The sequence below is a fragment of the Frigoribacterium sp. VKM Ac-2836 genome (assembly GCF_013248995.1).
Lineage (GTDB): Bacteria > Actinomycetota > Actinomycetes > Actinomycetales > Microbacteriaceae > Frigoribacterium.
The window spans coordinates 57,202-114,872 of the sequence record NZ_JABRPK010000005.1 but is presented as its reverse complement, the minus strand read 5'-3'; the positions used below and the strand labels follow the sequence as shown (position 1 = coordinate 114,872).

The window sequence follows — 57,671 nt, the reverse complement described above, 5'->3', positions numbered from 1 at the left end:
AGTCGCCGACCGCGGCGCAGGCCCGAGCCGCCGCACCGTCCTCGCCGGTGCCGCCGGCCTCGCCGGCCTGGGCCTGCTCACGCTTGCCGGCTGCACGCCCGCGCGCAGCACCCCGACCATCCCCGAGGCCGCCGCCACCGGCACCCCCGCCCGCGGCGGACGCCTGCGCATCGCGCGCCCGGCCGCCTCCGCCGCCGAGACCCTCGACTCGGCCAGCTCGCTCTCGGCCTACGAGTACCTCGGCGCCCTCTACAACCGGCTCGTCAAGCTCGACGACGCCGGCGTCACCGTGCCCGACCTCGCCGACGACTGGACCGCGAACGCCGACGGCACGAGCTGGACCTTCCGCCTGCGCGAGGGCGTGCGCTTCCACGACGGCCGCCGCTTCACCGCCGCCGACGCCATCTACTCGATCGAGCACATCCTCGACCCCGACACCGCCTCACCCCAGGGCGAAGTGCTCGCCGCGATGATCGGCCCCGGCGGCATGACCGCCGTCGACCCGCTCACCCTGCGCTTCGACCTGCTGACGCCGAACGCCGAATTCCCCTCGCTGCTCACCGCGTACCAGTGCTACATCGTCCCCGAGGGCAGCGCCGACCCCAGCCAGGGTGGCGGCATCGGTCGCACGGGCATCGGCACCGGGCCGTTCCGCCTGTCGAGCTTCGAGCCCGCGGGCACCGGCAGCGTCGAGGCGTTCGAGGACCACTTCGCCGGCCGCCCGGTGCTCGACGGCATCGACTTCTACTCGATCCAGGACACCACCGCCCGCGTCAACGCCCTGCTCGCCGGCCAGATCGACCTGATCAGCCAGACCAACCTCGACTTCGCCACCGCCCAGGTCGTCAGCGCCTCGGCCGGCGCCACCGTCGCCCGCGCGCCCGACGCCCAGTGGTACACGATCCCGATGCTCGCCACGAGTGCCGAGTTCAGCGACCCCCTCGTGCGTCAGGCGATGAAGCTCGCCTACGACCCGCAGGCGATCGTCGCCACCGCGCTCCAAGGCACCGGCTCGCCCGGCTGGGACAACCCCGTTCCCCCCTCGCAGGCCGTGTGGCTCGACGACCAGCGCGCCTACGACCCCGACCAGGCCCGCACGCTGCTCAAACAGGCCGGCCGTGAAGGGCTGAAGACCGAGATCTACACGTCGAGCTACGAGTCGGTGTTCACCCCGATGGCGGTCGCCTACCGCGACGCCGTCCGCGACGCGGGCATCGACCTGACCGTCCGCAACGCCTCGTCCGACTCGTACTACACGCAGATCTGGATGCAGAAGCCGCTGATGGTCAGCTACTGGTTCACCGGTCGCCCGATCGACCAGCTGCTCAACCAGATCTTCCGCACCGGCTCGTCGTACAACGAGAGCGCCTGGTCGAACCCGACCTTCGACGGGCTGCTCGACGACGCCCGCGCCGAGATGGACGACACCCGCCGCATGACGCTCTACCAGGACGCCCAGCGCATCGTCGTCGAGGACTCCGCCGACATGACCCCCATGTTCGGCGACCGCCTCGTCGGCCTGTCACGCGACGTCCTCAACTACCGCGAGTTCGGCTTCGAGTTCGACTACCTGCAGATCGGACTCCGCGCATGAGCCCCGAACACGACCCCGCCGTCACCCGGCCCACGCCGCCGAACCCCGCCACCGCCCAAGCACGCGGACGGGCGGCGACGCGCGCCCTCGAGAAGGAACTCGCCACCGACGACACCACCCGCGCCTCCTCGGCCGGTGGCCGGGGACCCGCGGACCGGGGCGGCACCGGCCCGGTCGCCGCGACCCTGGTCGTCGTCGCCCGGCGCGTCGCCACCGCCCTGCTGACGGTGCTGCTGGCCTCGTTCTTCGTTTTCTTCGCCGTGCAGGCGCTGCCCGGCGACGTCGCGCAGCAGCTGCTCGGCCAGGACGCCACACCCGACGCCGTCGCCGCCCTGCGAGAGACGCTCGGCCTCGACCAGAACGTCTGGGTGCGCTACGGCCAGTGGCTGCTCGGCGCGGCGCACGGCGACTTCGGCGTCTCACTCGTCAGCGGCCTGCCCGTGGGCCCCGACCTGCTGATCGCCTTCCGCAACAGCATGCTGATCGCGTTGCCCGCCATGATCGTCGGCGTCACCCTGTCGCTGACCCTGGGCGTCATCGCCGGCGTCCGCCGCGGACGTCCGAGTGACCACGCGATCTCGTTGATCAGCCTGGTCGTCATGAGCGTGCCCGAGTTCATGGTCGCCACCGTGCTCGTGCTGCTCTTCGCCATCGCCCTGCCGATCTTCCCGGCAGTGGTGCTGCGCGGCCAGGACGCCACGATCGCCGAACTGCTGCCGAGCGTCTGGTTGCCCGTCATCGTGCTGACCCTCGCCATGGCCGCGTACATCGTGCGGACGGCGCGGTCGTCGACGATCGACGTCATGGCGAGCGAGTTCGTCACGACGGCAGAGCTCAAGGGCCTGTCGACCCGCCAGGTCGTCTGGCGCCACGCCGTGCCGAGCGCCCTGCTGCCGACGCTCAACGTCGTGGCGCTGAACGTCGCGTGGCTGCTCGGCGGCGTCGTGGTCGTCGAGAACGTCTTCAACTACCCGGGCATGGGCAAGCTCATGCTCGAGTCGGTCTTCACGCGCGACCTGCCGACGATCCAGGCGATCGCGGTGGTCAGCGCCCTCGTCTACGTGGTGTGCAACCTCGCCGCCGACCTCATCGCGCTCGCCCTCGACCCGAGGCTGCGCACCCGACGGAAGGCCCGCTCATGAGCGCGATCACGCCTCCTCCCGCTCCCGCCTCTGGTCCTGGCGTTGATCCGTCACGTGACGGATCAACCCGTCTGGCGACACGGCTGCGATCGGTCGGGGCCGGTCTCGGCAGCAGCCTCAGCGCCTCCTCGGCCCTCAGCATCGGGCTCGCCCTGATCGCGCTGCACGTCCTGCTGGCGCTGCTCGCACCGGTGCTCACCGGTCACGACCCGGTCGCCACCGACTCGGGCGCCGCCCTGACCGGCACGAGCTGGGCTCACTGGCTCGGCACCGACCAGTACGGCCGCGACATCCTCTCGCGCACCCTCAACGGTGGGCGCTACGCCCTCGTCGTCACGTTCCTCGCGACGACGATCGCGGTCGGGATCGGCACCGTGCTCGGTTGCGTCACCGCCTACGCCGACAACTGGTTCGACGAGGTCGTCATGCGCGTCGTCGACGCCCTGCTGAGCGTGCCGTCGATCCTCGCGCTGCTCGTCGTCGTGACCGTGTTCGACTCGGGCCTCTGGGTGATCGTGCTCGCCGTCACCGTGATCTACGCGCCCGCCGTGACCCGCGTGGTCCGCGGCGCCGCCCGTACCGTCATCACGCAGGACTACGTGACCGCCGCCCGCGCCCGTGGCGAGAAGCCGCTGAGCATCGTGTTCCGCGAGATCGTGCCCAACGTCACCGACGTCGTGCTCGTCGAGTACGCGATGCGCGCCTCCTGGATCGTGCTGCTCATCTCGACCCTGTCGTTCCTCGGGTTCGGAGCCAACCCGCCGACGCCCGACTGGGGGCTCATGGTGCAGGAGAACCGCACCGCCCTGACCGTCGTCCCGTGGGGCACCCTCGCCCCCGTCGTCGCTCTCGCCACGCTCGTCATCGGGCTCAACCTCAGCGCGGACGGGCTCAGCAAATCGCTGGGCGTGGACCGCGCGCAGAAGGGGGCGGTCTCGTGAACGAGCCCACCACCACCGCAGGAGGCGCGGGTCGCCTCGTCGACGTCGCCCCCGACCCCGTCGTCCGCGTCGACGACCTGTCCATCTCGTACGCGGCCGGCCGCCGCGAGGTACCGGTCGTCCGGGGTGTCAGCTTCGAGGTCGGCGCCGGCCGCGCGCTCGGCCTCGTCGGTGAGAGCGGCAGCGGCAAGTCGACCGTCGCCAGGACCCTGCTCGCCCACCTGCGGCGGGGGTCGCGGGTGGTGTCGGGCAGCGTCCGTGTCGCCGGGGACGACGTGTTCGCCCTCGACGAGCCCGCACGCCGGGCCCTGCGCGGTGGCACGGCCGCCCTCGTCGCCCAGAACGCCGGCCAGGCGCTCACCCCGTCGATGCGCGTCGGACGCCAGCTGCGCGAGGCGCTCGAGAGCCACGGCCTGCCCGGTGGCGACGACCGCGTGCTCGAACTCGTCCGGCACGTGCGCCTACCCGACCCCGAGACGATCGTGCGGCGCTACCCGCACCAGCTCTCGGGTGGGCAGCAGCAGCGTGTCGCGATCGCCATGGCCATCGCGGCCCGGCCGAAGCTGCTCGTTCTCGACGAACCCACGACCGCCCTCGACGTCGTGACGCAGTCGGCCGTGCTCGAGCTGATCCGCGACCTCGCGGTCGAACTCGGCATGGCCATCGTGCTGGTCAGCCACGACCTCGGCGTCGTGTCGACCATGGCCGACGAGATCGCCGTCATGCACGAGGGCCGGATCGTCGAGCACGCGCCGACCGCAGAGCTGTTCACGTCGCCGCAGCACGAGTACACGCGCGAGCTGCTCGCGAGCATCCCGCGTGTGCACGCCGCCGCCGCCGCGAGCGATGCGGCCAGCGTCGCACCACGCTCTGAGCATGACACCGCCGACATGGGTGGTGCGACGTCCAGCTCGTGGCGCGACACCGGTGCCGCCCACACGGGCGCCGCCCACACGGGCACGTCCGGCAGCGTCACGGGCCCGGTCGTCACGGCGAGCGACCTCGTCGTCCGGTACGGGCGCGGCCTGCCCGCCGCGGTCGACGGTGTCTCGTTCACCATCGGCCGCCAGGAGACCCTTGCCGTCGTGGGGGAGTCCGGCAGCGGCAAGTCGACCCTCGCCACGGCCCTCGCGGGGCTGATCCCCGCCGAGTCGGGCCGGTTCGCCTTCCACGGTGCGGACGGAGTCGAGAGCGACCTCACCCGCCCGGTCGCCGGTCGCACGGCGACACTGCGCCGGTCGATCCAGCTGGTCTTCCAGAACGCCGACACCTCGCTCAACCCCCGGCGCACCGTGGGCGCGGCGATCGCCCGACCGCTGAAGCTCTTCACGGGCGAGTCGAGCGCCGAGCGTGTCGCCGAGCTGCTCGTCGAGGTCGGCCTGCCGCCCGAGTTCGCCTCGCGCCTGCCCGCCCAGCTCTCGGGCGGCCAACGTCAGCGCGTGGGCATCGCCCGGGCGCTCGCCGCCGGCCCCGAGCTGATCATCGCCGACGAGATCACGACGGCACTCGACGTCCGCGTGCAGGCCGGAGTCCTCGACCTGCTCGCCGGGCTCCGCGACGAGAAGGGCCTCAGCTGCCTCTTCATCAGCCACGACCTCGCCGTCGTCCGCGGCGTGGCGGACCGGGTCGCCGTCATGACCGGCGGCCGGATCGTCGAGGTCGGCCCGACCGAGAGCGTCTTCCGGGGGCCGAACCACCCGTACACGCGCACCCTGCTCGACGCCACGCTCGACCCGGGCACGACCGAGCTGCCCGAGGTCGGGGACGCACGACCGCGCTGGCGGGACGCCGGCGGCTGGGACGACCACGGTGACGGACACCACGTGGCGCGCTGGGAGGCGAGATGAGCACGACGAGCCGACCCGACCCGGGCCCCCGAGGCGACGAGCGAGGGGACGGCGCACGCGACCCGCGCCTCCTCGGTGACCCGCGCCTCCTGCAGGACCCCGCGTGGGCCGGGGGAGGCCGCACCCTGGGCGCCCCGCGGCCCGACCTCGCGGACGGCCTCCGGCCGGTGTCCGACCGACCGCGTGGCAGCGGGCCGTTCGAGGTCCGGGTGCGCGACGAGTGGGTGCCGCTGCCCGACGGCACGCGGCTGCACGCCCGCGTCTGGGCGCCCGTCGTCGACGAACCGGTCCCGGTGCTGCTCGAGTACCTGCCCTACCGGCTCGACGACTGGACGGCACCGCGCGACAGCGAGCGGCACCCCTGGTACGCCGCGCACGGGTACGCGTCGGTCCGGGTCGACATCCGCGGCACCGGGTCGAGCGACGGCCTGTTCGACGACGAATACTCGGTCCAGGAGCTCGACGACGGCATCGCCCTGATCGAGTGGCTCGCGGAGCAGCCCTGGTCGACCGGCGCCGTCGGGGCGTTCGGCATCTCGTGGGGAGGGTTCAACGCCCTGCAGCTGGCCGGGCGCGCCCCGGCAGCGCTCAAGGCCATCGTCACCGTCTGCTCGACCGACGATCGCTACGACAACGACGTCCACTACATGGGCGGCGCCGTGCTCGGCATCGACATGGCGTCGTGGGGCGGCACGATGTTCGCCTTCAACTCGCGGCCGCCACGACCCGAGGTGGTCGGCGCCGACTGGGTGGCCCGCTGGCGCGAGCGCCTCGAGCACAACCGCCCCATGACCACGACCTGGCTCTCGCACCAGGAACGCGACGACTACTGGCGGCACGGCAGCGTCTGCGAGGACTACTCGTCGATCACGGCCGCCGTGCTCGCCGTGGGCGGCTGGGCCGACCCGTACCGCGACGCCGTGCTGCGGTTGGTCGAGAACGTCGACGCACCGGTCAAGGGCATCGTCGGGCCGTGGTCGCACCAGTACCCCGACCGCGGACTCGCCCCCGGTCCGTGCATCGGCTTCTTGCAGGAGACCCTGCGCTGGTGGGACCGCTGGCTGCTCGACTGCCCGAACGGCGCCGACGCCGAGCCGGCGCTGCGCGCCTGGATCAACGACTCCGAGCCCCCGGCGACGTACTACGCCGAGCGGACCGGGCGCTGGGTGGCGGCAGAGAGCTGGCCGGCCCGCGAGACCGAGTCGCGCGTCGTGCCCCTGGACTCGCTGCGCGGCGGGGCGGACGGCCCCGTCGTCGTGCGCTCGCCGCAGAGCACCGGGCTCGACGCCGGGCGGTTCTTCCCCTTCGGCAACGCCACCGACCTGCCGCCCGACCAGCGCGCCGAGGACGGCCGTTCGGTCTGCTTCGACCTGCCGGTCGACTCCACGCTCGACCTTCTGGGCAGCGTCGTGGCCGACCTCGCCGTGACGAGCGACCTGCCCGACGGCACCGTGATCGTGCGGCTCTGCGACGTGGCCCCCGACGGTTCGTCGACGCTCGTCACCCGTGGAGTGCTCAACCTCAACAAGCGGAACGGGCGCGACCGCGCCGACGACCCGATGGAGGCGCGGGTCGAGCAGGTCGTGCGCGTCGCCCTGGTCTCGACCGGGCACTCGTTCCCGGCCGGCCACCGCCTCCGGATCGCTCTGTCGAGCGCCTACTGGCCGTGGGTCTGGCCGCACCCGGTCGAGGCGAGCCTCGCGGTCGATCCGGCGCGCAGCAGCGTGACGCTGCCGGTGTGGACCCGCGGGCCCGGCGACGGGTCGGCAGAGCACCCGGTCGACGACGGCGTCGTGTTCGAGGCGCCCGAGCGGGCCGAGCCCCTGGCGATCAGGTCGCTGCCGTCGACGTCGGACCTGCCCCAGCGCAGCGTGTCACACGACGTGGGCACCGGCGAGTGGGTGCTCGACGTCGATCCCGGCTACGGCGGTGGACGCGAGTACCCCGACGGGCTGGTCTTCACCGAGGACAGCCGGGAGACCTACCGCATCGTCGACGGCGACCCGCTGTCGGCCGCCGCCGAGTCGCGCTGGGCGATCGGACTCGAGAAACCCACCTGGAAGGCCTGGCTCGAGACCACGTCGCGCGTGACCGCGTCGGCCGAGGCGTTCCGGGTCGAGAACACCGTGCGCGCCTGGGCTCGCGACGGCGGGCCCGAGGCCGAGACGGTGCTCGTCGCCGACCGGACCTTCGACGAGCTCGTGCCCCGGACATCGGCATGAGTGGCGCGGGCGGTCCGAGCGCGCGGCAGAAGCCGGTCGTCCGGCGCGCGTCGATCGTCGAGGCGGCCCGCGAGGTGATCGTCCGTGAGGGCATGGGAGCGACCCGGCTGCGCGACATCGCCGCCGCGGCGGGCGTCTCGGTCGGCACCGTGACGTACCACTTCGACGGCGTCGCCGAGATCCTCAACGAGGTCGTCGTGCTCGAGACCGCTCGGTTCTACTCGTCGATCATCGAGGCGGTCGACGTCGAACCCGACCCGGTCGTCGGCGTGCGGATGCTCGTCGAGCCCCTCTTCGCCGACACCGACGCGACCGACGAGCACTGGCGGCTCTGGTCGGACTACTGGACGGCCGTCGCGCGCAAGCCCGCCGTGGCCGCCGAATACGTCGAACGCATCCGCGTGTGGGAGGCCTGCCTGACCCGCACGCTGCGCCGCGGGGTCGAGCAGGGACGCCTCACCACGGAGGACCCGTCGGCCCTGGCCCTCAAGCTCGCGGCCTACAGCGACGGCCTCGCGACCCAGCTGGCCCAGAAGGCCCCCGGGCTGACGCCCGCCCTCGCGCTCGAGTGGATGTGGACGCTGCTCGAGCACGAGACCGGGGCGTCCTTCCGGGGCCGACCCGCGCCTCCTCGGCCTCACTCGTAGCGGAGCGACTCCACCGGGTCGGCCTTGGCGGCGCGTGCCGCGGGCAGCGTGCCGGCCAGGAACGCGATCACCATCACCACGACGACGATCAGCACGATCGACACGGGGTCGAACGCGATCAACGTCAGCCCGGGCAGGTTCGACAGCAACGATCCGGCCAGGGCCGCGCTGGCGATGCTGCCCGCGATCATCGCGACACCCACGCCGATCGCGCTGCCGAGGAACCCGATGAACGCCGCCTCGAGGCTGAAGAGCCCGAACACCTTGCCGCTGCCCATGCCCATCGCCTTCATCAGGCCGATCTCGCGGGTGCGCTCCTGCACGCTCATCAGCAGCGTGTTGACGATGCCGAAGCTCGCCGCCAGCAGGGCGATGATCGCGAACGCGTTGAGCACCAGCACGATGCCGTCGATCACCGTGGTGAACGTGCCCAGTTGGTCGGCGACGGTGGTGCCGGTGTAGCCGGCGGCCGTCAGACGCCCTTGGAGATCGGTGACCTGCTCGTCGGACGCGTCGGACGCGAACCGCACCGTGGCCTGGGCGTAGCGGTCGACCTGGTCGGCGGGCACCCCGACGTTCTGTGCGTCGAACAGGGCCGTGCCGAGTGCGGCGTTGGGGGTGACCGCCGCCCCGGCCGGGGACGCGATGCTCTCTTCGGCGACGCCGACGACGGTCGCGACGACCGTGTGCTGTGTGCGGGTGGCGTCGGTCACGGCGAGGGTGACGGGCTGCCCGATGATCGACGCGTCGTCGGGGAAACCGAGGGGGTCGACGTACGACGTGGGGACGACCACCTGCAGCTCGGTGCCGTCGTCGTCCGGCTGCGCGCCGGCGGTCAGCGTGAGCTGCTGCCCCGGCACGAGCTCGCTCGCCGACACGACGTAGCGCGTGCCGCTCTCGCCCTCGACGTAGTCGGTCGAGATCGACCGGGTCGGCTGCACCGCGAGCACGCCGTCCACGCCCTCGAGGGTCGTGACGTCGTCCGGGGTCAGTGCGACGACGGTCGACCCGGGCGCGCCGAACCCGCCGGCGGCGACGGTGTCGGGGTCGTACTCGGTCGGGCCCGAGTCGGCCGGACCGAGACCCTGCGCGTCGTCGGAGGCCTTCGTGACCGTCATCGTGTCGGACGAACCGACGGCCGAGACCGTGTCGTCGATGTAGGCGTTGATGCCCGTGCCCAACCCGCTCGTCAGCGTGAGCGTGAAGGCGCCGACGAAGATGGCCAGGATGGTCAGGATCGTGCGGGTCTTCGATCGGAACGTGTTCGAGACGGCGGTCAGCAGCAGGTCCGTGGTCTTCATGCGGCCACCTCGGCCTCGTCGTCGACGATCAGGCCGTCGCGGATCACGATGCGCCGGTCGCAGCGCGCCGCGAGCTCGTCGTCGTGGGTCACCACGATCAGCGTGATGCCGTTCTCGCGGTTCAACGAGAACAGGATGTCCTCGACCACGGCCCCGGTCGCCGTGTCGAGGTTGCCGGTGGGCTCGTCGGCGAAGATGATGCGCGGGTCGTTGACCAACGCCCGTGCGATCACCGTGCGCTGCTTCTGACCACCCGACAGGTTCAGGGCCTTGTTCTTCGCCTTGTCGGCGAGCTCGAGCTGCTCGAGGGCCGCGAGGCCGCGTCGACGGCGCTCGCCGCGGGGCACGCCCGCGATCTTCATCGGCAGAACCACGTTCTCGAGCACCGACGAGCTCGACGTGAGGAAGAACTGCTGGAACACGAAGCCGAAGGTCTTGTTGCGCGTGCGGTTGAGGCGGCCGCCCTTGAGCGTGCTGGTGTCGACGCCCTCGAGCTCGACGGTGCCGGTCGTGGGGGCGTCGAGCAGGGCGAGTACGTGCATCAGGGTCGACTTGCCCGAGCCGCTCTTCCCGACGATGGCCACGCTCTCGCCCTCGGCGATGTCGAAGCTCACCCCCTTGAGGGCCTCGAACCGGTTCGGGCCGCGCCCGTACGAACGGCGGACGTCTCGGACCGAGATGATGGGCGCCATGGTGCTCCTGTCACTGATGGCCCCGGTCCGTCCGGGGCCGAGACCAACCCTCGCGGTCCGTTCGCCGCAGGGCGTCCCCCCGCCGCGGACACCTGCCCGACCGCCCGTACCGCGGCTGCGGTACGCGAGGTCGGGCGAGAGGGGGACTCGGCCGTCGGCGTTCCAGGGCACGATGGGGTCATGACGACGACGGACGGCAGGAGGCGCGATCCGGCCTACCCGCGACCTCGCGTCCCCTGGTGGCTGGGCGACACGCTCGCCGCGGTGCTCGTCGTCGGTGCGGCCTTCGCCCCCTTCCCCGTGGCGGAGTTCCGGCCGTCGAGCGGGCTGGTGCTCGCGGTCGTCATCGCTCCCGCCGCCCTGCTGCCGTTGCGGCGACGCCGACCGACGGCGGTCCTCGCCGGGATCGTCGGTCTCCACGGCATCGCCGCCCTGCTCGGTACGATCTCGCCCGGCGTCGTCGTCGCCGCCGGTATCGCGACGTTCGCCGTCGCGGCCCGCACCCCGCGTCGCCGCACCGTCGTCGTCACGGGCGCGGCCGCCCTCGCCGTCGTGCTGCTCAGCCTGTTGGCGGTGTTCGGCGGGATCACCGACCCGCGCATCGTCCAGTTCGCCCTGTTCATCGCCCTGGCGGCTGCCGCTGGGGACGCCAGCCGGTCGCGGCGCGAGTACATCGAAGCCGTCACCGAGCGTGCCGAACGGGCCGAGCGCACCCACGAGGCCGAGGCCTCGCGCCGGGTCGCCGAGGAGAGACTGCGCATCGCCCGCGACCTGCACGACGCCGTCGCCCACCAGATCTCGGTGATCAGCCTCAACGCGGGCGTCGCGTCCTCGGCCATCGAGACGCGACCCGAGAAGGCGGTGACGGCCCTCGCGACCATCCGCCGCGCCTCCCGGACGGTCCTCGGCGAGATCGGCGACCTGCTCGAGGTGTTGCGGGCCGGGGACTCCGACCGCACCCCGTCGCCGCAGCCGGGCCTCGCGCGACTCGACGAGCTGGTGGCCGGGTTCGCCGACACGGGTCTCGTGGTCGGCACGCGGGTGGAAGGACCGCTCGCCGCGGTCACGGGCGCGGTCGACCTGGTCGCGTACCGGGTCGTGCAAGAAGGGCTGACGAACGCCGGCAAGCACGGCGCCGAGCACCGCGCGCACGTGCTGATCTCGGTCGACGAGCACGAGGTCTCCGTGGTCGTGACGAACCCCGTGCCGGCGTTGCGCGCCGATCCCGACCCGGACGACGTCCGTGGCGGACACGGGCTGCTGGGGCTTCGCGAACGCGTCGCCTCGGTGCGGGGCGTGGTCGAGACCGGCGCGACGCCGGGTGGCTTCCGACTGGCGGCGGTGCTGCCGGTGACCCGTCGCTCCGACCGGGACGGGGAGGTCTCGTGACCACCGTGCTCGTCGTCGACGACCAGCCCCTCATCCGTCAGGCCGTGACCGACATCCTCGACGGCGAGGACGGCATCGCGGTGGTAGGCGAGGCCGTGAACGGTCGCGAGGCCGTGACACGGGCCTCGGCGTTGCTGCCGGACGTCGTCGTGATGGACATCCGGATGCCCGGGCTCGACGGCATCGGTGCGACGGCCGAGATCTGCGCCGACCCGCTGCTCGCCGGGACGAAGGTGTTGATCCTCACGACGTTCGAGGAGGACGAGTACCTCGTCGCGGCCCTGCGCGCGGGAGCGAGCGGGTTCATCGGCAAGGGCGCGGAGCCCGGCGAGATCGTCCGGGCGGTCCGGGCCGTCCACGCGGGGGAGTCGCTGCTGTCACCCGTCGCCACGCGCAGCCTGATCGAGAAGTACGTGCTGCCGGACGGCGCCCGGGCCGGCGGGGTGGGGCTCGCCCCGGGGGAGGCCGGGTCGTCGGGATCGGCGTCGGGGTCGTCGCGGCCCGTGCCACCCGAGCTGGCGCACCTCACCGACCGTGAGCGCGAGGTGCTGCTGCTCGTCGCCCGGGGCCGGGCGAACGCCGAGATCGCCGCGGACCTGGTGATCTCGCCGCACACCGCGAAGACGCACGTCAATCGCATCATGGCCAAGCTCGACGCCCACGACCGGGCACAGCTGGTGATCCTGGCCTACGAGACGGGCTTCCTCGCACCGAAGTCGTGAGCACGGGTCGCGCCGGGACCGTCCGGGCCTCGGCGGGAGGTGGTCACCCGGGCAACGCCCCGGCGACGACGTGCCCCCGGGCCACGACGGCCACGATGTTCGTCGTGTCGAGTACCCCGAGGTCGAGCCAGGGGCGGCCGCGCATCACGACGAAGTCCGCTGCCGTGCCCACCGCGACCCGCCCGAGCGTCGTGCCCCCCGAGTCGGCGTCGCCCTGCCCGATCGCCGACGCCGCTCGTGACGTCCCCGACTCGAGCACGCGCTCCGGCGACCAGCCGAACACCTCGCCCATCCGCCGCAGCTCGTCCATCTGCTCGCCGAAGCGCACGTGGAACCCGTTGGCGTCGGTGCCGAGCACGAAGTCCACCCCGGCCGCCGCCGCCGCGGCGAAGCCCGCGTCGCGCGTCGCCACCAGTTCGCGTGCCGAGGACTGCTGATCGGGTGTGACCGCCACGCTCGCGTTCGCGATCGCGTCGTTGATCAGCAGGGTCGGTGCCACCGGCACGCCGGCCGCCACGACCTCGCCCGCCAGGACGCCATCGAGTTGCGTCCCGTGTTCGAGCGAGTCGACACCGGCCCGCAGCGCGATGCGGATGCCTTCGGCCGTGTGAGCGTGCGCGGCCACGAGCAGGCCCAGGGCGTGCGCCTCGTCGACGATCGCCTCGATCTCGGCGACCGTGTGGTTGCGCCAGGACGGTTTGTCGCCGTCCGAGAGCAATCCGCCGCTCGTGGCGATCTTGATGCCCGTCGCACCCGCGCGGGCATGGCTGCGCACCAGGGCCCGACAAGCGTCCACCCCGTCGGCCGTGGGCTTCCGCAACCGCGGATCGACTCCGGGTGGCACGAACATGTCTCCGTGCCCGCCCGTCATGCTGACCATGCCGTGCGCGAAGAGCCGCGGTGCCTCGACCAGTCCGGCGTCGACCGCCCGCGCGAGCGAGAACTGCACCTCGTCCGCCGACAGGTCGCGCAGGGTGGTCACCCCGCCCGCGAGGGCCCGACGCGCGTGCGCGAGGCCGTGCAGCACCTGTTCCGTCGGCGGGGTGACCAACGGCCAGGTCAGGAACCCCGACGCCGCGCCTCCTGCGTTGCCGATCAGGTGCACGTGGGTGTCGATCAGCCCAGGGATCACCGACATCCCGTCGAAACGGGGCGAGGCGGAGGCCGGCCGCAGCTCGGTCACGAGGGCGTCGGGGGCCGCCTCCGTGCCCGATCGGGCCCATCCGAGTCGCCGGGGGCCGACGAACTCGTGGCCGTCCCAGACGTCGATTCCGTCGAGGGGCGGGGGCGTGGTGTGGTGGTGCACGGTGGGTCCTTGCGGGTAGGGAACGGGAACGAGGAGGCGCGGCGACGGTCAGCTGCGTCGCGTGCGTCGAGGCACGAGTCGGCCGAGTGCGGCCGGCGGTCTCATCCGGGTGCCGGCCACGACGAGCACCGCCAACGTGACGACGTACGGCGTCGCACTCGACACCGCGGCCGGAAGAGGGACGAAGGCGAAGATCGCGAGCAGTGCGACGCCGAGCACGAGCGAGGGCAGGCCGTCGCGCAGGCGTCGCCCCGGTGCGCCGCGCATCAGCCGACGGACACCCAGCGCCGCGAAGACGACCGCGAGCACGAACACCAGGGCGCGCAGCGTCTCGGGGCGACCGATGCCCACCGCGTCGCTGATGCCGAACAGCGAGGCGCCGAAGAAGACACCGGAGGGAGTCCAGTTGCCGAAGATCAGGGTCGCCAGGCCGATGAAGCCGCGACCGGCCGTCTGGTTCTCGATGTAGCCCTGCGAGATCAGCGTCAGATAGCCGCCAGCGAACCCCGCGAGGCCGGACCCGACGAGTACCGCGATCCAGCGAGTGCGGTGGACGCTGCCACCCAGCGCCTGCAAGGCGGCGGGCTCTTCTCCGGCTGCCCGCCAGCGCAGGCCGAACGGCGTCTTCCACAGCACCCACGCCACCAGCGGGATGATCAGCAGGCCGAGGACGGCGGCGAGCGAGACGTCGCGGGTGAGCCCGCCGAGCACTCCACCGAGCTGTGCGACGACGGGCAGCTCGGAGGCCTCCATCGTGCGGCTGAGATCGGGGGTGCCGAGTCCACCACTGAGCACCGGAAGCGACAGGTGCGGCACGTCACCGCCGATGCGGGGGGAGCGGGCGATGGTGCCGCCGTCCATCGTGCTGAACACGATGTCCGACATGAACCGGGCGACCGCGGCCGCGATCACGTTGATCGACACTCCGACGATCAACTGGTTGATGCCCATCTCGATGCAGAGCACCGCCATCAGCACCCCGAAGACGAGGCCGCCGACGACACCGCCGAGGAGGGCGGCCCAGGGCCCGCCGAGCGTGCCGAACAAGCCCGCCATCCACGTGCCACCGATCATCATGCCCTCGAGGCCGACGTTGATCACCCCCGCCCGTTCGGAGAAGAGGCCGCCCATGGCGACGAGGGCGATCGGCACGGTGAGCCGCAGGGCCGAGCCCCACGTCGACGACGCGGTGATGCCCGGGGCGTCGGCGAGGTAGCGGGCGAGGATCAGCAACCCGAGACCGATCAGGGTCCAGCGCAGGGCCGCCCGCACTCGTCGCGACGAGGGCCGGAGGCGCGCGACGGATGCGCGAGACGGCGCACCGTTCGACGGTGCCACCGTGTCCAGGGGATTCGGGCCGATGGTCATCGTGCGGCTCCTTCGGTCGGGGTGGACGACGGCGGAGTCGGTGTGACGGAGTCGCGGGCGGCGCGCACGCGCCGACGGAGGGCGAGCGTCAGGGCCAGTCTCGCGTCGGCCCGTTCGGTCAGCCAGTAGCCCACGGCCGACGACAGCAGCACGACGGCGAGGAACACCTGACCCACCTCGGTCGGCAGCTGGACGAGGCCGAGCACCTGGGCGCTGCGCTCGACGAAGGCGAGCACGAAGGCGCCGAGAGCCATGCCGATCGGATGCTGGCGGCCGAGCAGGGTCGCGGCGAGCCCGGTGAACATCAGGTCGGTCGGCAGGGTGCCGTCGAATCGGCCCGACACCGAGAGGATGTGCGGCAGCCCGACGAGCCCGGCGATCGCGCCGCTGATCAGCATGGCCTGGACGATCTTGCGATCGACACGGATGCCGGCGGACTCGGCGGCCTCGGGCGAGCGGGCAGCGACGCGCAACGAGTAACCGAACACGCTGCGCTCGATCACCAGGTAGTAGACGATGCCGGCCACCAGGGCCACGACGACAAAGCTCGAGACGGCCCCCTGACCGGTGCCGATGCCCGGCAGCGCGGGCATCAGGCCGGCGTCGTCGATCATCGCGGTACCGGTGTTCTGCCCGCCGCCCGACCGGAACACACCGCTCAGCAGCACCGCAACGATGGTCGTCGCGATGGCGTTCAGCAGGATCGAGGTGATGACCTCGTTCACGCCGCGGTGGATCTTGAGCAGAGCGGGGATCAGGGCCCAGCCGGCCCCGACGGCACAAGAGATCAGCAGGGTCAGAGGCAGACGGATCGCCAACGGGAAGGGCAGCGACGCCGCGGCGACGGCACCGGCGAGGGCCGCCATGCGGTACTGCCCGTCGACGCCGATGTTGAACAGCCCCATGCGTACCGCGAAGGCCCCGGCGACGGCCGCGAGGTAGAGGGGGACGGCGTTGTTCAGGCTCGACACGAGCGAGTTCGTCTGGATGCCGTAGGACCACATGACCGAGAACGCGCTCGAGGCGCTGTACCCGCCCGCGGTCAGGAAGAGTGCGGTCACGCCGAGGGCGAGCAGCACCGAGACGATCGGGCCCGCGGCCGTCACGCCGACACGTCGAGGCAGACCCGTGGGAATGCCGCGACGCCGGATCACGACCGGCCTCCGGCCGCGGGGAGGTGGGCGCCGGTCATGTGTTCTCCGAGATCGATCGCGCTGACGGTACGGGGGTCGAGCTCGGCGACGACGCGACCGCCGTACATGACGAGCAGGCGATCGCTGAGCGCCAGGAGCTCGTCGAGGTCGGCCGAGACGAGCAGCGTCCCGAGCCCTGCGTCGCGCGCCGTCACCAATTCGCGCCAGACCGCGCTCTGGGCGCCGACGTCGACACCACGCGTCGGATGCGCGGCGACGAGCACGGTGGGTTCGGCGCCGAGTTCGCGGCCGATGATGAACTTCTGCTGATTGCCGCCCGACAGCGAACCGGCCGCCGTGGTCGGCGACCCTCCGCGGACGTCGAAGCGGCTGATGATGTCGGCGGCCGTCGAGGCCGCCGCGGACCGGCTGAACCACCAGCCGCGTTTGATCGGTGCCCGCTGCTGGTAGCCCAGCGCGGCGTTCTCGCTCAGACTGAAGCCCAGCACCACCCCGTCACGGTGACGGTCCTCGGGGATGTAGCCGAGACCGAGGGCTCGACGCTCGCGTGTCGAGAGGGCGTCGATTACGCGACCTCCGAGAGCGATGGCCCCGTCGTAGTCGACGCGTCCGAGCAGGGCCGCGAGCAGCTCGGACTGGCCGTTGCCCTCCACGCCCGCGATCCCGACGATCTCGCCCGACCGCACGCTCAACGACACCTCGTCGAGCACGGGGCGCTCGCCGGGTACACCGACGGTGACGGCCTCGACCGACAGCACGAGGGAGTCGCCGGGTGGGGTCGTGCGGGGCTCGACCGTGGGCATCGCGACCTCGACCATCAGACCGGCGAGTTCTCGCGGGGTGGTCTCGGCGGGCGTCGTGCGGCCGACGACCCGGCCGGCGCGGATCACCGTGATCTCGTCGGCGAAGGCGAGCACTTCGTCGAGCTTGTGCGAGATGAAGACCACGGATGCGCCTCGCTCGGTGAGAGCGCGGATCGAGCGGAACAGCGCGGTCGCCTCGGACGGCACCAGCACCGCGGTCGGCTCGTCGAGAATGATCACCCGCGCCTCGCGGTAGAGCACCTTGAGGATCTCGACGCGCTGTCGGTCGCCGACGCCCAGGTCGGCGACGAAGGCGTCGACGTCGATGTCGAAGCCGTTGGCATCGGCGAGCTCGGTGACACGAGCGCGGGCGGCGGCCGCGTCGAGCCGCCACGGGCTTCCGGGCTCGTCGGCCAGGACGACGTTCTCCCAGACGCGAAGCGCCCCGGCCAGGAGGAAGTGCTGGTGCACGATCCCGACACCGGCTTGCTGTGCCTGGCGCGGTGATCGGAAGTCGTGCACCACGCCCTCGACCTCGATGGTGCCTTCGTCAGGTCGTTCCTCGCCGGCGAGGACCTTCATCAGGGTCGACTTGCCGGCACCGTTCTCGCCGACGATCGCGTGGACCGTGCCGGGGTGCACGAGGACGTCGATCCGGTCGTTGGCCGTGAACGTGCCGAACCGTTTGACGATTCCGGTCAACCGGACCGACGCCTCGTGCATCGTCATCGGATCAGAGCGCCGTCGGGACGGTGACGTCACCGTCGACGATCGATGTCTCGGCCTGGTCGAGCTGGTCGGCGATGCCGTCCACGAAGCCGCCGCTGGTCGAGTAGCCGACCCCGCCGGTCTCGAGGTCGAAGACCTGTTCGCCGGTCTCGAGGGTGCCGGCGTCGAACGAGGTCATGACGTCCTCGACCGCGACGTCGACGTTCTTCAGCGCCGACGTGAGGATGTAGGGCTTGATGTCGTCGTCGACCTGTTCGTAGGCGTCACCGTCCACGCCGATCGCCCAGACCTTCGCGTCGGCCGTGCTCGTCTCGGCAGCCTGCTCGTAGACGCCCTGGCCAGACCCTCCGGCGGCGGCGTAGACCACGTCCGCCCCGCCGGCGTACATCGAGGCCGCAGCCTCTTTGCCCTTGGTCGGGTCGGAGAAACCGGTGAAGTCGCCGAGGGGTGAGAGGTAGGTCGAGTCGATCGTGATCGCCGGGTCGACCGACTTGGCGCCCGCCTCGTAGCCGACGAAGAAGTTCTGGATCGAGGGCTGATCGACCCCGCCGACGAAGCCGATGTGACCCGTGGTAGAGGTGAGGGCCGCGGCGACGCCGACCAGGTACGAGGACTCGTTGGCGGCGAACGAGATCGTCGTCACTCCGTCGATCTCGGTCCCGATGTCGGTGTCGACGTCCACGAACGCCGTGTCGGGGTGCTCGGTGGTCTCCATCGGCTGGGCGAACTGGAAACCGATGCCGACGGCGAGGTCAGCTTCTTGCGACACCGCCAGATCGAGCCGGTCCTGGTAGTCGTCCGTGTTCGGGCTCGACAGCTCGATGGGGTTGAAACCGAGCTTCTCCTGCGCGGCGGTGAAGCCGGCGTAGCCGCCGTCCATGATCGAGTAGTCACCGGTGGTGCCGTAGAGCAGGGCGACGGTCGCGGCGTCGGGATCGGCGGACGGGGTGGTCGCGGCGGTCTGCCCCGAGCACGCCGCGAGCAGCAGGGTGGCGGTGAGCGCGGCACCGGACGTGACCAGGAGGCGACGCGAGCGCTCGAAGCGCGGGGCAGGGCGGAACGGCAGTGTGGGCACAAGGACTCCAAAGCTGTAAACGATTTCTTGGCAAGAGGCGTGCGGGTGACTCTTGAGAGCTCGTCGCGGGTGAGGGGGTACTCCAACGCTAAGGCCCACGCTGTTACAAGCGTGTTTCGGGCGCGTAAGCAACAAGGTAAACGTTCTCAGATAATCGACGTCGTGTGGCACTGTGAAGTCATGACGACCGAACAGCGACCCCCCTCCGTCGACCTGGTCATCCGCCGGGTGACCGTCCTCGCCGGTACACGACGGCCCGTCGCGGCGTATCCCGATCTACCCGTCGACGACCCCGGGCGTCCCGAACCGGTCGACTTCTTGCACGACCATGCCATCGGGGTGGTGGGCGCCGACATCGCCTGGATCAAGCCCGACGGCGAGGTCTCGACGGCGGATCTCGAGACGGCCCGCGTGATCGACGCCCCGGGACGGATCGCGATGCCCGGAATGATCAACACCCACAGCCATTCGTCGATGACCTACTTCCGGGGCTCCGCCGAGGACGTGCCCACCGCCTCCTGGTTCAACGACCACATCTGGCCGATGGAGGTCAACCTCACCGAGCGGGACGTGTCGTTGGGGGCCCGGCTCGCCGTGGCCGAGATGCTGCTGGCCGGTGTGACCACCGTCGCCGATCACTACTTCTCGATGGAGCAGATCGCGGCGGCGATCGACGAGGGCGGCATGCGGGCCGTGCTCGCCGAGACCTTCTTCTCGTCGCAGGGTGCCGCCGGTCTCGACCGCAGCGCCGCGTTCGCCGCCGAGTGGAACGGCCGCGCCGACGGCCGCATCACGACCATGCTCGGTCCCCACGCCGTCTACACGGTCGACGACGCCGATCTCGTCCGTACTGCCGACACGGCCCGTTCGATCGGCGTCCGGAGCCACGTGCACGCCTCCGAGACCATGCACCAGACCGAGTCCTCGTTGGCGCGGCGAGGGGTGACGCCCATCCAGGTGCTCCACGACACCGGCATGCTCGACGCGGGGGCCCTGATCGCCCACGGCACCGGGATCGTCGAGAGCGACCTCGCCTGGTTGACGCCCTACTCGGACCGCGTCGGCGTCGCCTGCTGCGCCAAGGTCTATCAGAAACACACCCATACGACGACCCCGATCCGTCTGCTGCACGACGCCGGCATCACCGTCGGCATCGGGACCGACGGGTGCGCGTCCCACAACACGCTCGACATGTTCGAGAGCGTTCGCACCATGGCGCTCGTGCAGAAATCCGACGCGCGCGATGCGACCTGGATGCCCAGCTCGCATTCGCTCGACCTCCTCACCCGTCAGAGCGCCGCCGCGATCGGTCGGGAGCACGACCTCGGGGCCCTCCGACCAGGGTTCAAGGCGGACATCGTGCTGATCGACCCTCGCAAACCGCACCTGCAGCCGATGAACGACCTCGCCGCCGCGCTCGTGTTGAGCGTGCGGTCGAGCGACGTCGAGACGGTGATCGTGGACGGCCGTGTCGTCGTCGACGGCGGTCGTCTGGTCGGCGTCGACCTCGACCCGCTGATGGTCGAGATGAACGAGAGGCTGCCCGGGCTGACGGACCGGTCGCACGGCACCACTATCCAGACGTACGCTCCTTGACGATGATCGACGCAGACCGCACGCCCTGGCCCGACGTGGCCGCAGCCTTCGATCGCGGCGCGGGGATCGCCGTCTTGCCGTTCGGCGCCTTCGAGCAGCACGGACCGCACCTGCCACTCGGCACCGACACCGCGACGGCCCTCGAAGTCGCGCGTCGCCTGGCCGACCGTCTGGACGCCGTGCTGTTGCCGCCGGTGCATTACGGGGACACCTGGAACACCGCGGGCTACCGAGGGACGCTCTCGTTGTCATCCGCGACGGTCACCGCCATCGTCGTCGACCTCGGGCGTGCGCTGGCCGCGTCCGGTGCCGGCGGTCTCGTCGTCGTGAACGGGGACTGGGGCAACCGGGCCCCGCTGTACGCGGCCACGCGCCAGCTGATCGACCACGGAGTCCTCCGCACGGTGACGCTCGACCACCCGGGCATGGCCGAGGCGATCGAGCAGGTGCGCGAGAGCGCTCCCGCGGCACCCGGCCTCGCCCACGCCGAAGAGATCGAGACCTCGATCATGCTGCGCATCTCTCCCGAGGACGTGCGACGCGACCGTTACGAGGCGAGCTATCCCGTCTTCCCGTCCGACTTCGGCACCACCCCGATGCAGTTGCACCCGTTCTCGCCGAGTGGCGTCTTCGGTGACCCCTCGACGGCCACGGCCGACAAAGGTGAGCGGTTGCTCGACGCGACCGTCGAAGGGGCCATGGCCGTGCTCGGGGACTTCGTGACGGCGATCGAGGACGATCGAGCGGCGTCGGCCGGCCGACGCCACGACGGGGTGGGCCGATGACGCGGACCACCGTGCCCACGCTCGTCGACGTCGCGCGTGAGGCCGGCGTGTCGATCGCCACCGCGTCGCGCGTGCTGTCGGGGGCGCAGCACGTGTCGGAGTCTCGGTCGCGAGCCGTGCGCAAGGCCATCGCCGATCTCGGGTATCGGCACAACGCCGTCGCGAGCGCCCTCCGCAGCCAGCGCACCGAGACGGTCGGCCTGATCCTGCCGCGCTACACCACCGGTTTCCTGTCGGCGTTGATCGAGTCGGTCAGCGCGGCACTCGACGACGAGGGCATGTCCCTCGTGCTGCGTTACTCCGCCGACGGCGAGGATCACGACGTCGCCACGGTGGAGTCGATGTTGAGTCGACGGGTCGACGGACTCATCATCTGCCCGCCGAGCGAAGACGTCAGTCGAGACGCGATCGCCGCCGCCGACCGGGTGCCCGTCGTCCAGGTCGGGCGCCACATCTTCGGTGACGGCACCGACTCCGTGGGACTGGACGACCATCGGGCCACCGATCTGCTGGTCGGCTCGCTCGCAGACGGCGGGGCTCGCTCGCTCGTCACCGTGGGGTTGTCACCGGCCGACCCTGCCGATGCCCGTCGCATCGCTGCCGTGCGGGCGTCGTGCGAGCTGTCCGGCGTCGCGTTCGTCGAGGCCGTGGCGGCCGACGCCGTGCTGGCCGGGGGAGTCGCGGCCGCCAACGCGTTGCTCGCGAGGTCGGCGGCGAGCGGCACCGACGAGGGCGTCGCGCGGGGGATCGACCTCGAGGGGCGCTCGGTCGATGCCGTCGTCTGCGCGAACGACGACGTCGCGCACGGCGTCGTCACGGTTCTCCGCGTGAACGGCGTGGCCGTGCCGGAGGTCGTCCAGGTGGCCAGCCTGCTCGACGTGTCGTTCGGTGAGGGCGACGACCGCGAGATCACGACCCTGCGTCACCCCTGGCCGGCGATGGGCCGCGAGGCGGTCCGTCTGCTGATCGACGCCCTCGGGTCGGCGGCGCACGCCGATTCAGGAGGCGCGCGCCGAGTCACCCTCGCACCGCGCCTCCTCAGAGGGCGCTCGTCCCGCTGATCCGGAGATGCGCGGCCGTCGAGCCCGCACCGGTCGAGCTCTCACCGGTCGGGGCCGCGCGGCTCGACCTGCCGGCCTCCTGAGCCGGGCCCGGGGTCAGGGGCGCAGCACGCGGCGGAGGTGCCCGGCGGCCTCGTGCCCGACCCGGGCCATGGCCTCGCGGGTCTGGCCCCCGACGTGCGGAGTCAGAACGACGTCGGATCGACCGCGAAGGGGGTGCTCGACGGGCAACGGTTCGACCGTGGTGACGTCGAGACCGGCCCCCGCGAGGTGACCGGCGTCGAGTGACGCGACCAGCGCCTCCTCGTCCACGACGCCGCCACGCGAGGTGTTGACGACCACCGCGCCGGGATGCAGCAGGGCGAGCTCGCGCGCGCCGATCAGGCCGACGGTGGCGGGGGTCAGCGGCACGTGGACGCTCAGGGCGTCCGATGCCCGGAGCAGGGCCTCGAGGTCGGCGGGCTCGGCTCCGGCCGCTCGGACCGCATCGTCCGAGAGGTGCGGATCGTGGGCGACGACGCGCATGCCGAGGCCGTCACGGGCCGTGGCGGCCACGAGCCGAGCGATCCGCCCGAAGCCGAGCAGCCCCAGCGTCGCACCGTGCAGTTCGCGGCCCACGAAGGAGGCGCGGCTCGGTTCGGCCCCGGAACCCTCGGCACCCGGGCCGCCGGCCTCCGAAACCATGGCCGGCGAACCGCCGGCCCTCGCGCCTCCACCGCTCGACCACGCGGCCCCGAGCCCGCGTCGGGTCACCATCAGCAGCGTCACCGCGAGCTCTGCCACCGACCGGCTGTTCGCGGCCGGAGTCGTGGTCACGGTGATGCCGAGCTCGGCCGCGGTGTCGACGTCGACCGTGTCGAGGCCGACGCCGTGCCGCGAGACGATGCGCAGTCGCGGTGCCTCGCGCATCATCGCGCCGTCGACCCGGGCCGTTCGCAGCAGCACGCCGTCCACCTCGGACGCGACGTCGGACCAACCCGCGGCGCCGTCTCCCCAGCCGAGTCGGACGTCGGCCCAGCCGCGCAGGGACGCGACCACGTCGTCGTCGATCGGCCGTGGAACCCAGACGACGGGGGCGCGGCCCGCCGGGTTCGTCGGGCTCGTCCGGCCCGGGTCAGTCACGCGGCACCAACTGCCGGTTCGCTGCGCGGCGGTCGCCCTCTCCGCGCAGCAGCTCGTGGGTCGCGGCAACCACCTCGGCGACGCGGGCGGCCGGCACGATCGCCACGCCGTCGTCGTCGCCGAGCACCCAGTCGCCGGGCGACACCGCGACGCCACCGACCGCGATCGTCTCGCCCGTGCGGAACGGCCCGGTCTTCCACGGGCCGGCCGGTGTCACGGACCGCGCGAACACGGGCACGCCCACCCGTTCGAGCTCGACCACGTCGCGCGCGGCGGCGTCGAGCACGATGCCGCCCACGCCGAGCGCCTTGGCCTTCTCGGCCACGAGCTCGCCGATCAACGCGCGGGTCTCGTCGGCGCCACCGTTGACGACGAGGATCTCGCCCCGCCGGATGCGTTCGAACGCGGCGTGCAGGCCGGCGTTGTCGCCCGGGCGGGTCCACACGGTGAACGCCGGGCCCGACAGGGTGGCGCCGCGCCAGAGCGGACGGATGCCGTCCGCGACACCGAAGCGCTCCATGGCGTCCGAGACGGTGGCGGCGGGCAGCTCGCCGGGGGCGGGGAAGGACGGCGAGGCGGGCGAGGCGGAGGCGGTGCTCATGGTGCTCCTGTCGGTCGGGGGTGCGGGGTCTCTCGGTCGGTGGTGCGTGTGCGGTGGGTCAGTCGAGCGCGGGTGGCAACCCGGTGCGGGCGAGGTCCGAGGAGGCGCGGCGCAACTCGTCCGCGAAGCGCAGGACCGCGTCGTCGGTGAAACGACTCGTCGGCCCGCCCAGGGCGAGGGCGACGGGTCGGCCCGGCGGGCGTCCCGGGACGAGGACGGCGATGCCCGAGTTGCCCGGCTCACGCGTGCCGTGCGACACCGACCAACCCTCGCCGCGGGCCCGGTCGACCCGGGCCCGGACGGCGTCGCGGTCGACGGGCAGCGCCGGCACCGGCGAGAACGGGGTGGTCGGGCTCGAGGCGGTCGCGCCCGGGTGCGCCGTGGCGTCGACGTCGTCGAGGGTCGCGTCGAGCACGTCGGCGGGCTCGCCGCTCAGCAGCACGGCACCCGCGGCGCCGATCCACAACGGCAGCTCGTCGCCCACCTGGACCACGTGACGCAGGCTGTGCGGACTGGGCGACTGCGCGACGACGACGCGGGCCACGCCACGGCGCACGTAGAGGCTGACGGTCTCTCCCGTCGCCTCGGCGAGCGCGGCCATGCGGTCGGCGGTGGCGGCGGGCACCGCCCAGGCCCGGGCGGCGAAGGCGCCCCAGTGGATCATCCGCGTGCCGACACCGACCCGACCGTCGGGCCCGTGCTGCAGCATGCCCTCGGCGACGAGCGTGTCGACCAGACGCAGGACGGTCGTGCGCGGAAGGCCCGAGGCGCGCACGAGTTCGGAGAGGGTCTGCGTGCTGCGCTCCGGCGTGAAGGCCTGCAGCACGGCGAGGGCCCGGCTGACGGCGCGGACGCCGCTCGAGTCGCCGCGAACCGAGGCGGCGGCCACGGCGGACGGTGCCGCGGCGGACGGTGTCGTGTCAGCTGATGTCATCGTGTCGACCTCTCGCCGGGGAAGCGGGCCCCGGGTGGGACCGCCCTTGCGGGGACTTCCAGCGCGAAGCTACCATCAGGCGGACACAGACATCCACCAGGCGGACACCTTTCGGGGTGACACTCGCCGGTGCGAGCCGCTGCAACCATCACAAGGGAGTGATCGTGTGGGCAATCCGATCGACAGGAACAGACGCAAGGTCGTCACGGGGGCCGTCGGCATCGTCGCGACGGCGGTGCTCGTCGGCTTCGCGGCCGTCGACGCCGGCGACGGCACGGCGGGCGCCGACCCCCGGGCCAAGCTGACGGTGATGGCGCCCGCCGCGCCCGGCGGCGGGTGGGACCTCGCGGCCCGTGAGTCGCAGCAGGCCCTTCGTGCGGCGTCGATCGTCAACAACGTGCAGGTGGTGAACGTGCCGGGTGCCGGCGGCACCATCGGCCTCAGCCAATTCGTCGGCCTCGGTGCCGATCCCACCAATCTCATGATGACCGGCACGGTCATGGAGGGGGCGATCACGGTCAACGGGTCGGACGTCGGCCTCTCGGACACCACGCCCATCGCCAAACTGGCCGAGGACTACGAGGTCTTCATCGTCCCTGCGGACTCGCCCTACGAGACGATCGACGACTTCGTCGCCGCCTGGAGCGAGGCGCCGCAGAGCCACCCGATCGGCGGCGGCGGGCTCGGCGGCACGGATCACCTGCTCGCCGGCCTGTTCGCCCGTGAGGTCGGCGTCGACCCGGGCGACATCAACTACGTCTCGTACGCGGGCGGCGGTGAGGTGCTGACCGCTCTGCTCTCGGGCACGGTCGAGATCGGCGTCAGCGGGTACAACGAGTTCAGCGACCAGATCGAGGCCGGCAACCTGCGGGCACTCGCGCTCTCGGCCGAAGAGCCCGTCGACGGCATCGACGCCCCGACGTTCATCGAGCAGGGCATCGACGTGCACCTGCCGAACTGGCGCGGTCTCGTGGCCCCGAAGGGCATCACCGACGCCGAGCGCGACGAACTGGTCGCCATCATCGACGAGATGGTCGCCTCCGACGAGTGGCAGGACACCCTGAGGCGTAACTCCTGGGCACCGGCGGTGGTCACGGGCGAGGAGTTCGCCGACTTCATCGCCCAGGACCAGGACCGGGTCGACACGATCATCGAGGAGCTGGGCCTGTGAGCGGCGTCATCCGGACCGTCTCGGTCACCCGACGGGCCGTCGTCGTCGCGGACGGCTTCTGGCGCCGACGCACCGCCCTGATCGTGCCGGGGCTCATGCTCGTCATCGGTCTGGCCCTCGTCGTCGGCACGGTGACGATGCGCGTGCCCGACACCGCCACCTCGCCCGGGCCCCAGGTCTTCCCGGCCATCGTGGCCGCCCTGGTGCTGATCGTGGCCGTGCTGCTCGCGGTCGACGTGGTGCGCAAGCCCGAGGCGGCCACGGTCGAGATCGCCCAGCCCGCCGCCCCCGGCGACGTCGACGACCTCGACCTGGACGGCGAGCCCGTCGAGCGCCGCCCCACGAGCAACCGCCGGGCCCTGCTCGGCGCCCTCGGCACGGTGGTCGTGTTCATCGCCGCCCTCACGCCGCTCGGCTGGCTGCTGGCCGGCGCCGTCCTCTTCTGGGGCATCGCGCGGTCGCTCGGCAGTCAGCGTCCGGTCTTCGACGTCTTCTTGGCGCTGGCGATCTCGTCGATCGTGCAGCTCGCCTTCTCGGCCGGACTCGGCCTCAACCTGCCTCCCGGCATCTTCGAGGGGATCTTCTGATGGAATCGCTCGCCAACCTCGGGGACGGGTTCCTCACCGTCCTGACCCCGATCAACATGCTCTGGGTACTGATCGGCGCCGTGCTCGGTACGGCCGTCGGCGTCCTGCCCGGCCTGGGTTCGGCCATGGCCGTCGCCCTGCTGCTGCCCGTCACGTTCTCGCTCGACCCGATCGGAGCATTCATCATGTTCGCCGGGGTGCTCTTCGGCGGCCTGTTCGGGGACTCGATCTCGGGCATCCTCATGAACACACCGGGTAACAGCACGGCCATCGCCGGCACCATCGAGGGCCACAAGATGGCCACGAGCGGACGGGCCGCCCAGGCCCTGGCCACCTCGGCCATCGGTGCCTTCATCGGCGGCATCATCGCCTCGATCCTCGTGGTGTTCTTCGCGCCGCGGCTCGCCGAACTCGCCACCCTCTTCGGGCCCGCCGAGTACCTCGCTCTCGCGGTGTTCGCCTTCGTGGCGATCTCGGCGGTCGTCACCGAGTCGGTGCTCCGCGGCCTGGCCGCCCTCGGCATCGGCCTGGCGATCTCGGTCGTCGGCATCGACGGCATCTCGGGTGCCTCGCGCTTCACGGCCGGCGTGCCCGAGCTGTTCGACGGCATCGACATCGTCGTCATCACGGTCGGCCTGCTGGCGCTCGGCGAGGTCTTCAGCGTCGCCGCCAAACGCGGCACCCGCGACGAGACCGCGCTCGTGCCCTCGCGCGGTCGGCTCTGGCTGTCTCGTCGTGAGTTCCGACTCGCGGCACCGGCCTGGCTGCGCGGCACGGCGATCGGCATCCCGTTCGGCATCATCCCGGTGGGCGGTGCCGAGGTGCCGACCTTCCTCGCCTACGGCACCGAGCGTCGACTCGACGCCCGCCGCAAGGACTCGATGTTCGGCCGCGGCGCCATCCAGGGCGTGGCCGGTCCCGAGGCCGCGGGCAACGCCACGGCCGGCACCGCGATGGGCGCGCTGCTCGCCCTCGGACTACCGACCTCGGCCACGGCGGCGATCCTGCTCGCGGCCTTCCGCCAGTACGGCCTGCAGCCCGGGCCCCTGCTGTTCGAGCGTGCCCCCGACCTCGTCTGGGCACTCCTGGCGAGCTTCTTCGTCGGCATGGTGGTGCTGTTGATCCTCAACCTGCCGTTCGCCCCGCTCTGGGCCAAGCTGCTCAAGGTGCCGCGTCACTACCTCTACGCGGGCATCTCGGTGTTCGCGATGCTCGGCGTCTACGCGACGAGCGCCAAGATCCTCGACCTCGTGCTCGTCACGGTGATCGGGCTGATCGGGTTCCTGATGCGCCGCTACGGCCTGCCGGTCGCGCCGATGCTCATCGCGATCATCCTCGGCCCGCTCGCCGAGACCGAGTTCCGCCGGGCGATGGCCGTCAGCGAGAGCGACCCCGCCATCCTCGTCTCGAGCCCCATCTCGGTGACCCTCTACGTCGTGCTCCTGCTCGCCGTCGCGGGCGCCGCCTTCCAGAAGATCCGTAGCCGGAGGACCGCCGCCCAGGCGATCGCCGACCGCCAGAGAGAGACCGTGTGACCCAGCCCCACGACCCCACCCCGCCCCACGACCCGGTCGGGGCCCCCGACCGGCCCCGGCCCCTCGACGGCGTCCGCGTCCTCGACATGACCAACGTGCTCGCCGGGCCCTACGCGGCGTACCAGCTCGCTCTGCTCGGGGCCGACGTCATCAAGGTCGAGACACCGCACGGGGGCGACCTCGCCCGCCAACTGGGGGCCTCCGCAGAACTGAACCAGCGCCTCCTCGGCATCTCGTTCCTGGCGCAGAACGCGCAGAAGCGGTCTCTGACCGTGGACCTGAAGAAGCCGGGCGGGCCCGACGTGCTGCGGCGGGCGGTGGCCGAGGCCGACGTGCTGCTCGAGAACTTCCGGCCCGGCGTGCTCGCCCGCCTCGGTTTCGGCTGGGACGTGCTGCGGGGGATCAACCCCCGGCTCGTCTACGCGGCGATCTCGGGGTTCGGTCAGACCGGCCCGCTGCGTGGCAAGCCCGCCTACGACCAGATCATCCAGGGCAGCTCGGGCATGATGAGCGTCACCGGCACGCCCGAGACGGCCCCCCTGCGGGCCGGCTATCCGATCGCCGACACGCTCGGCGGGCTGGCGGCGGCGTTCGCGATCTCGTCGGCACTCCTCGGTCGCGAACGGACCGGCGTGGGCTCGGTGATCGACGTGTCCATGCTCGAGACCGCGGCGACCGCGATGGGCTGGGTCGTCTCGAACCATCTCGTCGCGGGCACCGAACCCCGGCCGCTCGGCAACGACAACGGCACGGCGGCCCCCTCGGGCACGTTCGCGACCGGCGACGGTGCCCTGAACATCGCGGCCAACAAGCAGGAGCAGTTCGAGTCGCTCTGCACCCTGATCGGCCGCGCCGACCTCGCCGTCGACCCGCGCTTCACGGCCCGCGAGGACCGCAAGACGCACCGGGCCGCCCTCACGAGCGAGATCGAGCAGGCGTTGTCCGCGCGCGGCGCCGCCGAGTGGGAGGCGCTGCTGAGTGACGCCGGAGTCCCCGCGGCGGCCGTGCTCACGGTGGCCGAGATGCTCGACAGCCCGCAGGTGCGCGACCGCGAACTCTTGCACGAACTGCCCTTCCCGGGGGGCGCGGAGGGCGACGACCCGTTGCGGGTGATGGGACACGGCATCCGTGTGGACGGCGTGCCCGGGGCACCGACCCTGCCACCCCCGTTGCTCGGACAGCACACCGACGAGATCCTCGCCGAGCTCGGCTTCGACGCCGACGAGATCCGCGACCTCAGAGAAGGAGGCGCGGTGTGAGCGCCCAGGACACCGCCGACCTCGAGGCCCGCCTCGCCGCGGCGCAGGCCGAGACCGCCCGGCTCGAGGCGCGCCTCGCCTCGACCACGGCCTGGTGGTCGACCGGCATCACCAAGATCGAGCCCGGCGTGATCGAGCTGCGCGGCTACCCGGTGCAGCAACTGATCGGCACCCTCGGCTTCGTCGAGACCGTGTGGCTGCTGACGCGCGGCGAACGACCCGAGCCGGCGCAGGCCGCCCTGCTCGAGGCCGCGCTCGTGGCGAGCGTCGACCACGGGCCGCAGGCACCCTCGATCGCCAGCGCCCGCATGGCGGTCACCTGCGGTGTCGGCCTGAACTCCGCCGTCGCCAACGGCGTCAACGTCCTGGGCGACACCCACGGAGGCGCGGGCCAGCAGTGCGTCCAGCTGCTGAACCGTCTGGTCGCGGCGCATCGCGACACCCGGGCACCGCTCGACGAGCTGGCCGCCGCCGAGGTGACCGCCCACAAGGCCCGGGGCGAGTTCGTGCCCGGCTTCGGACACCGGTTCCACCCGCGCGACCCGCGTCGCGACCCGCTGCTGGCGCTCGTCGAGCGGGCACGCGACGCCGGCGTGGTCGAGGGGCGTCATCTCGACGCGGCCCTCGCCGTCGAGGGTGTGCTGGCGTCCCGGAACGTGCCGATGAACATCGACGGGGTGTCGGCGGTGGTCTACGGCGAGCTCGGCATCGAACCCGAACTGGCGCGCGGGCTGTTCGTGCTGTCGCGCTCGGTCGGCATCCTCGCCCACGCCTGGGAGGAGCGTGGCTCGGGCCAGCGCATCAAGGGCCCGCTGCCCAAGGGGTTCCTGGCCGACTACACGGGCCCCGCCACCCGCGCCCTCTGAGTCCCGACCGCGGAGGCGCGGGTCAGGCCAGGGCGGCCGGGTCGAGGCCGTGCTGCTCGACCTGGATCGCCTGGCGGATCGTCAGCGGGTAGATGCGCGACAGCTCGGGGTTCGACGGGTCGCTCGAGATGTAGGCCACGCTCTCGACGTGCTGCTCGAAGGCGTTGACCTTGTCGCGCGGTGCCCCGACCACCAGTTGGAAGCCCAAGGAGGTCAGGGCGGCCAGGGCCCGGCCCGTGTACTCGGAGTCGGCCTTGACGAAGCCCTCGTCGAGCACGATCGGTGCGTAGGTCGGCACCCGGTCGGTGCCGTCGCCCAGACGGAACCGCAGCGCGGCTCCGAGCACGAACGCGATGAGCTCCTGCCCCTCGCCACCGGACTTGCCGGCCACCCCCTCGTGCACGATCTGCGTGCCGTCGGCGCGGGTCTCGATCGCCCGGAACTGGTAGTGCTCCCGCGCGTCCAGGACCCGGCGGCGCCAGGCGTCACCGACCTTCGACCTCTCTTCGAGGTGGGCCAGGTCGCGGCGGAGCCTCAGGAACCGGCGCTCGACCTCGGACGCGTCCCGCGCCTCCGGGGCAGGCCCACCCGAGGCGCCCCGGGCCCCGGCGGTGTGCTCCCTCAGCGTGCGCTTGAACTCGAGCAGGTCGCCGTTCGACACGGGTCGCGGCTCGATGTCGAGCGTCGACCCCTGCCGGAACTCGATCGAGCGCAGCGCCTGCGAGATCGGGCGGACGCCGCGACGGATGACGTGGCCGTCCTCCTCGATCTGGACGAGCAGGGCCCGCAGGCTGTCGCCCACGTCGCTGCCGGCCTTCTCGAGCCATCGCTGCTTCGCGTGCGGCAGGTCGTCCTCGACGAGCTGCCGGTGGATCGCCCGGACGGTGGGCAGGCTCTCGATCGTGGAGTCGATGCCCGCGGTGCGGTCGAGCTCGAGGTAACGCTCGAAGACGAGGACGAGCGTCGACTCGGCGTTCGCCCGGTCGCGGTCGTGAGCGTCGACCTGGGCCCGCAGCTGCGACGCGGCGTCGCGGTGGAGCCGCGCGACGTCGGTCGCCTCGCGCGGCGCGGCGAACGGCAGCGAGGCGAGGAGCGCCCGCTCGTCGTCGAACAGCGGCTCGGCGTCGGCGGCGTCGGCGAACTCGTCCTCGATGTCGACCAGCGTCGCGTGCTTCTCGTCGAGCTGCGCGAGCACCTGGTCGATCTCGGCCAGGCGCCGGGTCGCCGCGGACCGGTCGTCGTCGTGCTGCGTGGCCTCGGCCTGCAACGTCGCGAGCTCGGGACGCTCGACCGCGATGTGGTCGAGCTGGGCGCGCAGGTCGTCGAGTCGCGTCTGCGCGGGGGCGGTGTCGAGCTCGTCCCAGGTGAACTCCTTCGCGCGGGCGACGGCGTCGGCGACGCGGCGACGTTCGGCCGCCTCGGCCTCGATGGTGTCGTACTCGCCGCGGACCCGGGCCAGCACGGCCTCGAGGTCGACGATCTCGTCACCGAGCTCGGCGATGCGGGCGGCGTTGTCGAGGCCGATCCACGAGCGGGTCGACCGGTCGTCCTTGACGACGCGGTCGCGTGACCCGGTGCGGAGGCCGCGACGGGTCACGGCACCGCGGGTGCCGGCCGGCCGCGGGTCGTCCAGGTCGTCGGGGCCCTCGACGCAGAGCACGCTGCGGTCCGCCACGAGCTCGTCGTGAAGCCAGCCGCGGAACGGGCTGGACGGGTCGAGCCGCACCATCGCGGGCACGGTGTGGACGACGGGCGTGAGCGCTGGTTCGGCGCCGGCGGTCGCGGGCACGAGCGTGACGCGTCCGCGCACGTCGTTCTCGTTCACCCAGCGGCGCACGGCGTCGAAGTGCGCCCGGTCGACGAGGAGGTGCGTGGCGAGATCACCGAGCACCCTCTCGATCGCGACGGCCCACCCGGTGTGCTCGGGCGCGACCTCGAACAGCTCGCCGGCGTAGGGCAGGCTCGACACCGGCACGCCCGCCCCCTCGGCGATGCGTCGACGTCGCTCGATCGCGTCGTCGGGTACGTTGCTGCGGCGCTGCTCGAACGACCGCTTCTGCTTCTCGAGGGCGGCCAGGGCCCGCTTCGTCTCGCCGATGCGGGCGGCGAGCTCGCTGCGGGCGTCGGCGGTCGCGGCCCGGGCCGCGGCGTCGTCGGCCGCGAGGCGATCGGCGTGCTGCCCGAGGGCGGCGAGCTGCTCGTCGTCGCGGGGGAGGGCCTCCCCGATCCCGTCCAGGGCGGCGGCGAGACGGCCACGGGTGCGCTCGACGGCGGCGAGCTCGGCCTCGGCGGCGGCCACGTGCTCGCGGAGCGACTGCGTGGGATCGCCCCCGAGCTCGCTGATCCGCGCCAGGGCCTGTTCGCGGGACCGGAACGCGAGCTGCTCGTCCGCTTGGGCGCGCCTCCGGCGTTCGCTCTGCTCGCGCTTCTCGGTCGTGACCCGGTCGACCTCGCCGCTGACCCAGCTGCCGACCCGTTCGGCGAGCCAGACGCGCAGGCGGCTGGGCCCGTCGGCGTCGCCGAGCAGGCGGCGCTTGGCGGAGCCGTCGCGACCGGCGAGTTCGTACCGGTCGGCGAGCGTCGGCACGGCCTCGAGCACCTCGAGCTTCTTGCGGGTCGTCTCGAAGACGTCGTAGAGCGCCGACGCCTCGCGGTAGGTCGCGAGGGTGGTCTCCCAGCGACTGAGCGCCTGCGGCTGCACGAGCACGAACTGTTTGAACAGGTCGTCGATCGAGAACACGCCCTTCGACGCCTGGGCCCGGCGCAACAGGGTCAGGGCCTTGAGCTGCGACTCGTCGCTGCCCCCGATGCCGAGCTGACCGCAGAGCTGCACCCGCAGCTCGGGCTGCGACGAGGTGGCGAGATCGGTGGACGGGTCGAGCAGGCGGGCTAGCGACCCACGGGTCAGCGGGTTCTGGCTCGTCCCCTCGCGCGTCACCTCGGACAGTCTGCTGAGGTCGAAGCGGCCCTGGACGAGCAGGTAGACGCTCGCCTGGGTGACGTCGTCCTGGCTCGCGGTGTCCTCGCCGATCCAGGCCACGCGCACGGCCGTGACGGTCTGGCCGAGTTCGGTCGACCAGGTGATCGCGGCGCCGCTCGGGAACGACTGGCCGAGCGGACGCAGGAAGCGCGTCGTCGTGCGGTCCGAGGCGGCGTCGCGAACCTCGTCGGTCTTGCCCCGCGCGTAGCTGTAGACCGTGCGCTCGGACCGCTGACGGCTGTCGTCGCGGGCGGCCCGGTTGAACTCCTGCGGGTTGGGCATGATGACGGCGGCCATCGCGTCGAGCACCGTCGACTTGCCGCGGCCGGTGGGGCCGAGGATGGCGATGCCGCCGCGTCCGACGGGCATGCGGTGCAGACCGGCGTAGCTGCCCCAGTTGAGCAGCTGCACCTGCTCGATGCGGTACTGGCCCGAGTGGAACATGCCGAGGTCGGGCGAGGTGTCGGCGGTGCTCATGCCTGGGGTGCTTCCGTGTCGGTGTCGGTGTCGGTGTCGGTGTCGGTGTCGGTGTCGTGCGGGGACTCGAGGTCGAGGTCGAGCGGCACGGCGGTCGGGTCGGGGTCGGGCGCGGTCTCGGCCGGCACGACCGGCTCGACGTCCTCGGTCGGGGCCGGTTCCGACTCGGGCTCGGGCTCGATGACGGGGTCGACCTCGACCTCGTCCTCGTCGGTCGCGGCGGTGTCGCCCTCGACCCCCGCCATGTCGAGGTACACCCGCTCGAGGTGCACCAGTCGGTCGGGGGTCATCAGCGGCACGATCGCGGGTGAGACGACGAACAGCTCGGCGTCGCCGGGTTCGGCCGTCAGCAGGTCACGGGCGACGAGTGCCGCGATCGCGGCCTCGACCCGGCGACGGGCCCGCACCTCGTCCGAGCCGGAGTCGTCGTGGTAACGGCCCAGGAACTCGGCCACGGCGTCCTTCGAGATCACGACGGCCTCGTCGAGACCGTCCGTGAAGGCGTGCTCGCGGCGGGCGAAGACCATCAGCAGCGAGGCGTCACGCGAGAGCGGCTTCTCGCGGCGCAGCAGCACCGGCACGTCCTCCTCGCCGCTCTGCCGCTTGAAGGCGACCTCGTGGTCGTGGTCGACGACCAGGACGAGGAACATCTCGTCGAGCCGCGCCCGGATCTCGGCCTCGTGCGCGAGCAGCCCCGCCCAGGCCTCCTGTTGCCGGGCCCGCGACACGAACCGGTGGGTCAGCAACGTGACGAGGGCCTTGCGTCCTGCCATGGGCAGCATCTCGGACGCGGCGCCCGTCGTGACGTCCTCCGCGTCGCCCTCGTCGAAGGCGTCGCGGGAGGCGAGGGCCGAGTCCACGACGTCGGGCTCGTCCGAGGGGGTTGCGGTGCTCATGCGAGGTCCTTCGTGCCGGTCGTGGGGGTCGTGCGGGAGGGGGCGCCGGGCTCGGCGCCGGGCGGCTCCGCCCGAGCGCGCCGGAAGACGAGGCGAGGCAGCGTGACCTGTCGACCCGTGCCTCCTGGCCCTGCCGCCTCGGTCGGGTCGGCGGCCAGCTCGACGGTCTCGGTGTCGTCGCCGACGACGCCCCGGTCGAGCGCCAGGTCGAGCATGCTGAGCACGAGAGCGAGACGCCGGAACTCGGGCTCGGTCGCGCGGTACACGTCGGCGCTCGTGACCGCGTCGTGGTCGGCCAGCAGCCGATCGATGGTCGCGGCGACCGCGGCCGTGCTCGTGCCCGCCGTCAGCCGCAGAGCGGCCCGGTCGGCCTCGGGCAGTGCCGCGTCGCCGATGCTCACCTGCACGTCGACGGTCGGCCGGCCGCGGTCGGTGTGCAGCTGCACCTGACTGACGTCGCGGACGTCGAGAGCGCCGAGCCCCAGCCCGTCGCCGTACTCGGCCGGCAGCATCGCGTGGCCCGGTCGACGTTCGGCCCAGACACCGCCGGCGTGCAGCGCCCGATCGGCTAGGGTCAGCAGGCGCTGCTGCTGGTCGGAGCCCGAGCGGCTGAGGAAGCGCCGCAACGAGGACGTCCAGCGGCCGTACGTCTCTTGGACGGTCTGCTCTTCGGCGAGCAGCGACGAGATCAGCGTCTCGAGCTGCGAGCGCTGTCGTTCGGTGAGCTGCTCGGCCGCGTCGGGCTGCGCGAGGACCTTCTCGATGTCGGCACGCATCACGTCGATGCCGCGGGAGGACAGCATCTGGGCGAAGCCACGGTAAGCGCGTCCCTCGGGGGTCTGCTCGAGCAGATCGTTGTCGCGCAGGTACTGGTCGACCAGGGCGCCCTTGCCGACGTGTTCGGACGAGACCCGACGCGCGACCTCGCGGTGTCGCTGCTCGACCATGGCCCCGAGCTGACGGAAGTCCTCGGGCAGCGACGCGGTGAGACGCACCACCTCGCGCACCTGCCGGCGCAGCACGTCGGGGGCGGTGGGTTCGGTGCCGTGCCGTTCGATCTCGACCTTGCGTCGCTCGAGCTCGGCGATCTGCTCGTCGAGGCGCGCGAGCTGCGACTCGCGGCTGGGATCGGCGAGACCCGCGAGCTGCCCCACGGCGTGCGCGATGCTGTCGAGTCGGGCCTCGCTGACGGCGTTGTCGCGCTCGACGAGGTCGCGCACGAGGCGAAGGGCCTTGAGCGCATGCGACGACAGACGGTATTCGGCACGGGCGTCCGGTCCGGAGGCGCGGGTGCGGACGAGCCAGCGGCTCTCGACCCAGCTGCGGCAGTACTCGGCCGGCGTGGTCTTCTGCTCGGCGGGGGCCGGTGACGCGACGGACGCCGGGGACGCGGGCCGCGCCTCCTCGGGGACGACGGACGCCGCCTGCCCGGCCGTCGCTTGCTCGGACGCCGCCTGCTCGGCCGTCGCTTGCTCGGACGCGTTCTGCTCGAGGACGTCGGCGACCTGTCGGTGGAACCAGTCGGCCGACACGGGACCCTCGGCGTGCTCGAGGTGGCGGGAGAAGAGCGGCAGCATCCACCGGGCGTTGTAACCGCGGAGCAGGGCCCAGGTGGGGTCGTCTTCGTAGGCCGCGCGCACGTCGTCGCGGCTCAGGGCGTCGTCGTGCCCCGACGGGTGGTTCACCAAGCAAGACCTCCGGCAGTCGTCGGACGACGATACCAACTGGCGGCGCTCCGCCCCGCGACGGTGTCGCTCGTCGTCCGGAGCGGCCAAGATGTGGGGATGGGGATGGGGATGGGGATGGGGATGGGGATGGGAATGGGGTGGAGGCGGGGCGTCGTGGCGACCGTCGTCGTGGCCGTCCTCGTTCTCGGCGCCGGATGCGCCAGTTCTCGTGAGCTGACCCAGGAGTTCGAGTCGCTGATGGAGGGTGTCGACGGCGTTGTCGAGATCGAGACGGCCGGGGGCGACTACCCATTCGGCAGCGCGACGGCCCAAGCGACCGTCGTCGTCGAGGACGACCTCTCCGACGACGACCTCGCCGCCGTGGCGGAGCACGTCAGGCCGTTCGTGGCCCGCAACGTCGGCGACTCGTTCGGCTGGCAGTTCGTGGACGTCACGCGAGGCACCGTCTCGTTCGAGGTTCTCGCCGACGAGGACGACACGGCGGCCCAGCTCGCGCTCGCCCGCCGCGTCGCGGACGACCCGGCCTTCGCCGAGGTGTCCCTTGGCACGCACGAGTTCGGCGACGAGACCTCGAGCAGCTCCGGCTCGCCCCGGCAGGGGTTCGGCATCACGGTGATCCCCTCGGAGTCGTCGGACGTCGTCTCGGCCTGGCAGCGGGCTCGGTCCCTCCGGGACGGCGCGGCGCACCTGGCAGATGTCGACGTGACGGCGTGGAGCCCTGACGTGCGACGATTCATCACCGAGAACGTGACCGGGTTCCCCTCGGTCCTCGACGATCCGGCGTCGTCCCGCGTCGTCCTCGACGCCGTCGATCAGGCTCGTCTGCTCGACGCCGTCGGGCCCGCCGATCTCGGGACCGGGCGGGTCGAGGCGCTGCCCGAGGGCATCAGGGTCGACCTCGACGAACCGACGACCACCGGGTACTCGTCGGCGGCGGAGGTGGCGGAGGCATCCCCGCGAGCCTCGCGGATCGCCGGCGTCCTCGTCGCGATGTCGGAGGCCTCCGGCACCTCGATTGGTCTCGTCTCCTCACCGGGCGAGCTCCGAGAGCTCGATGGCGACCTGTCCGCCGCCGAATCCTTGGTCGATGCCGTGGCGCCCGAGACGGTCAGCTCCTCTGAGATCAGCGCCCGCTCGGTCGAGGTGCGGACGACGGCGCTGGCAGGCGTCGTGCCCGCGGTGCAGGCCATCGGTGCCTCCGAGGCCGTGTCGGGAATGGACGAGATCCGCGTCTCGTCGATCGGGTCCGATCACCGAGGGCTCGCCTTCTCGGGTCGGCCCGAGGCGCTCGCCCTGCTCACCACCGTGGCGGCCGCGATCGTGGCCTCGCCCCGAGCCGAGGACGTGACCGCGGCCGTCACGGAGGGCCGAGTGCGCATCGAACTCGGCGATGCCGTCACCGACGCGTCCCTGGTGGACGTCGTCGGAGCCGTGAAGACGGCACCGGTCGGGACACTCGTGACGTTCCGGCGGGACGTCCGGGGGGCGGTCGACGTCGCCGGCGAGACGGTCGGCCAGGGGGCAACGAGCGACTGCTCGACGCTCGAGGCCGACGATCGCCCCCTGTGCGCGACCGTCCGCTCCGCGTGGGGCCCCTGATCGCCGGGGCGGTGGCGAGCGGTCGTGACGCACGAGAACCCGACGACCCGGCTCGTGATGCAGGGGTGCATCGAGAAGGGGCAGGGCGCGTGATGTGTCGATCCCTCGGCATGAGACGCAGCGCCCTGGCCGTGGCCTTCTCGATGTCACTGGCCGTGACGGGTTGCGCGGGTGGGGGCGAAAGCGACAGGGACGACCGCCTGACCGTGGACGGCGCCAAGACGGAGACGATGGCGATCGAGAGATCGGTCGTGGACTCCTTCCCGGCGGCCGAGGTGGTGTCGGTCGACCAGGCGAGCACCGGTGTGCTGCTGAGCTGCTCCGATGACACCTACCAGTGGACGGGCCGGGTCACGGTGCAGATGGACGGTGCCTCGGACAGGGCCGCCGTCCTCGACGTCATCGCCGGGGCCTTCGACGACCAGGATGGCTACGACTCCACGATCGACGAGCAGACCGGCGACCCTCGCCTCCTCGTGACGGGCCCAGGAGGTGCGGCCTCCGTGGGTCGGTTCGACGAGTCCTCCCACCTCGTGACCCTCGCCTCGGCCTCTCGGTGCTTCGCGTTGCGCGAGGGCGAGAACTCGTACGACACGTACTGATCGTGACCTGCCGTCGGACGCCTGCGCTCCCGCCGGCCTGAGACGACGTGTCCGCGTGTGTCGGCCGGGCTGGCATCGCGGGCCCGGACGGTGCACCATCGGACGATGACCTCGACGATCGACCACGCCGACCCGACACCCGTCGTCCACGTGCTGCACGACAACGCCGAGTGGCTGCCCCCGCTCGTCGCCGCGCTCGACGCCGCGGGGGTGCCCCACCGCGAGCACCTGCTCGACGGGACGTCCTTCGACCTCGCGGCCGCGCCTCCTGAAGGGGTGTTCTGGTCGCGCTTGAGCGGCTCGGCCCACACCCGAGGCCGGGGGACCGCCAAGGAGGTCGCGCGAGCGACCCTGCGGTGGGCCGAGCGACATGGTCGCCGGACGATCAACGGCAGCGGTGTCGTCGAGCTCGAGGTGAGCAAGGTGGCGCAGTACCTGGCGCTGGCGTCGGCCGGGTTCGACGTTCCGGCGACGACCGCCGTGTTCGGGACCGCCGACCTCAAGGCACGGGCCCGCGAGCAGAGGCTGCCGTTCATCACGAAGCACAACCAGGGCGGCAAGGGCCTCGGCGTGCGCCGCTTCGACGACCTCGACGCGTTCGACTCGTACGTCGACGGGCCCGACTTCGAGGTACCGGTCGACGGGGTCACCCTGCTGCAGGAGTTCCTGCAGGCCGAGGAACCCTTCAACACGCGCGTCGAGTTCGTCGGCGGGCGGTTCGTCTACGCGGTGCGGGTCGACACCTCGGCCGGCAGCTTCGAGCTGTGCCCGGCCGACGCGTGCGTCGTCCCCGACGGTGCGGACCCGGCCACCTTCGCCCCGTTCGCGGTGCGCCCGTCGGTGACCGCCGAGCACCCCCTCGTGACGCGGCTCGAGGCCTTCGTCGCCGAGCAGGGCATCGAGGTCGCCGGCATCGAGTTCATCGAGACCGTCGACGGCCGCCTCGTGCCCTATGACGTCAACACGAACACCAACTACAACCCCGACGTCGAGCGGTCGTCGTCGGTGTCGGCCGCCGCCACCCTCGCCGCCTGGCTGGGCGAGGTGCTGGCGGCGGAGTACGCCGCGTCACCCGCCTGAGCGAGGGTCAGCCGGCCGTGACGGCGCCCCGTAGGGCTAGCGGCGAGCAGGAGGCGCGGGTGGCGCCGGCGAGGTCGCGAACGCCCCGGCCGCGAGGGCCGTCAGCACGACCGCACCGATCGTCACGGGCGCGAGCGGCCCGGCGAACGCCGCGGCGAGTCCGAGCGTCGTGCCGAGACCGACGACGAGCTGGCCGATCACCAGCAGCACGAGGCCGAAGGCGGAGCCGAGCAGGCTCACCCGGGCCAGGTCGTGCACTCGCCGGGCGTCGTCGGCCAGACGTCGTGCTCCCGTGGGCTCGGCCGCGAGCCGGCGTCGCATCCGCACGAAGAGCACGAGCGCGACGACGGCCAGGAGCAGCGGGACGGCGCTTCCGATCGTGAGCGCCGTCTGCACCACGCCGAACAGGGCGTCGGTGCCGCCGGGGGAGGGCTGGGTGCTCATCGGACTCCGATCGACTGGGGTGGTTGGGTCACGGGCGACATCGTCGGTGACGGGCGTCTCCGGTGGCCCGGGGGCCACGAACTCGCCCGTCCGCGACCGTCACGTGTCGGCTCGCCCGCCGGCACGCCGTCCGGACACGACGACGCCGACCAGGCGGGAGGCGAGGTCGGCGTCGTGGGCCGTGCGGCCGGGTGTCTAGTAGCGGGGCTTGCGGGCGGGCCGCTCGCCACCCTGCGACCGGTCGGGGCGATCGTCGCGGCGGGGCGCGCCTCCTCGGCGGTCGGGCTTGATCTCGATGAGCTTGCCGCTGATGCGGGTGTCGCTCAGGCGGTCGAGCATGTCGCTCGAGACGTCGGACGCGAGCTCGACGACCGAGAAGTCGGGGCGGATCTGGATCGCCCCGAAGTCGTCGCGGCTGAGTCCGCCCTCGTTCGCCAGGGCACCCACGATCTGCCGAGGCTCGACACGGTGGCGACGGCCGACCTCGATGCGGTAGGCGGTCATCGGCTTGGACGTGCGGGGGCCGCGGTCACGGCGCTCGCCCCGGTCGTCGTCACGGCCACCGCGCGGTGCACGGTCGTCGCGCTCGCGCAGCGGACGCTCGTCGCGCTGCGGTCGTTCGTCTTTCGGGTCGAGCAGCAAGGGGGTGTCACCCTGGGCGACCACGGCGAGGGCCGCGGCCACATCGGCCTCGGGAACGTCGTGGTGCTCGACGTAGTGGCTGATGATGTCGCGGAACGCCGAGATGCGGCCGTCCTGCGAGAGGGCCTCGGTGATGGCGTCGTCGAAGCGGGTGAGTCGGGTGCTGTTGACGTCCTCGACGGTCGGCAGCTGCATCTGCGTGAGCGGCTGGCGCGTGGCCTTCTCGATCGCGCCCAGCAGGCGGCGTTCGCGCGGCGTGACGAAGCTGATCGCCGCGCCGCTCCGACCGGCACGGCCGGTGCGGCCGATGCGGTGGACGTAGGACTCGGTGTCGATCGGGATGTCGTAGTTGACGACGTGGCTGATGCGGTCGACGTCGAGTCCGCGGGCCGCGACGTCGGTCGCGACCAGGATGTCGAGCTTGCCGCTCTTCAGCTGGTTGACCGTTCGCTCTCGCTGCGCCTGCGCGACGTCACCGCTGATCGCGGCGGCGGAGTAACCGCGGGCGCGCAGCTTCTCGGCCAGGGTCTCGGTCTCGCTCTTGGTGCGGACGAAGATGATCATGCCCTCGAAGTTCTCGACCTCGAGGATGCGCGTCAGGGCGTCGACCTTCTGCGGGTACGACACCATCAGGTAGCGCTGCGTGGTGTTGACCGAGGTGGTGGTCTTCGCCTTGACCGTGATCTCTTCGGCGTCGTTCAGGTACTGCTTCGAGATGCGACGGATCTGCGGCGGCATCGTGGCCGAGAACAGCGCCACCTGCTTGTCTTCGGGGGTGTCGGCGAGGATCGTCTCGACGTCCTCGGCGAAGCCCATCTTGAGCATCTCGTCGGCTTCGTCGAGCACGAGGTACTTGAGTTCGCTCAGGTCGAGGGTGCCCTTGGCGAGGTGGTCCATGATGCGACCCGGCGTGCCGACGACGACGTGGACGCCGCGGCGCAGGGCGCTCAGCTGGACGCCGTAGGCCTGGCCGCCGTAGACCGGCAGGACGTGGACGCCGCGCATGCCGGAGGCGAACTGCTCGAACGCCTCGCAGACCTGCAGCGCGAGTTCGCGGGTCGGGGACAGCACGAGGGCCTGCGGCTTCTTGGCCGAGACGTCGAGGCGGGACAGGATGGGCAGGGCGAAGGCCGCGGTCTTGCCGGTGCCGGTCTGCGCGAGGCCGACGACGTCGCGACCGTCGAGCAGGGTGGGGATCGTGGCGGCCTGGATGGCCGAAGGGGTCTCGTAGCCGATGTCGCGGATGGCCTTGAGCACCTGGTCGCTCAAGCCCAGATCGGCGAACGTCGGCGTCGTGTCGGCTTGCTCTGTGGCGTCGCTCGGGGCTTGCTCGGTGGTGTCACTCATGGTGCAACGGTAGCTTGTCCGGGGCCCGGGTCGCTGCTGCGCCCACCTCGTCGGCGTGGCCGTGTGCTCGCGAGGGGCCGGACCTCCGCGGTCGGCGTCGATGTCGGTGCCCCGAAGTAGTCTTCTCGACGACCGATTCCGCCCAGCGACACCCCGAAGGACGACGTGCAACCGACCTACCGCACCGCCAGTGGTCGGCTCTTCCAGGCCGACTGCCTCGAGGTCCTCGCCGGGCTCGACGACGAGTCGGTCGACCTTGTTTTCGCCGACCCGCCCTTCAACCTCGGCAAGGTCTACGGCGTCGGCATCGACGACTCCCTGGACGACGACGCCTACCTCGCCTGGTGCCGCCGGTGGATCGCCGAATGCGTCCGGGTGTTGCGGCCGGGCGGATCGTTCTACCTCTTCAACCTCCCTCGCTGGAACATCGAACTCGGCCACGTCCTCAACGGCGAGGGCATGACCTTCCGCCACTGGGTCGCCGTCGACATCAAGTACGGCCTGCCGATCCCCAACAGGCTCTACCCCTCGCACTACTCACTGCTCTACTACAGCAAGGGCAAGCCGTCGCGCTTCGTGCGGCCCCGCCTGCCGATCCAGGTCTGCCGGCACTGCGGCCGCGACATCAAGGACTACGGCGGTCACCGCGGCAAGCTCCACCCCGACGGCATCAACCTGACCGACGTCTGGCTCGACATCCCCCCGGTGCGACACCGGGCGACGAAGACCCGTGGGGCGAACGAGCTCAGCGAGAAACTGCTCGAGCGCGTGCTGACCATCAGCTCCGAGCCCGGCGACCTCGTCCTCGACCCCTTCGGTGGCTCGGGCACCACGTACGCCGTGGCCGAGAAGATGCACCGTCACTGGATCGGTGCCGAGATCGGTGACGTCCAGCCCATCATCCGGCGGCTCGAGGGCGAGGACGCCCAGGTCGAGCTGCCCGGGCGCGGAGACACCGGGCGTGGGGTGGCCGCCGGGGCCGAGCGCTAGCCGCTCGCGGTGCCGGGGCTCGCCGGCGACCCGTCGGAACGAACGGGCGTCGAGAGGGCCACCCCCGGCAATCGTGGTGTGTCGTGGTCCGAGAGGCGCGGCCGAGACGACTGCTCCGGTGCCGACACGACGGGGATCGGCGCGGTGGTCCGTGGCCGCTCGGCCGCCGGCCGCGGCTCGGGCTCGGGCGCCGTCGTCGGTCGATCGGCCTCCGACTGGGCCGTCGCAGCAGGCGGCACGATGATGCTGATGGGCGTCGTGTCGGTGTGCAGCGACTGAACACGCACGCGTTTGGCGCGGCGCAGCCACCGGCGCGCACCCGGGGTCGCGAGCAGGCTGCCCAGGACGAGACCCGCGCCGATCGCCAACGTCGTCAGCATCGAGAAGACGAAGTCGACCTGTGACCCGTCGTTGCCGGCCATGAAGTTCAACAACGACGAGGCCACCGCGAGCGACGGGAGCAACGATCCGCAGAACGCGGGTACGGCGATCACCGTCGCCGCCGTCCGCAGCCGGGCCGCGGCCACGGTCGACAGGGCGCCCAGCAGTGTCGCGGCGACGAACGTCGCACCCATCAGGGGCAGTCCGAGCTGGCGCAGGGTGAAGAGCGAGATGTTGCCGACCAGGGCGACGCCGATCGTGATCGGGATCATGCGGGCGGTCGACCCTTGGGCGATCGAGTTGGCCGACGCGGCGGCGAAACTGGAGATGAGCGAGAGCCAGAGCGGCAGCGCCTGCAGGGTGATGTCGGTCGGGTCGACCTCGATGTCCACGAACCGTGCGGTCACGGCGAGACCGGCCGGGATGCCGCACACGACGCCCGCGACGATCAGCCCGATCACCAGGGCGCGGCCCACCGCCATCGATCGGAAGCCCGAGATCGCGTCCTGCGCCCAGGTGACGATCGTGGGGTGCGGCAGGACGAGCACGACCACGGCCGCGACCATCGCCGCCGCGCCTCCCGGGGCCAGCAGCCCCGCCCAGATGCCGAGCGTGCCGAGTGCCGCGGTGGACGCGGCCTGGAGGCCGATGACGAAGAACTGCGGGATGCCCCTCGCGGTCAGCCCCCGACCGGAGGTCATGATGCCGATCATCACCACGAAGGCGCCGACGGCCGCCTGCCACGTGCCGCCGGCCTGCAGGGTCACCGAGACGCCGAGCAGACCCATCGCCAGGTCGGTCAGCCAGGACGGCCACCGGGGCGGCGACTTCAACACCTCGACGAGTCCGGCCACGGCCTCGGTCATGTCGCGGTCGTCGTGCAGCAGGTCGTCGACGATCTGGTAGACCCGCGACAACCGGTGAAGGTTCGACCCTTCGGCGTAGATGACCCGGGTCTTGACGAGCGGGTTGTGGCCGGCCGGGGCGTACTGGATGGTGATCGCCGTGCCCGTGATGTCGAGCTCGAGCGGGGCGAGGTTCCACTTGGTGCTGACGGCGACGATCGCGACCTCGGTGCTGCGGACGTCGGCCCCCGACGACAACATGACGTCGCCCAGGTCGAGGCAGAAGTCGACGATCTGACGGGGCGAGTAGAGGTCGCCGCCGATGCCGTGTTCGGGCGTCGTGCCCTCGTAGATCGTGCCGCGCAGCCGAGCGCGGACGTCCCTCAGCTCGTGCTGGTTGACCAGTCGCGACTGTGCCGGGCCCCGAGGCTTGCCCTTCGGCGCCTTGGGTACTCGCGGCGGGCGGGGCCTCACCGGGTTGGGGCGCTCAGGGCGCCTCGCGTCTGACACGCTGACCTCTTCCTCGCTCACGACCGGCCGGGCCGGGTCGCCGCCGAGGCGTTCCCATGTGGACCCGTCCGTCGAGTCTAGGAGGCGCGGCGTCGGACGTCGTGGCCGGCCGCGTCGTGGGGGACCTCCTGTCGAGACCAGCCGCTTTCGGACGGCGAGGGCGGTGCCTAGTCATCTCGGTGAAACGCGTGCGGGTAACGGTCTGATAACTGCTCGCACCGGTGTGTACCCCTGTTGGGTGCCCTTCTTGGCCCGCGAATGCGGAGGTTTCGGGGCAACGGATTTCTGAGGCGTACCCCATCCTCTGAATTCGGACTGGACCGTTTCGATTGCCGGTATCTCTCATGCGACATGTGTGTTTAGTCTCGAGGTGACGCGGGTCACGGAGGCTCATGCGGGTGAGGAATGGGCATGTCGTCTCGATCGGGGCGCCTGGGCGCCGTGGTGGGTTCGGTCGCGGTGTTCGCGTTGCTGGCGGAGTTGCTGGTCGCGGTTCCCGCGGTGGCGGCCGAGCCGACACCGGATCACGGGTCGGTTCCGCCGATCTCGTCCGACGCGGTCGACCCGGCCGTGCCGAGGGTTCCCGAGGGGGACTCGGTCCCGGCGGTGGGCGAGGACTTCGAGACCGCCCCCCAGCGCATCGGGCAGGCGCCGAAGGGCGCATCGAAGGTTGCACCGAAGGGTGACGAGGCTTTCGACATCGAGTCGGCGACGTTGGTGGACCAGTCGGAGTTCCAGGACGTCTACGAGAGCGACGACGGCACGAAGATGGCGGTCATCAGCCCCGAGCCCGTGAACGTCGAGCAGGCTGATGGTTCGTTCGAGCCGGTCGAGACGACGCTGGTCAAGCGTCGCGACGGCGACCTCCAGCCTGGCGCGCACCCCCTCGCACCGGTGTTCGCCGACACCGCTGCTGACGGGCCGGTCGTCACCGTGACCCGCGACGGCCACACGATGGGCATGCAGCTCGTGGGTGCCGCGGACACCAGGGCCATCCGCAAGGTGTTCCCCTGGTCGAGTACCCCGGCGGATCTCGTGCGTTACCCGGACGTGTTCCCGGGCATCGACCTGACTTATCAGGTGACGAGCGGGGCGGTCAAAGAAGAGCTCGTGTTGTCGAAGGTCCCCTCGGCGAAGAACGATTCGTGGACGTGGAACATCAGCGCTCCCGGCCTCGACGCGAGCATCGACGACAGCGGCGCCGTGATCTTCACCGATGTCAGCGGTGCGACGGTGTTCGGCATCCCGGCGCCGATGATGTACGACTCCTCGGGTGTCGAGGGGGAGAAGACCGATGCCGAGGCGATGGTCCCGCTGACGCTGAAGAAGGCGACCGCCGGGTGGGCCCTCACCCTCGCGCCGGAACGCGCCTGGTTGACCGACGACGCCCGCGTCTACCCGGTGCATGTGGACCCGACCACTGCTGGTGGGTACATGCAGGACATCCACTCCTACCGAAGCGACGGTGTCAGCCGCGTCGACGGGCTCTCCCGTGTGGGCAACTCCCGGGATGGTGGCGACAAGTTCTGGCGCACGGTGCAGCACTACGACTACGAGCAGTTCTTCGGCAAGCAGATCCTCGACGCCTACCTCGACACCGCCTACCCCGGCGGTGGGTCGCCGGCGACGTACCTCAACACGCTTCACACCGCCACGGCCTTCAGCTACACGGGTGTCGGCAGCCATCTCGGGAGCTGGTATCTGGGCAATGGCACGGGTGGGGTGGACGATGACCGTCTCACCCAGCTGATCGCTTCGTTGGTGAACGCCAAATCTCGTGGTACCTATTTCATGCTCCGCGGTCATGAGGCCGCGGGGGTGTACTCGTACAAGCCGGTCAATTCAGCCCTCCATGTCGTCTACAAGAGTTTTCCCGAGACGGGCGCGGCTCTTGCGCCGGCCCCGGCGAACGGTGGCCGGGCGTCTCTGACTCCCACGCTGAAGATCGATGCGTTCGATCCCGAGCGGACCGGTCTGCAGTACCTGTACCGCATCAGTGAGAACCCGAACCCGGACGTGTCGCCGGTGTGGGTCTCCGGATGGCAGGGCGCCTCGAAGGCCACCGTTCCGGCGGGCGTGCTGCAGCCGGGTAAGACGTACTACTGGAAGGGGTACGTCCGTGACGGGTACGACGGCCAGTTCGGCACGTCCACGGTTCGTGGCTCGAGCGTCTGGTCGTTCTCGACGAACACCCCTGCCCCGACGCCTTCGCAATCGAGTGCGTCGATCGCGGATGGGACGATCATCACCGGTCTGACGCCGACGTTGTCGACAGGGACGTCGTCGGATGCCAACGGAGACCCCGTCCAGTACCAGTTCACGGTCGCGACGGGGACGGATGGTGTCACGGGGGCTGTGGTGTCGTCGGGGTGGTTGGCGACGCCGTCGTGGACGGTGCCGGAGAACACGTTGCAGGATGGTGGCCGGTACACCTGGTCGGTGCGGACGAACGATGGCTACGACAAGCCGCAGCCGTCGTGGCGAAACGCCCTCGTGGTGAACCAGCGGATCGGTGATTCCGGGCCCGCACCGGTCGATACCGCAGGCCCGGTGACGGTGAACCTCGCCAACGGCAACGTCGGCCTGCGATTCGAGTCCCCGACGGTGTCGACCGTGGGCGGCAGCATGGGCATGGCGTTCAGCTACAACAGCCTCAGGCCCAAGGTCGGCGGCCTGACGGGGTCGTACTACGACGTCACGCCGGCCGCCGGCGCGATGCCCTCATACGATTTCACCGGCAAGACGCCTGTGCTCGTCCGCACGGACCCGGCCGTGTCGTTCGACTGGGCGCTGGGGTCGCCAGGCCCCGCCGTCCCGAACGATCACTTCCTTGCTCGCTGGAAGGGCTTCATCAAGGTGCCCACGGTCGGGAAGTACACCTTCGGGGTCAACCGCGACGACGGCGCCCGCGTCACGATCAAGGGCACCAAGGCCTACGACTCCGGCTGGACGCGCGGATCTCGAAGCGAGACCACGCAGTGGGGTTCCACACTCGATCTGACGACCGAGCCGGCATCGTTCCTGATGGACTACTTCGAAGCCACCGGTGCCGCAGGGATCGAGCTCTGGGTCAAGGACGACAAGGGCGATGCCTACGTCGTTCCTTCCTCGTGGTTCTCCCGCCAGGTGGAGACCCTGCCCGCGGGCTGGTCGGCGTCGACCGCGTTGAACGGCGACGCCGGCGATTGGTCGAGCGTCCAGGTGACCGACAGCGCCGCGATCCTGACCGACACCACCGGGACGGCGCATACGTACACCAAGACCGGTGGCACGGGTGCGTCCACCGGGTACAAAGCACCCGAGGGCGAGTACGGCGTCGTCGCTCTGGATGCCACGGGTAAGGTCACGGTCACCGAGGACGACGGCACGGTCACCGTGTTCGGCGCCTCGGGCCGGGTCGAGACCGTCACCGGTCCCGGCGACGCCGTCAAGCGTGCCACCCCGATCGCCACCTACGTCGGTGGGACCGGGATGATCCAGTCCCTGTCCGACCCGCTCTCGTACGACACTGCGTCGAAGACGTACACGCGGCAGGTGACCTTCGCCTACGGGGCTTCAGCAGGTACCCCCTGCACCGCGCCTCCCGCAGGGTTGGCCGCTGCACCGTCGGGGATGCTGTGCAAGATCAGCTATCCGGATGCCACGGTCACCGACCTCTTCTACGACACCGAGGGCAACCTCGCCCGGATCGTCGATCCCGGCGACGAGATCACCGACTTCGGCTACGACGATGGCAGGCTCACGACCTTGCGCGACAGCCTCGCGAACGACTGGCTCGCCGTGCCGAACCAGGGCCGGGTCGACGCGCCCACGGTCACGACGCAGATCGCCTACGACGACAAGGGCCGCGCGACGAGCGTCACCCTCCCGGCCCCGGACGGTGTGACCGATGACACCCGCCCACAGCAGACCTACGAATACGGCCCCGCCACCGGTGCCGGCACCGCGACGGTCGACGTCGCCGGCCTGACCGTCCCGGCCGGTGCCCACGCGATGACCGTCACCTACGACGACGCGTGGCGGCAGCTGACCTCCACCAGCCCGTCGGGTCTGACCAGCAGCCAGGTGTGGAACGGCAAGGACATGCAACTGTCCTCCACCGACGCACAGGGCCGCATGTCCACCACGATCTACAACGCCCAGGACCGCCCCACCGACACCTACGGGCCCGCCCCTGCGTCCTGCTTCGGCAGCGATCGGAAGCCGGTTCCGTCCTGCCCCGTCACGCCGGCACACTCGTCGACGGCATACGACCGAGGTCTCCAGGGTCTGAACGCGGTCTGGTACGACAACAACCGCTTCGCCGGCGCCCCTAAGGCGTACAGCCTCGGCCTGCCGAGTGTCACCGACGGGTCCATCGACAAGGACTGGGTGATGGAATCCCCGATGACGGGCATCCCGGCCGACGACTGGTCGCTGCGCATGACGGGGCTGATCACGTTCCCGACCGCGGGCACCTGGACGGTGAACACCCGCGCCGATGACGCCAGCCAGGTGTGGATCGATGACATCCCGTCCCCGGCCGACCCGGCACCGGGCGCCGTGCACGACGCCCCGGGTGTCACGATCACCACGACGAAGGCGAACCAGCAGGCCCGCATCCGCATCCACTACCTCGACAAGACCGCGAATGCGACCCTCGGTCTCTTCTGGACGGGACCCGGCACCGCCAAGGCCGTCGTCCCCGGAACCGCTCTCACCCCGGACTACGGCCTGGCGACCTCGAGCATGACTGACGACGCGGCCCCGGCCGGCGTGGCAGGCGTCTCGAGCGGTCAGGTGCCGTCGCAGACAATCACGACCGAGTACGCCAACCCGTGGCTCGGCCAGCCGACCGCGACCGTCGAGGACCCCACAGGGCTGGCCCTGAAGACCACGACGACCTACGAAAGCGTCGGCGGAAAGGGTCACCTCCGTCGCCTGACACGGACGCTGCCGGCTCAGGCCGCGGCTGGACAGACGAAAACCGAGTATTACGACGACGGGGACAGGACGCTCGCGGATGTCTGTGAGGTCCCTGCCGGAACGCCCCAGTTCGGAGCGGTCAAGACCGTCACACAGGCCGCAGGGATGGCGACCACCATGGTCTACGACGTCCTCGGTCGAGTCGTCGGTACCCAGCGCACGGATGACACCGGCTGGGCGTGCATCACTTACGACGACCGCGGACGTACCACCACAGCGGTGACCACCGCTACGAAAGACAGCCCCGCCAGAACGACCGAAACGAACTTCGCCGTCGGCGGTGACCCCCTGAAGTCGAGCGTCTCCGACGACTCCGTCGCAGGTTCCAACGAGAACAGCACCATCACGACAGAGATCGACCTGCTCGGCCAGGTCGTGAGCTACGAAGACGTCTGGAACACCGTCACCACCACCGCCTACGACCGCACGGGCAAGGTCAGGTCGACCACCACCAAGGCCGCCGTGGGTGCCCCTCACAGGCAGGCGTTCGAGTACGACGCGGACAGCCGGATCACGGAGGTCACCTACGACGGTGCCGTCCTGGCGCTGCCGGTCTACGACCGGGGCGAGCTCGTCTCGGTGTCATACCCGGCCGGTGCAGGGAACCTCGGCAACGGATCCGTGCTGCAGTCCATCCAGAAGAACGCCGCTGGTGCCCTCACCGGGCTGACGTGGACGTTCCCGAACGGGCAGGAATCGGTCACCGATCAGGTCGTCCGGTCCCAGTCGGGACGCATCCTGACCGACACCGCGACCTCGGGGGCTGTGTCGAACGTGTCGTCCTACGGGTACGACGCCGCTGGCCGGCTGATCACGGCTTCGATCCCGAGGCACCAGCTGACGTACTCCTTCGACAGCGCCACCTGTGGTGCCGCAGCGGCCGGGCGGAACGGCAACCGGATTTCCTCGACGGACGCCCAGGACGGAGGCGCGGCGTCGGTCACGACGTCGTGCTACGACACCTCGGACCGGCTCCTGTCGACCACCGTGACCGCGCCTCCGGAGGGTGCGACGCCGACGGCGCAGACGATCCCGGCAGCGAAGATCACCTACGACGCTCACGGCAACACCACACGTCTCGCCGATCAGGTCATGACCTACGACAGTGCAGATCGTCACCTGACCACGGTGTTGGACGACGGCAGCAAGGTCGTCTATCAGCGTGACGCCACCGATCGGATCGTGAAGCGAACGCAGACCACGAAGGAGGGGGTGTCCACGTCGACGACGTATTCCTTCTCCGGGGGTGGGGACAGCCCGGATCTGGAGCTCGATGACGGGGGCGCCGTGACCTCGTCCGTGGTCTCACTGCCCGGTTCGGTGTTGGTGTCGATGGGGGTGGGCTCGCAGTCGTGGTCGTACCCGAACATTCACGGCGACGTCATCGTCACGGCCGACCAGACCGGCACGCGGTCTGCTGGGCTTGCCGTGTACGACCCGTTCGGCCAGACCATGGATCCGGTGACGGGTGCCTTGGGTACGGTGCCGGCGAATCAAGCAGGGCCCGACAACGAGCCCGGCGACGCCGACTACGGCTGGCTCGGCCAACACCAGAAGCTCACCGAGCACCTCAGCACCCTCGCCACCACCGAGATGGGTGCGCGGCAATACGTCGCCGGTCTCGGACGGTTCCTCGAAGTCGACCCGGTCGAGGGCGGCGTCGACAACGACTACGTCTACCCCACCGACCCGACTAACGACCTTGATCTAGACGGTAACGCGACAGCAACTCGACAACGCGGCTTGTTCCTTGGAAATCCCGTATGGGGTGCCATCTGGGGCAATTACCTTCGCGGAATGCAGCGTGGTTGGAGCAGCTTGAAGTTACGCGATACACGCGTTCAGGCAAAGATCGCGTTCGGGGCGGCTGTGCTCATAGCCGTTGACGCGCGAGCTATAAGACGAGGCATCATCGTGCTGGCAGCCGAGCACAAGAAAGGCGCTCGAAAAAGCACTCAACAAAAGCATCAAAAAGGGGCAACGCGCAAGGCTCAGAAGGACAAAGACAAAAAACGCCAGAAGCCTGGTTGGAAAAGGAGATGAATGACATGCGCAGTTTGTACGGGTCGCCCGGAGGTATCGATGGCCTTGGACGCACAGTGGCGGATATAGAGGCTGAGTCTGGGCCGGAAGCTGCGTTTGCATATCTTCTTGGGCATGAGAGCGAGATCAAGTCACACGGTGGGCTTCTCCACCAACTTGGGCAGCTTGCATTCGATCTTGATCGGTACGGCTTCGCCTTGTCTGCATTCCGCGCTGCTCAGGCGCAAGGGTTTGATAGCTATTCAGATATTGGTCTGGTTCAAGAGTGCCTCGGTGAGGTAGATGCGGCTCTGGTGACCTATTCCGAAGCCCTCTCACGGCAACCCGAGGATCTTGATTCACTGGTCAACCTCGGGGTGCTTCTTTGCTCGCTCAACCGTCAAGCCGAGGCCGTTGATCCCTTGCGAAGGGCGGCCAAGATCGATCCCAAAACCAGTTGGCAACTTGCAGATGCTCTTCTCACACTGGAGGGTGAGGAATCGGCCATATCTGCCCTCCACGACGCCGTATCTGCTGGCGAAGACCGAGCGTACGTAGAGTTAGTTGAGCTCACGGCCGCGGATCTATCAATAAATGAAATTCGGGAGTCTCTTCTCCGCGCTGAAGCTGCTGGGTCACATGTCGCCCGGTCTGATTTGGTGGCGTACCTGACAGACGCCGACCTGCCCTTAGAAGCGATCGCTATGGGGCGCCAGGCGGCCGAAAAGGGAGATCGTCTAGTTGTTGGACCTTTGGCTGGGGCGTATGAGGGCATCGGTAATATCAGTGAGGCTAGACGGCTATACGCTCAGGCCGTTGAGGATGGCCAAGTCCAGTACTCACTGGATCTACAACGGGTAGCTGCGTCTAGCGACGATGCTGGGCAGCCCTAGGGCGTGTCTCTGATCGTTTCGTTCGGGCGATGACGGCGTCGACGACGACGGCGAACCGGTAAGCAATTGCGACTTTGCCTTACTTGGTCTCGAGGCCTCGCCACGAGACGATCCCAATGGTCGTACGCAAACACCACGGCGACGTCATCGTCACGGCCGACCAGGCCGGCACCCGGTCTGCTGGCCTTGTTGTGTACGACCCGTTCGGCCAGACCATGGACCCGGTGACGGGTGCCTTGGGCACGGTGCCGGCGAACCAAGCAGGGCCCGACAACGAGCCCGGCGACGCCGACTACGGCTGGCTCGGCCAACACCAGAAGCTCACCGAGCACCTCAGCACCCTCGCCACCACCGAGATGGGTGCGCGGCAATACGTCGCCGGTCTCGGACGGTTCCTCGAAGTCGACCCGGTCGAGGGCGGCGTCGACAACGACTACGTCTACCCCACCGACCCCATCAATCAATCCGACTTGTCGGGAGAGTTCGCATCTCTCGCGCTCGGAGGTGTAGCTGCCTTTGGTGGCGTGAGTTCATGGAACCCCGTCGGATGGGTAGTTCTCGCTGTTCTTGTCGTGATCCTCGCTGGAGTAGGCATTTACTACCTATCCAAAAGGCAAGCCAGGCCCATGACAAGAATATCGGTCCAAGCGGCAAGCCAAAAGTTCACAACATTCGCCACTCCACCCGTAAGAAAGCCAAAGACGCCGCCCAACGAGCGGGAAGGGGAGGTAAGCCGGAGAAGCATGCTCGACCCACTAGGGGAGGGCCTCACTACCACCCCACCGGCCGTAACGGTCAGAAAGCCCCTGGCGGACAGCACCACAAATACCCGAGGAGATTCTCCCGATGACTTTTTGCGAAGATGTCCTAGCGCAAGCGCTGACCAATCTCGTCGAGGCGCCGCAGGGCCCGCGCCTGGCGGGCATGGTGCTGGGGAATCGCCCTAAGCCCTGGGGCAAGTTGCGCAGTCAGCTCGGACATCTAGATCGGTTCGTCGTCGCCCATTCCGATCTGTCGGCCGAGCAAGTGATCGACTTGCTCTCCACGATGGGCGGGAACGTGCGGCAACCCCCCTGGGCCCACGTCGTCTCAGAGAAGGAAGACCTGGACAGACTTGCCGTGAACTTATCCGTACTGGCCGACAACTTAGACGGTGATGGCCGGGCCACCTTCGCTGCCATTACCCCACATCTCGCGGTCTATCAGGGCGAAAATTTTAACTCGACACGGCTCCTTGGGCGGTCGGACGGACTGCTGTCGACTTAACGCCAGAACTCCGTTTGGAAAAAAGGAAGAATGACATGTGCAGTTTGTATGGGTCGCCCGGAGGCATGGACAGGCTTGGAAACACAGTGCCGGACCTAGAGAAGGAGTCTGGGCCGGAGGCTGCGTTTGCGTATCTTCTTGGGCATGAAAGCGAGATCAAGTCGCACGGTGGTCTTCTTCACCAACTGGGCGGCTTTCATTCGATCTAGATCAGTACGGCGACGCCTTGTCTGCATTCCGCGCTGCTCAGGCGCATGGGTTCGACAGCTACTCAGATATTGGTCTGGTTCAAGACTGCCTCGGTGAGGTGGATGCGGGTTTGGTGACCTATTCACAAGCCCTCTCACGGCAACCCGAGGATCTTGATTCACTGGTCAACCCCGGGGTGCTTCTTTGCTCGCTCAATCGTCAAGCCGAGGTCGTTGATCTCCTGCGAAGGGCGGCCAACATTGATCCCAAACTAGCTGGCAACTTGCAGATGCTCTTCTCAAAGTGAAGGGTGAGGAATCGGCCATATCTGCGCTCTTGACGCCATATCTGCTGGCGAAGACCGAGCGTACGTAGAGTTAGTTGAAGTCACGGCCGCGGACCTATCAATGCATCAAATTCGGGAGTCTCTCCTCCGAGGTGAAGCTGCTGGGGCACATGTCGCGCGGTCTGATCTAGTGGCGTACTTGATAGACGCCGACCTGCCTTCAGAAACGATCGCTATGGGGCGCCAGGCGGCCAAGGAGGGAGATCGTCTAATTCTCGGACCTGTGCCTGGGGCCTATGAACCCGTGGAAATGTCCGTGAGGCGAGAAGACAGCGCCACCAAGCCCGAAGGTCCTCCCCGGTGTCAACTCACAGTGTCACCGACGTGATGGCCGGGCACACCTACGAGGCGTGGTCGGAGTCGTCGTCGTCGCTGCGGTCGACCCGGGGGTCGCCGGCCTCGCCCCGGTCGCGTCCGGCGTCGGCCATATCGTCGCGCCCGCCCGCGAACGGCGACTGTGTCTGCGTCTGCGCCACGATGGCCTGCGAGGTCGAGCCCAGGATGACGGCGGGGTCGACGCCCTTCTCGTGGGCGAGAGCAGCCGTCAGGCCCGCCGCCAGGCTGCCGCCCGCCGTGCCGAGCGTCGCGACGACGTCCTCCTGCCGAGCGGTGAACGGCTGGTCGGTCAACTCGGCGACCACCTCGCGGAGGTTCTCGTCGCTGGCCTCGACGGCCTCGGGGTCACCCTGGGTGATGGCCGCGGCCTGCGACACGACGGCGAGCGCCAATGCGGCCGCCTCGTCTTCGGGCGTCCGGTCGGTGGGCTCGTTCGTGTCCTGATCCATGGGCCGACCGTACGCTCGACGCATCCGCGGCCTGTCAGGTGTCGTGGGCCGGGGTACGGGCCGGTCCGCCGTCGCGGGAATGCGAGGAGGCGCGCGCGGCTTGGAACACGGATGAGCACCACCGAGACACCCCAGACCGACAGCATCCCGTCCGCCACCGGCGGTGACGCCCCCGGTACCGCCCTCGTGGTGGGTGCCAGCGGCATCACCGGTACCGCCCTCGTGGAGCAGTTGACGCGCGACGGTTGGGACGTCCTCGCCCTCTCGCGCCGCGCCTCCTCGTCCGCCGGGGTGACGGGCATCGCGGCCGACCTGACGAGTGCGGAAAGCCTGCGGACGGCCCTGGCCGACGCGAAGCCGACGCACGTGTTCTTCGCCGCGTGGCAGAAGCGCGACACCGAGGCCGAGAACATCGCGGTGAACGGGGCCATGGTCCGTGACCTGCTGGCCGCCCTCGACCACGCACCCGTGCGGCACGTGTCGCTCGTCACCGGGTTGAAGCACTACCTCGGCCCGTTCGAGGCCTACGGCACGGGCGACATGCCCGACACGCCCTTCCATGAGGACGAAGAGCGCCTGCCCTATCCGAACTTCTACTACGCACAAGAGGACGAGCTGTTCGCCGCCGCCGAGCGCCAGGGCTTCACCTGGTCGGTGCACCGCTCGCACACCGTCATCGGGTTCGCCGTCGGCAACGCCATGAACATGGGGCTGACCATCGCCGTGCAGGCCGCGTTGAGCAAGCGCCTCGGCCGCCCGTTCGTCTTTCCCGGCAGCGAGACGCAGTGGAACTCACTCGTCGACGTCACCGACGCGGGCGTCCTCGCCGAGCAGATGATCTGGGCCGCGACCGACCCGGCGGGTGCCGACGAGCCGTTCAACATCGTGAACGGCGATGTCTTCCGGTGGCGCTGGCTGTGGCCGCGTCTGGCCGGGCACCTCGGCATCGACCCGGCGCTCGTCGAGGGCTTCGAGGGCGAGCCGCGACCGCTCGAGCAGCAGATGGTGGGTCTCGAGCAGGAGTGGCGCGATCTCGTCGCCGAGCACGGTCTCGCCGAACCCGAGCTGTCGCGCGTCGCCTCGTGGTGGCACACCGACGGCGACCTCGGCCGCGACATCGAGGTCGTCACCGACATGGGCAAGGCCCGCGACGCCGGCTTCACCCGCTACCGCCGCACCGAGCAGGCGTTCGTCGACCTGTTCGAGCGCTACCGCGCCGCGCGTCTCATCCCGTAGACACCAGGAGGCGCGGGTCGGCACCCGGGGGAGGTGCGCGGGCGACGCACGGGCGATGCACAGAGGATGGCCAGGGCCGTGCGTCCCGGGCGCCGGTACGGTCGGCGAAAGCGACCCACCCGAGACGGAGCCGACATGACCCGCCCGACCCGCGCCTCCTGCGCCGCTCACCCCGCCTTCTCACGCCTTCCGGCGACGACGACCGGTACGACCCGATGAGGGTCACTGACACCAGCGACCTGTGGTGGAAGACCGCCGTCTTCTACAACCTCGACGTCGAGACCTACCTCGACTGGAACGACGACGGGGTCGGTGACCTCGAGGGGCTCGCCCACCGCCTCGACCACCTGGCCGAACTCGGCGTGACCTGCCTCTGGCTCGCCCCCTTCTACCCGTCGCCGCAGCAGGACAACGGGTACGACATCTCGGACTACTACGGCGTGGACGCGCGCTACGGCCACCTCGGCGACTTCGTCGAGGTCGTCCGCACGGCCAAGGACCGGGGCATGCGCGTGATCGTCGACCTCGTCGTCAACCACACGAGCGACCAGCACCCGTGGTTCCAGGCCGCACGGCGCGACCCCGGCAGCCGGTTCCGTGACTTCTACCAGTGGCGCGACGACGTGCCGGAGGATCAGCCCGAGAACATGTTCCCCGACGTCGAGGACGGCGTCTGGTCGTTCGACGAGGAGGCCGGCCGGTACTACCGGCACTCGTTCTACTCGCACCAGCCCGACCTCGCGACCGACCGGCAGGCGGTGCGCGACGAGATCGCCAAGGTCATCGGCTTCTGGCTGCAGCTCGGCATCGACGGGTTCCGCGTGGACGCCGTTCCCCATCTGATCGACACCGAGGCCGGTGCCGAGCACGAGTTCCTGCGAGCACTGCGCGGGTACGTCTCGCGGCGCAGCGGCAGCGGCATGATGCTGGGCGAGGTCAACCTGCCGTACGACGAGATGGTCGCGTTCTTCGGCGAGGACGACGGCGACGAGCTCACGATGCAGTTCGACTTCGTGGCGAACCAGGCGCTCTACCTCGC

43 protein-coding genes (2 of these 43 only partly in view) are annotated in these 57,671 nt (G+C 70.6%); 26 read left to right on the top strand and 17 right to left on the bottom strand.

The annotated features are described in order from the left end of the window. The 6 genes from HRF36_RS14100 to HRF36_RS14075 all read left to right on the top strand — a co-directional run. Positions 1-1,594, top strand: partial view of an ABC transporter substrate-binding protein gene (locus HRF36_RS14100; RefSeq protein ID WP_173210946.1) — the 3' portion only. 59 nt of this gene lie to the left of the window's left edge; only the last 1,594 of its 1,653 coding nucleotides appear in the window; the start codon falls outside the window, past its left edge; its stop codon occupies positions 1,592-1,594. After that, positions 1,591-2,736, top strand: a complete 1,146-nt coding sequence (locus HRF36_RS14095; RefSeq protein ID WP_254281362.1) for an ABC transporter permease — start codon at positions 1,591-1,593, stop codon at positions 2,734-2,736. The genes HRF36_RS14100 and HRF36_RS14095 overlap by 4 nt, the downstream gene beginning before the upstream one ends. Next, a complete protein-coding gene (locus HRF36_RS14090; RefSeq protein WP_173210944.1) occupies positions 2,733-3,677 on the top strand; it encodes an ABC transporter permease in 945 nt (314 codons plus the stop codon). Before HRF36_RS14095 ends, HRF36_RS14090 begins: the two co-directional genes overlap by 4 nt. Positions 3,678-3,754: 77 nt before the next feature. After that, entirely contained in the window at positions 3,755-5,524 is a 1,770-nt protein-coding gene (locus HRF36_RS14085; protein WP_217271341.1) for an ABC transporter ATP-binding protein, read from the top strand. After that, positions 5,521-7,746 carry a CocE/NonD family hydrolase gene (locus HRF36_RS14080; protein WP_173210941.1) on the top strand — a complete coding sequence of 742 codons (2,226 nt, stop codon included), beginning with the start codon at positions 5,521-5,523 and terminating at the stop codon, positions 7,744-7,746. Before HRF36_RS14085 ends, HRF36_RS14080 begins: the two co-directional genes overlap by 4 nt. Then, positions 7,743-8,393, top strand: a complete 651-nt coding sequence (locus tag HRF36_RS14075; RefSeq protein WP_173210939.1) for a TetR/AcrR family transcriptional regulator — start codon at positions 7,743-7,745, stop codon at positions 8,391-8,393. Before HRF36_RS14080 ends, HRF36_RS14075 begins: the two co-directional genes overlap by 4 nt. Here HRF36_RS14075 and HRF36_RS14070 read toward each other — a convergent pair. Next, positions 8,384-9,694 (bottom strand): ABC transporter permease, encoded by a 1,311-nt coding sequence (locus tag HRF36_RS14070; RefSeq protein WP_173210937.1) that lies wholly within the window; start codon positions 9,692-9,694, stop codon positions 8,384-8,386. The genes HRF36_RS14075 and HRF36_RS14070 overlap by 10 nt on opposite strands. After that, the gene (locus tag HRF36_RS14065; protein ID WP_173210935.1) at positions 9,691-10,386 is read right to left on the bottom strand and encodes an ABC transporter ATP-binding protein; all 696 of its coding nucleotides are present in this window, start codon (positions 10,384-10,386) and stop codon (positions 9,691-9,693) included. The genes HRF36_RS14070 and HRF36_RS14065 overlap by 4 nt, the downstream gene beginning before the upstream one ends. 180 nt (positions 10,387-10,566) lie before the next feature. On the opposite strand from HRF36_RS14065, the gene HRF36_RS14060 reads away from it, so the two are divergent. After that, positions 10,567-11,775 (top strand): sensor histidine kinase, encoded by a 1,209-nt coding sequence (locus HRF36_RS14060; protein WP_173210933.1) that lies wholly within the window; start codon positions 10,567-10,569, stop codon positions 11,773-11,775. Further along, positions 11,772-12,497, top strand: coding sequence for a response regulator transcription factor (locus tag HRF36_RS14055; RefSeq protein WP_173210931.1), 726 nt, complete (start codon positions 11,772-11,774; stop codon positions 12,495-12,497). Before HRF36_RS14060 ends, HRF36_RS14055 begins: the two co-directional genes overlap by 4 nt. 43 nt (positions 12,498-12,540) lie before the next feature. Here the strand turns inward: HRF36_RS14055 and HRF36_RS14050 are convergent, their stop codons facing one another. The 5 genes from HRF36_RS14050 to HRF36_RS14030 are packed head-to-tail and all read right to left on the bottom strand — an operon-like array spanning position 12,541 to position 18,932. Then, positions 12,541-13,803, bottom strand: a complete 1,263-nt coding sequence (locus HRF36_RS14050; protein WP_173210929.1) for an amidohydrolase family protein — start codon at positions 13,801-13,803, stop codon at positions 12,541-12,543. A gap of 48 nt (positions 13,804-13,851) precedes the next feature. Further along, on the bottom strand, positions 13,852-15,171 hold the full coding sequence (locus tag HRF36_RS14045; protein ID WP_173210927.1) for an ABC transporter permease: 1,320 nt from the start codon (positions 15,169-15,171) through the stop codon (positions 13,852-13,854). Further along, positions 15,168-16,277: an ABC transporter permease gene (locus tag HRF36_RS14040; protein WP_173210925.1), complete on the bottom strand. Its 1,110-nt coding sequence runs from the start codon at positions 16,275-16,277 to the stop codon at positions 15,168-15,170. The genes HRF36_RS14045 and HRF36_RS14040 overlap by 4 nt, the downstream gene beginning before the upstream one ends. Before the next feature lie 44 nt (positions 16,278-16,321). Then, the gene (locus HRF36_RS14035; protein ID WP_254281361.1) at positions 16,322-17,857 is read right to left on the bottom strand and encodes an ABC transporter ATP-binding protein; all 1,536 of its coding nucleotides are present in this window, start codon (positions 17,855-17,857) and stop codon (positions 16,322-16,324) included. A gap of 4 nt (positions 17,858-17,861) precedes the next feature. Further along, positions 17,862-18,932, bottom strand: coding sequence for a BMP family ABC transporter substrate-binding protein (locus HRF36_RS14030; RefSeq protein ID WP_173210923.1), 1,071 nt, complete (start codon positions 18,930-18,932; stop codon positions 17,862-17,864). A 180-nt stretch (positions 18,933-19,112) separates the two neighbouring features. On the opposite strand from HRF36_RS14030, the gene HRF36_RS14025 reads away from it, so the two are divergent. From HRF36_RS14025 to HRF36_RS14015, 3 genes are read left to right on the top strand one after another with little or no spacing between them, the layout of a single operon-like run. Further along, positions 19,113-20,528 carry an amidohydrolase gene (locus HRF36_RS14025; RefSeq protein WP_173210921.1) on the top strand — a complete coding sequence of 472 codons (1,416 nt, stop codon included), beginning with the start codon at positions 19,113-19,115 and terminating at the stop codon, positions 20,526-20,528. Between the two features lie 2 nt (positions 20,529-20,530). Beyond that, positions 20,531-21,313 (top strand): creatininase family protein, encoded by a 783-nt coding sequence (locus tag HRF36_RS14020; protein WP_173210919.1) that lies wholly within the window; start codon positions 20,531-20,533, stop codon positions 21,311-21,313. Continuing rightward, complete coding sequence (locus tag HRF36_RS14015) at positions 21,310-22,374, top strand: LacI family DNA-binding transcriptional regulator (RefSeq protein WP_173210917.1); 1,065 nt, start codon at positions 21,310-21,312, stop codon at positions 22,372-22,374. Before HRF36_RS14020 ends, HRF36_RS14015 begins: the two co-directional genes overlap by 4 nt. 96 nt (positions 22,375-22,470) lie before the next feature. On the opposite strand, the gene HRF36_RS14010 is transcribed toward HRF36_RS14015, so the two are convergent. The 3 genes from HRF36_RS14010 to HRF36_RS14000 are packed head-to-tail and all read right to left on the bottom strand — an operon-like array spanning position 22,471 to position 25,031. Beyond that, positions 22,471-23,496 carry an NAD(P)-dependent oxidoreductase gene (locus HRF36_RS14010; protein WP_173210915.1) on the bottom strand — a complete coding sequence of 342 codons (1,026 nt, stop codon included), beginning with the start codon at positions 23,494-23,496 and terminating at the stop codon, positions 22,471-22,473. Then, positions 23,489-24,097 carry an RraA family protein gene (locus HRF36_RS14005; RefSeq protein ID WP_173210913.1) on the bottom strand — a complete coding sequence of 203 codons (609 nt, stop codon included), beginning with the start codon at positions 24,095-24,097 and terminating at the stop codon, positions 23,489-23,491. Before HRF36_RS14005 ends, HRF36_RS14010 begins: the two co-directional genes overlap by 8 nt. 58 nt (positions 24,098-24,155) lie before the next feature. After that, positions 24,156-25,031, bottom strand: coding sequence for an IclR family transcriptional regulator (locus HRF36_RS14000; RefSeq protein WP_173210911.1), 876 nt, complete (start codon positions 25,029-25,031; stop codon positions 24,156-24,158). Between the two features lie 166 nt (positions 25,032-25,197). Between HRF36_RS14000 and HRF36_RS13995 the strand changes: the two genes are divergently transcribed. From HRF36_RS13995 to HRF36_RS13975, 5 genes are read left to right on the top strand one after another with little or no spacing between them, the layout of a single operon-like run. Further along, a complete protein-coding gene (locus tag HRF36_RS13995) occupies positions 25,198-26,202 on the top strand; it encodes a Bug family tripartite tricarboxylate transporter substrate binding protein (RefSeq protein ID WP_371740203.1) in 1,005 nt (334 codons plus the stop codon). Then, a complete protein-coding gene (locus HRF36_RS13990) occupies positions 26,199-26,789 on the top strand; it encodes a tripartite tricarboxylate transporter TctB family protein (RefSeq protein ID WP_217271329.1) in 591 nt (196 codons plus the stop codon). Before HRF36_RS13995 ends, HRF36_RS13990 begins: the two co-directional genes overlap by 4 nt. Then, positions 26,789-28,324, top strand: coding sequence for a tripartite tricarboxylate transporter permease (locus tag HRF36_RS13985; RefSeq protein WP_173210909.1), 1,536 nt, complete (start codon positions 26,789-26,791; stop codon positions 28,322-28,324). Before HRF36_RS13990 ends, HRF36_RS13985 begins: the two co-directional genes overlap by 1 nt. Beyond that, entirely contained in the window at positions 28,321-29,583 is a 1,263-nt protein-coding gene (locus HRF36_RS13980) for a CaiB/BaiF CoA transferase family protein (RefSeq protein ID WP_371740202.1), read from the top strand. Before HRF36_RS13985 ends, HRF36_RS13980 begins: the two co-directional genes overlap by 4 nt. Further along, positions 29,580-30,449 (top strand): citryl-CoA lyase, encoded by an 870-nt coding sequence (locus HRF36_RS13975; RefSeq protein WP_173210907.1) that lies wholly within the window; start codon positions 29,580-29,582, stop codon positions 30,447-30,449. Before HRF36_RS13980 ends, HRF36_RS13975 begins: the two co-directional genes overlap by 4 nt. 22 nt (positions 30,450-30,471) lie before the next feature. On the opposite strand, the gene HRF36_RS13970 is transcribed toward HRF36_RS13975, so the two are convergent. The 3 genes from HRF36_RS13970 to HRF36_RS13960 are packed head-to-tail and all read right to left on the bottom strand — an operon-like array spanning position 30,472 to position 36,487. Beyond that, positions 30,472-33,906, bottom strand: coding sequence for an ATP-binding protein (locus tag HRF36_RS13970; protein ID WP_173210905.1), 3,435 nt, complete (start codon positions 33,904-33,906; stop codon positions 30,472-30,474). After that, positions 33,903-34,802, bottom strand: coding sequence for a DUF4194 domain-containing protein (locus tag HRF36_RS13965; RefSeq protein WP_173210903.1), 900 nt, complete (start codon positions 34,800-34,802; stop codon positions 33,903-33,905). The genes HRF36_RS13970 and HRF36_RS13965 overlap by 4 nt, the downstream gene beginning before the upstream one ends. After that, entirely contained in the window at positions 34,799-36,487 is a 1,689-nt protein-coding gene (locus tag HRF36_RS13960; protein WP_173210901.1) for a DUF3375 family protein, read from the bottom strand. The genes HRF36_RS13965 and HRF36_RS13960 overlap by 4 nt, the downstream gene beginning before the upstream one ends. 156 nt (positions 36,488-36,643) lie before the next feature. On the opposite strand from HRF36_RS13960, the gene HRF36_RS13955 reads away from it, so the two are divergent. The 3 genes from HRF36_RS13955 to HRF36_RS13945 all read left to right on the top strand — a co-directional run bounded on the left by HRF36_RS13955 (position 36,644) and on the right by HRF36_RS13945 (position 39,771). After that, positions 36,644-38,089: a hypothetical protein gene (locus HRF36_RS13955; RefSeq protein ID WP_173210899.1), complete on the top strand. Its 1,446-nt coding sequence runs from the start codon at positions 36,644-36,646 to the stop codon at positions 38,087-38,089. A 110-nt stretch (positions 38,090-38,199) separates the two neighbouring features. Continuing rightward, the gene (locus HRF36_RS13950) at positions 38,200-38,691 is read left to right on the top strand and encodes a hypothetical protein (RefSeq protein WP_173210897.1); all 492 of its coding nucleotides are present in this window, start codon (positions 38,200-38,202) and stop codon (positions 38,689-38,691) included. Positions 38,692-38,796: 105 nt separating this feature from the next. Further along, the gene (locus HRF36_RS13945; RefSeq protein ID WP_173210895.1) at positions 38,797-39,771 is read left to right on the top strand and encodes a RimK family alpha-L-glutamate ligase; all 975 of its coding nucleotides are present in this window, start codon (positions 38,797-38,799) and stop codon (positions 39,769-39,771) included. Positions 39,772-39,807: 36 nt separating this feature from the next. Here the strand turns inward: HRF36_RS13945 and HRF36_RS13940 are convergent, their stop codons facing one another. Further along, positions 39,808-40,215 carry a hypothetical protein gene (locus HRF36_RS13940; protein WP_173210893.1) on the bottom strand — a complete coding sequence of 136 codons (408 nt, stop codon included), beginning with the start codon at positions 40,213-40,215 and terminating at the stop codon, positions 39,808-39,810. Between the two features lie 195 nt (positions 40,216-40,410). After that, positions 40,411-42,204, bottom strand: coding sequence for a DEAD/DEAH box helicase (locus HRF36_RS13935; RefSeq protein WP_173210891.1), 1,794 nt, complete (start codon positions 42,202-42,204; stop codon positions 40,411-40,413). Between the two features lie 165 nt (positions 42,205-42,369). On the opposite strand from HRF36_RS13935, the gene HRF36_RS13930 reads away from it, so the two are divergent. Then, the gene (locus HRF36_RS13930) at positions 42,370-43,194 is read left to right on the top strand and encodes a site-specific DNA-methyltransferase (RefSeq protein WP_217271328.1); all 825 of its coding nucleotides are present in this window, start codon (positions 42,370-42,372) and stop codon (positions 43,192-43,194) included. On the opposite strand, the gene HRF36_RS13925 is transcribed toward HRF36_RS13930, so the two are convergent. Further along, positions 43,191-44,930, bottom strand: coding sequence for a threonine/serine exporter family protein (locus HRF36_RS13925; RefSeq protein ID WP_371740201.1), 1,740 nt, complete (start codon positions 44,928-44,930; stop codon positions 43,191-43,193). The two genes, HRF36_RS13930 and HRF36_RS13925, sit on opposite strands and share 4 nt — an antisense overlap. Positions 44,931-45,341: 411 nt before the next feature. On the opposite strand from HRF36_RS13925, the gene HRF36_RS13920 reads away from it, so the two are divergent. The 4 genes from HRF36_RS13920 (at position 45,342) to HRF36_RS13900 (ending at position 54,572) form a co-directional block, all read left to right on the top strand. Further along, positions 45,342-51,938, top strand: a complete 6,597-nt coding sequence (locus tag HRF36_RS13920; protein WP_173210887.1) for a PA14 domain-containing protein — start codon at positions 45,342-45,344, stop codon at positions 51,936-51,938. Further along, positions 51,923-52,810, top strand: a complete 888-nt coding sequence (locus tag HRF36_RS13915; RefSeq protein WP_173210885.1) for a hypothetical protein — start codon at positions 51,923-51,925, stop codon at positions 52,808-52,810. The genes HRF36_RS13920 and HRF36_RS13915 overlap by 16 nt, the downstream gene beginning before the upstream one ends. A 116-nt stretch (positions 52,811-52,926) precedes the next feature. Beyond that, entirely contained in the window at positions 52,927-53,757 is an 831-nt protein-coding gene (locus HRF36_RS13910) for an RHS repeat-associated core domain-containing protein (protein ID WP_173210883.1), read from the top strand. 545 nt (positions 53,758-54,302) lie between these two features. Then, entirely contained in the window at positions 54,303-54,572 is a 270-nt protein-coding gene (locus tag HRF36_RS13900; RefSeq protein ID WP_173210881.1) for a hypothetical protein, read from the top strand. A 380-nt stretch (positions 54,573-54,952) separates the two neighbouring features. Here the strand turns inward: HRF36_RS13900 and HRF36_RS13895 are convergent, their stop codons facing one another. Beyond that, entirely contained in the window at positions 54,953-55,396 is a 444-nt protein-coding gene (locus HRF36_RS13895; protein ID WP_173210880.1) for a hypothetical protein, read from the bottom strand. 111 nt (positions 55,397-55,507) lie between these two features. Here HRF36_RS13895 and HRF36_RS13890 point away from each other — a divergent pair, with 111 nt between their 5' ends. Both HRF36_RS13890 and HRF36_RS13885 read left to right on the top strand, forming a co-directional pair. Next, complete coding sequence (locus HRF36_RS13890) at positions 55,508-56,632, top strand: SDR family oxidoreductase (protein WP_173210878.1); 1,125 nt, start codon at positions 55,508-55,510, stop codon at positions 56,630-56,632. Positions 56,633-56,847: 215 nt separating this feature from the next. Then, positions 56,848-57,671: the 5' end (the start) of an alpha-amylase family protein gene (locus HRF36_RS13885; RefSeq protein WP_173210876.1), read on the top strand. 838 nt of this gene lie beyond the right edge of the window; the window shows 824 of its 1,662 coding nt (coding positions 1-824); the start codon lies at positions 56,848-56,850; the stop codon falls past the right edge of the window.

Excerpts from the sequence above, each read along its gene's own strand:
- HRF36_RS14020 (WP_173210919.1), top strand. The coding sequence starts at position 20,531 with ATGATCGACGCAGACCGCACGCCCTGGCCCGACGTGGCCGCAGCCTTC.
- HRF36_RS13890 (WP_173210878.1), top strand. The coding sequence starts at position 55,508 with ATGAGCACCACCGAGACACCCCAGACCGACAGCATCCCGTCCGCCACC.
- HRF36_RS13935 (WP_173210891.1), bottom strand. The coding sequence starts at position 42,204 with ATGAGTGACACCACCGAGCAAGCCCCGAGCGACGCCACAGAGCAAGCC.
- HRF36_RS14005 (WP_173210913.1), bottom strand. The coding sequence starts at position 24,097 with ATGAGCACCGCCTCCGCCTCGCCCGCCTCGCCGTCCTTCCCCGCCCCC.
- HRF36_RS14090 (WP_173210944.1), top strand. The coding sequence starts at position 2,733 with ATGAGCGCGATCACGCCTCCTCCCGCTCCCGCCTCTGGTCCTGGCGTT.
- HRF36_RS13970 (WP_173210905.1), bottom strand. The coding sequence starts at position 33,906 with ATGAGCACCGCCGACACCTCGCCCGACCTCGGCATGTTCCACTCGGGC.
- HRF36_RS13950 (WP_173210897.1), top strand. The coding sequence starts at position 38,200 with ATGAGACGCAGCGCCCTGGCCGTGGCCTTCTCGATGTCACTGGCCGTG.
- HRF36_RS13940 (WP_173210893.1), bottom strand. The coding sequence starts at position 40,215 with ATGAGCACCCAGCCCTCCCCCGGCGGCACCGACGCCCTGTTCGGCGTG.
- HRF36_RS14060 (WP_173210933.1), top strand. The coding sequence starts at position 10,567 with ATGACGACGACGGACGGCAGGAGGCGCGATCCGGCCTACCCGCGACCT.
- HRF36_RS13985 (WP_173210909.1), top strand. The coding sequence starts at position 26,789 with ATGGAATCGCTCGCCAACCTCGGGGACGGGTTCCTCACCGTCCTGACC.
- HRF36_RS14025 (WP_173210921.1), top strand. The coding sequence starts at position 19,113 with ATGACGACCGAACAGCGACCCCCCTCCGTCGACCTGGTCATCCGCCGG.
- HRF36_RS14070 (WP_173210937.1), bottom strand. The coding sequence starts at position 9,694 with ATGAAGACCACGGACCTGCTGCTGACCGCCGTCTCGAACACGTTCCGA.
- HRF36_RS14095 (WP_254281362.1), top strand. The coding sequence starts at position 1,591 with ATGAGCCCCGAACACGACCCCGCCGTCACCCGGCCCACGCCGCCGAAC.
- HRF36_RS14065 (WP_173210935.1), bottom strand. The coding sequence starts at position 10,386 with ATGGCGCCCATCATCTCGGTCCGAGACGTCCGCCGTTCGTACGGGCGC.
- HRF36_RS14080 (WP_173210941.1), top strand. The coding sequence starts at position 5,521 with ATGAGCACGACGAGCCGACCCGACCCGGGCCCCCGAGGCGACGAGCGA.
- HRF36_RS14075 (WP_173210939.1), top strand. The coding sequence starts at position 7,743 with ATGAGTGGCGCGGGCGGTCCGAGCGCGCGGCAGAAGCCGGTCGTCCGG.
- HRF36_RS14000 (WP_173210911.1), bottom strand. The coding sequence starts at position 25,031 with ATGACATCAGCTGACACGACACCGTCCGCCGCGGCACCGTCCGCCGTG.
- HRF36_RS13965 (WP_173210903.1), bottom strand. The coding sequence starts at position 34,802 with ATGAGCACCGCAACCCCCTCGGACGAGCCCGACGTCGTGGACTCGGCC.
- HRF36_RS13910 (WP_173210883.1), top strand. The coding sequence starts at position 52,927 with ATGGTCGTACGCAAACACCACGGCGACGTCATCGTCACGGCCGACCAG.
- HRF36_RS13920 (WP_173210887.1), top strand. The coding sequence starts at position 45,342 with ATGTCGTCTCGATCGGGGCGCCTGGGCGCCGTGGTGGGTTCGGTCGCG.
- HRF36_RS14045 (WP_173210927.1), bottom strand. The coding sequence starts at position 15,171 with ATGACCATCGGCCCGAATCCCCTGGACACGGTGGCACCGTCGAACGGT.
- HRF36_RS13945 (WP_173210895.1), top strand. The coding sequence starts at position 38,797 with ATGACCTCGACGATCGACCACGCCGACCCGACACCCGTCGTCCACGTG.
- HRF36_RS13895 (WP_173210880.1), bottom strand. The coding sequence starts at position 55,396 with ATGGATCAGGACACGAACGAGCCCACCGACCGGACGCCCGAAGACGAG.
- HRF36_RS14035 (WP_254281361.1), bottom strand. The coding sequence starts at position 17,857 with ATGACGATGCACGAGGCGTCGGTCCGGTTGACCGGAATCGTCAAACGG.
- HRF36_RS14015 (WP_173210917.1), top strand. The coding sequence starts at position 21,310 with ATGACGCGGACCACCGTGCCCACGCTCGTCGACGTCGCGCGTGAGGCC.